41 protein-coding genes, 3 tRNA genes and 2 pseudogenes are annotated in these 56,212 nt (G+C 62.6%); 22 read left to right on the top strand and 24 right to left on the bottom strand.

The window, feature by feature from the left end; all coding sequences use genetic code 11:
• Positions 1 to 126: 126 nt before the first annotated feature.
• Positions 127 to 4,968, bottom strand: a complete 4,842-nt coding sequence (locus ACNFCJ_RS18995; RefSeq protein ID WP_416773039.1) for an NAD-glutamate dehydrogenase — start codon at positions 4,966 to 4,968, stop codon at positions 127 to 129.
• 413 nt (positions 4,969 to 5,381) lie between these two features.
• On the opposite strand from ACNFCJ_RS18995, the gene ACNFCJ_RS19000 reads away from it, so the two are divergent.
• The 10 genes from ACNFCJ_RS19000 to ACNFCJ_RS19045 all read left to right on the top strand — a co-directional run bounded on the left by ACNFCJ_RS19000 (position 5,382) and on the right by ACNFCJ_RS19045 (position 16,894).
• Entirely contained in the window at positions 5,382 to 7,265 is a 1,884-nt protein-coding gene (locus ACNFCJ_RS19000) for a methyl-accepting chemotaxis protein (RefSeq protein WP_416773041.1), read from the top strand.
• A 151-nt stretch (positions 7,266 to 7,416) separates the two neighbouring features.
• Complete coding sequence (locus ACNFCJ_RS19005; protein WP_416773043.1) at positions 7,417 to 8,169, top strand: 5-oxoprolinase subunit PxpA; 753 nt, start codon at positions 7,417 to 7,419, stop codon at positions 8,167 to 8,169.
• The gene (locus tag ACNFCJ_RS19010; RefSeq protein ID WP_416773044.1) at positions 8,166 to 8,879 is read left to right on the top strand and encodes a 5-oxoprolinase subunit B family protein; all 714 of its coding nucleotides are present in this window, start codon (positions 8,166 to 8,168) and stop codon (positions 8,877 to 8,879) included. The genes ACNFCJ_RS19005 and ACNFCJ_RS19010 overlap by 4 nt, the downstream gene beginning before the upstream one ends.
• Positions 8,876 to 9,805, top strand: a complete 930-nt coding sequence (locus tag ACNFCJ_RS19015) for a biotin-dependent carboxyltransferase family protein (RefSeq protein WP_416773045.1) — start codon at positions 8,876 to 8,878, stop codon at positions 9,803 to 9,805. The genes ACNFCJ_RS19010 and ACNFCJ_RS19015 overlap by 4 nt, the downstream gene beginning before the upstream one ends.
• A 190-nt stretch (positions 9,806 to 9,995) precedes the next feature.
• Entirely contained in the window at positions 9,996 to 10,955 is a 960-nt protein-coding gene (locus ACNFCJ_RS19020; RefSeq protein ID WP_416773047.1) for an AAA family ATPase, read from the top strand.
• 100 nt (positions 10,956 to 11,055) lie between these two features.
• Positions 11,056 to 12,003 (top strand): DUF58 domain-containing protein, encoded by a 948-nt coding sequence (locus ACNFCJ_RS19025; protein WP_416773049.1) that lies wholly within the window; start codon positions 11,056 to 11,058, stop codon positions 12,001 to 12,003.
• Positions 12,000 to 12,494, top strand: a complete 495-nt coding sequence (locus ACNFCJ_RS19030; RefSeq protein ID WP_416773050.1) for a DUF4381 domain-containing protein — start codon at positions 12,000 to 12,002, stop codon at positions 12,492 to 12,494. The genes ACNFCJ_RS19025 and ACNFCJ_RS19030 overlap by 4 nt, the downstream gene beginning before the upstream one ends.
• Positions 12,487 to 13,491, top strand: coding sequence for a vWA domain-containing protein (locus tag ACNFCJ_RS19035; protein WP_416773052.1), 1,005 nt, complete (start codon positions 12,487 to 12,489; stop codon positions 13,489 to 13,491). Before ACNFCJ_RS19030 ends, ACNFCJ_RS19035 begins: the two co-directional genes overlap by 8 nt.
• Positions 13,488 to 15,251 carry a VWA domain-containing protein gene (locus tag ACNFCJ_RS19040; RefSeq protein WP_416773054.1) on the top strand — a complete coding sequence of 588 codons (1,764 nt, stop codon included), beginning with the start codon at positions 13,488 to 13,490 and terminating at the stop codon, positions 15,249 to 15,251. The genes ACNFCJ_RS19035 and ACNFCJ_RS19040 overlap by 4 nt, the downstream gene beginning before the upstream one ends.
• Positions 15,248 to 16,894: a BatD family protein gene (locus ACNFCJ_RS19045; protein ID WP_416773055.1), complete on the top strand. Its 1,647-nt coding sequence runs from the start codon at positions 15,248 to 15,250 to the stop codon at positions 16,892 to 16,894. Before ACNFCJ_RS19040 ends, ACNFCJ_RS19045 begins: the two co-directional genes overlap by 4 nt.
• A gap of 252 nt (positions 16,895 to 17,146) precedes the next feature.
• On the opposite strand, the gene ACNFCJ_RS19050 is transcribed toward ACNFCJ_RS19045, so the two are convergent.
• From ACNFCJ_RS19050 to ACNFCJ_RS19095, 10 genes are all read right to left on the bottom strand, one after another.
• On the bottom strand, positions 17,147 to 19,501 hold the full coding sequence (locus tag ACNFCJ_RS19050) for an efflux RND transporter permease subunit (protein WP_416773056.1): 2,355 nt from the start codon (positions 19,499 to 19,501) through the stop codon (positions 17,147 to 17,149).
• Positions 19,502 to 19,519: 18 nt separating this feature from the next.
• Positions 19,520 to 20,614 (bottom strand): WD40/YVTN/BNR-like repeat-containing protein, encoded by a 1,095-nt coding sequence (locus tag ACNFCJ_RS19055; protein ID WP_416773057.1) that lies wholly within the window; start codon positions 20,612 to 20,614, stop codon positions 19,520 to 19,522.
• A gap of 198 nt (positions 20,615 to 20,812) precedes the next feature.
• Entirely contained in the window at positions 20,813 to 22,183 is a 1,371-nt protein-coding gene (locus ACNFCJ_RS19060) for a DUF1329 domain-containing protein (protein WP_045735214.1), read from the bottom strand.
• 67 nt (positions 22,184 to 22,250) lie between these two features.
• Entirely contained in the window at positions 22,251 to 24,260 is a 2,010-nt protein-coding gene (locus ACNFCJ_RS19065; protein ID WP_416773059.1) for a DUF1302 domain-containing protein, read from the bottom strand.
• A gap of 473 nt (positions 24,261 to 24,733) precedes the next feature.
• Positions 24,734 to 27,391: an aminopeptidase N gene (gene pepN / locus ACNFCJ_RS19070; protein ID WP_416773061.1), complete on the bottom strand. Its 2,658-nt coding sequence runs from the start codon at positions 27,389 to 27,391 to the stop codon at positions 24,734 to 24,736.
• Between the two features lie 51 nt (positions 27,392 to 27,442).
• Positions 27,443 to 28,279, bottom strand: coding sequence for a DUF2797 domain-containing protein (locus ACNFCJ_RS19075; RefSeq protein WP_416773062.1), 837 nt, complete (start codon positions 28,277 to 28,279; stop codon positions 27,443 to 27,445).
• Positions 28,279 to 28,542 carry a YeaC family protein gene (locus ACNFCJ_RS19080; protein WP_017679055.1) on the bottom strand — a complete coding sequence of 88 codons (264 nt, stop codon included), beginning with the start codon at positions 28,540 to 28,542 and terminating at the stop codon, positions 28,279 to 28,281. The genes ACNFCJ_RS19075 and ACNFCJ_RS19080 overlap by 1 nt, the downstream gene beginning before the upstream one ends.
• Positions 28,543 to 28,631: 89 nt before the next feature.
• Complete coding sequence (locus tag ACNFCJ_RS19085) at positions 28,632 to 29,492, bottom strand: rhomboid family intramembrane serine protease (protein ID WP_416773064.1); 861 nt, start codon at positions 29,490 to 29,492, stop codon at positions 28,632 to 28,634.
• Positions 29,489 to 30,463 (bottom strand): metallophosphoesterase, encoded by a 975-nt coding sequence (locus tag ACNFCJ_RS19090; protein ID WP_416773066.1) that lies wholly within the window; start codon positions 30,461 to 30,463, stop codon positions 29,489 to 29,491. Before ACNFCJ_RS19090 ends, ACNFCJ_RS19085 begins: the two co-directional genes overlap by 4 nt.
• The gene (locus tag ACNFCJ_RS19095) at positions 30,464 to 31,351 is read right to left on the bottom strand and encodes an NAD(+) kinase (RefSeq protein ID WP_090432834.1); all 888 of its coding nucleotides are present in this window, start codon (positions 31,349 to 31,351) and stop codon (positions 30,464 to 30,466) included. It lies immediately after the preceding gene.
• Between the two features lie 97 nt (positions 31,352 to 31,448).
• On the opposite strand from ACNFCJ_RS19095, the gene ACNFCJ_RS19100 reads away from it, so the two are divergent.
• A complete protein-coding gene (locus tag ACNFCJ_RS19100; protein ID WP_416773068.1) occupies positions 31,449 to 32,381 on the top strand; it encodes a DUF1853 family protein in 933 nt (310 codons plus the stop codon).
• 81 nt (positions 32,382 to 32,462) lie between these two features.
• Here the strand turns inward: ACNFCJ_RS19100 and ACNFCJ_RS19105 are convergent, their stop codons facing one another.
• Genes ACNFCJ_RS19105 through ACNFCJ_RS19115 form a run of 3 tightly spaced genes read right to left on the bottom strand, consistent with a single transcriptional unit; the run spans position 32,463 to position 35,906 of the window.
• A complete protein-coding gene (locus ACNFCJ_RS19105; protein ID WP_416773069.1) occupies positions 32,463 to 33,572 on the bottom strand; it encodes a cyclic nucleotide-binding domain-containing protein in 1,110 nt (369 codons plus the stop codon).
• Between the two features lie 22 nt (positions 33,573 to 33,594).
• Positions 33,595 to 34,536 carry a 1-aminocyclopropane-1-carboxylate deaminase/D-cysteine desulfhydrase gene (locus ACNFCJ_RS19110; RefSeq protein ID WP_416773071.1) on the bottom strand — a complete coding sequence of 314 codons (942 nt, stop codon included), beginning with the start codon at positions 34,534 to 34,536 and terminating at the stop codon, positions 33,595 to 33,597.
• 2 nt (positions 34,537 to 34,538) lie between these two features.
• Positions 34,539 to 35,906, bottom strand: a complete 1,368-nt coding sequence (locus ACNFCJ_RS19115; protein WP_416773073.1) for a chromosome partitioning protein ParA — start codon at positions 35,904 to 35,906, stop codon at positions 34,539 to 34,541.
• 677 nt (positions 35,907 to 36,583) lie between these two features.
• On the opposite strand from ACNFCJ_RS19115, the pseudogene ACNFCJ_RS19120 reads away from it, so the two are divergent.
• Both ACNFCJ_RS19120 and ACNFCJ_RS19125 read left to right on the top strand, forming a co-directional pair.
• Positions 36,584 to 36,790, top strand: a pseudogene (locus ACNFCJ_RS19120) (TAXI family TRAP transporter solute-binding subunit); the annotation flags it as partial.
• A gap of 137 nt (positions 36,791 to 36,927) precedes the next feature.
• Positions 36,928 to 37,014, top strand: a pseudogene (locus ACNFCJ_RS19125) (TAXI family TRAP transporter solute-binding subunit); the annotation flags it as partial.
• Between the two features lie 8 nt (positions 37,015 to 37,022).
• Here the strand turns inward: ACNFCJ_RS19125 and ACNFCJ_RS19130 are convergent.
• Together ACNFCJ_RS19130 and ACNFCJ_RS19135 are read right to left on the bottom strand one after the other, a co-directional pair.
• On the bottom strand, positions 37,023 to 37,454 hold the full coding sequence (locus ACNFCJ_RS19130; protein WP_416773075.1) for a nuclear transport factor 2 family protein: 432 nt from the start codon (positions 37,452 to 37,454) through the stop codon (positions 37,023 to 37,025).
• Positions 37,455 to 37,671: 217 nt separating this feature from the next.
• On the bottom strand, positions 37,672 to 39,705 hold the full coding sequence (locus ACNFCJ_RS19135; protein ID WP_416773076.1) for an FAD-dependent oxidoreductase: 2,034 nt from the start codon (positions 39,703 to 39,705) through the stop codon (positions 37,672 to 37,674).
• A 202-nt stretch (positions 39,706 to 39,907) separates the two neighbouring features.
• On the opposite strand from ACNFCJ_RS19135, the gene ACNFCJ_RS19140 reads away from it, so the two are divergent.
• Both ACNFCJ_RS19140 and ACNFCJ_RS19145 read left to right on the top strand, forming a co-directional pair.
• Positions 39,908 to 40,933, top strand: coding sequence for a carbon-nitrogen hydrolase family protein (locus ACNFCJ_RS19140; RefSeq protein WP_416773078.1), 1,026 nt, complete (start codon positions 39,908 to 39,910; stop codon positions 40,931 to 40,933).
• On the top strand, positions 40,930 to 42,015 hold the full coding sequence (locus ACNFCJ_RS19145; RefSeq protein WP_416773079.1) for an AraC family transcriptional regulator: 1,086 nt from the start codon (positions 40,930 to 40,932) through the stop codon (positions 42,013 to 42,015). Before ACNFCJ_RS19140 ends, ACNFCJ_RS19145 begins: the two co-directional genes overlap by 4 nt.
• A gap of 193 nt (positions 42,016 to 42,208) precedes the next feature.
• Here the strand turns inward: ACNFCJ_RS19145 and ACNFCJ_RS19150 are convergent.
• The 4 genes from ACNFCJ_RS19150 to ACNFCJ_RS19165 all read right to left on the bottom strand — a co-directional run bounded on the left by ACNFCJ_RS19150 (position 42,209) and on the right by ACNFCJ_RS19165 (position 43,151).
• A tRNA-Asp gene (locus tag ACNFCJ_RS19150) sits at positions 42,209 to 42,285 on the bottom strand.
• Positions 42,286 to 42,393: 108 nt separating this feature from the next.
• Positions 42,394 to 42,470: transfer RNA gene (locus tag ACNFCJ_RS19155), tRNA-Asp, on the bottom strand.
• Positions 42,471 to 42,505: 35 nt separating this feature from the next.
• Positions 42,506 to 42,581 (bottom strand) — tRNA-Val (locus tag ACNFCJ_RS19160).
• Between the two features lie 96 nt (positions 42,582 to 42,677).
• Positions 42,678 to 43,151: a MarR family winged helix-turn-helix transcriptional regulator gene (locus tag ACNFCJ_RS19165; RefSeq protein ID WP_003461493.1), complete on the bottom strand. Its 474-nt coding sequence runs from the start codon at positions 43,149 to 43,151 to the stop codon at positions 42,678 to 42,680.
• Between the two features lie 108 nt (positions 43,152 to 43,259).
• Here ACNFCJ_RS19165 and ACNFCJ_RS19170 point away from each other — a divergent pair, with 108 nt between their 5' ends.
• The 5 genes from ACNFCJ_RS19170 to ACNFCJ_RS19190 all read left to right on the top strand — a co-directional run bounded on the left by ACNFCJ_RS19170 (position 43,260) and on the right by ACNFCJ_RS19190 (position 51,390).
• The gene (locus ACNFCJ_RS19170) at positions 43,260 to 45,029 is read left to right on the top strand and encodes an N-acetylglutaminylglutamine amidotransferase (RefSeq protein ID WP_416773081.1); all 1,770 of its coding nucleotides are present in this window, start codon (positions 43,260 to 43,262) and stop codon (positions 45,027 to 45,029) included.
• A 135-nt stretch (positions 45,030 to 45,164) separates the two neighbouring features.
• On the top strand, positions 45,165 to 46,904 hold the full coding sequence (ngg, locus tag ACNFCJ_RS19175; RefSeq protein WP_416773082.1) for an N-acetylglutaminylglutamine synthetase: 1,740 nt from the start codon (positions 45,165 to 45,167) through the stop codon (positions 46,902 to 46,904).
• Between the two features lie 62 nt (positions 46,905 to 46,966).
• Entirely contained in the window at positions 46,967 to 48,166 is a 1,200-nt protein-coding gene (locus ACNFCJ_RS19180) for an osmoprotectant NAGGN system M42 family peptidase (protein WP_106735543.1), read from the top strand.
• 158 nt (positions 48,167 to 48,324) lie between these two features.
• Complete coding sequence (locus ACNFCJ_RS19185) at positions 48,325 to 51,075, top strand: 7TM diverse intracellular signaling domain-containing protein (RefSeq protein ID WP_416773084.1); 2,751 nt, start codon at positions 48,325 to 48,327, stop codon at positions 51,073 to 51,075.
• Positions 51,076 to 51,138: 63 nt separating this feature from the next.
• Positions 51,139 to 51,390: a YheU family protein gene (locus tag ACNFCJ_RS19190; RefSeq protein ID WP_037000031.1), complete on the top strand. Its 252-nt coding sequence runs from the start codon at positions 51,139 to 51,141 to the stop codon at positions 51,388 to 51,390.
• Here ACNFCJ_RS19190 and ACNFCJ_RS19195 read toward each other — a convergent pair.
• The 4 genes from ACNFCJ_RS19195 to ttcA all read right to left on the bottom strand — a co-directional run bounded on the left by ACNFCJ_RS19195 (position 51,380) and on the right by ttcA (position 54,579).
• Complete coding sequence (locus ACNFCJ_RS19195; protein WP_143505338.1) at positions 51,380 to 52,051, bottom strand: DNA-3-methyladenine glycosylase I; 672 nt, start codon at positions 52,049 to 52,051, stop codon at positions 51,380 to 51,382. The genes ACNFCJ_RS19190 and ACNFCJ_RS19195 overlap by 11 nt on opposite strands.
• Before the next feature lie 130 nt (positions 52,052 to 52,181).
• A complete protein-coding gene (locus tag ACNFCJ_RS19200) occupies positions 52,182 to 53,240 on the bottom strand; it encodes a 3-deoxy-7-phosphoheptulonate synthase (RefSeq protein WP_416773086.1) in 1,059 nt (352 codons plus the stop codon).
• Positions 53,241 to 53,503: 263 nt separating this feature from the next.
• Positions 53,504 to 53,635, bottom strand: coding sequence for a hypothetical protein (locus ACNFCJ_RS19205; RefSeq protein WP_416773088.1), 132 nt, complete (start codon positions 53,633 to 53,635; stop codon positions 53,504 to 53,506).
• Positions 53,636 to 53,754: 119 nt separating this feature from the next.
• Positions 53,755 to 54,579 carry a tRNA 2-thiocytidine(32) synthetase TtcA gene (gene ttcA, locus ACNFCJ_RS19210; RefSeq protein WP_099523313.1) on the bottom strand — a complete coding sequence of 275 codons (825 nt, stop codon included), beginning with the start codon at positions 54,577 to 54,579 and terminating at the stop codon, positions 53,755 to 53,757.
• A gap of 101 nt (positions 54,580 to 54,680) precedes the next feature.
• Between ttcA and ACNFCJ_RS19215 the strand changes: the two genes are divergently transcribed.
• Both ACNFCJ_RS19215 and ACNFCJ_RS19220 read left to right on the top strand, forming a co-directional pair.
• On the top strand, positions 54,681 to 55,274 hold the full coding sequence (locus ACNFCJ_RS19215) for a DNA-J related domain-containing protein (protein ID WP_416773090.1): 594 nt from the start codon (positions 54,681 to 54,683) through the stop codon (positions 55,272 to 55,274).
• A 166-nt stretch (positions 55,275 to 55,440) separates the two neighbouring features.
• Positions 55,441 to 56,040 (top strand): Yip1 family protein, encoded by a 600-nt coding sequence (locus ACNFCJ_RS19220; protein WP_099523316.1) that lies wholly within the window; start codon positions 55,441 to 55,443, stop codon positions 56,038 to 56,040.
• Positions 56,041 to 56,212 lie beyond the last annotated feature (172 nt).

The raw sequence follows: 56,212 nt of genomic DNA on the forward strand, positions 1-56,212 counted from the left end.
AAGTAACCAGTGTCGAGTCTAACGCGGAAACGATAGGTTGCAAGCCTCACGAATGGAGGCTTGCATAACCTTCTGATTTATAAGGATTTGTGCTCCTGGTGCAGAATAGCGATTTCAGCGGACGGCTCAGGCGCTTTGTGCCAGGTCCATCAGCTCGCGGTTGGCTACCGCGTACATGGCGTAATCGGTGCCGGTCGCCGAACGCAGCTCGGCCAGCATCGCTTTCCAGCGGTCAACCAGGCGTTGATGCTGGTCGAGCCACAAGGCCACGCGCGCTTCGATCTCCTGCGGGCCATCGGCCATCTGCAGTACCGACACGGTGATCGCACGCTGCTGCCAGTCCAGGTCATCACGGAAGGCTTCGCGGGCCAACGCTTGCCAGTTGTTCTCCACCGGCAGGTTGGTGATCTGTTGCAGGTACCAGGACAGCTCCAGCGAACCGCCGACGGCGAAGTAGGCCGTCGCCACTTCACTGGTGTCCTTGCCGGTGACGTCCGCCGCTTCAATGATCGGCAGCAGCGTGTACAGATGGCTGGTGCCAGCGACCACGCGCGCCAACTCTTCTGGCGTGCCGGCTTCGACGAAGCTCTGGTAGCGCGCCAGCCACTGCTCGCGGGCCGGGCCTTCGAGCAGTTCGTCCAGACGACCAACCAGCGCCTCGATGCGCGGTGCGAAATGCGCCACGTCGCGCGCGGCATCCAGCTCGTTGCGGCGGCTGCGCAGGAACCAGCGGGTGGCACGGCGGCCCAGACGCATCAGCTCGTCCATCAGCTGCAGCTGCAGCTCGGCCGGCACCTTGTAGTCCAGCGCCTCGATCTGCGCCCACCAGTGCGGCAGGCGGAACAGGTCACGCACGATGACGTAGGCGCCGGCGACGTTGGCCGCGCTCATGCCGGTGGACTCCTTCAGGCGTTGCACGAAGGTGATGCCCATGTGGTTGACCAGATCGTTGGCGATCTGCGTGCTGACGATCTCGCGCTTGAGGCGATGGCGACGCATGGCATCGCCGAACTTCTCGGTGAGGATCGCCGGGAAGGCGGTTTCCATCTCGCGCGCCAGGTACTCATCGTCCGGCACCAGGGACTTGAGCAGCGACTCCTTGAGATCGATCTTGCTGTAGGAGATCAGCACCGACAGCTCCGGCCGGGTCAGGCCCTGGCCGTTGGTGGCGCGCTCGTTCAGTTCTTCGTCCGATGGCAGGAACTCCAGGGCGCGATCGAGCTTGCCGGCGCTTTCCAGGGCATTCATCAGGCGCTTGTACTCGCCGACGCGCTCGCGGGCGCGGCGCTCGGCCAGCGACAGCGCCTGGGTCTGCTTGTAGTTATTGCCCAGCACCAGCTCGGACACATCGTCGGTCATCTCGACCAGCAGCTTGTTGCGCTGCTTCTCAGTCATGTCACCAGCGGAGACGATCTCGCCGAGCAGGATCTTGATGTTCACCTCGTGGTCGGAGCAGTCCACACCACCGGCGTTGTCGATGAAGTCGGTGTTGCTGGCGCCGCCGTGCAGGCCGAACTCGACACGGCCGAGCTGGGTCATGCCCAGGTTGCCGCCCTCGCCCACCACCTTGGCGCGCAGTTCACGACCGTCCACGCGCAGGGCGTCGTTGGCCTTGTCGCCGACGTCGGCGTGGCTCTCCTTGCTGGATTTGACGTAGGTGCCGATGCCGCCGTTCCACAACAGATCGACCGGTGCCTTGAGCAGCGCATTGAGCAGCTCGGTGGGCGCCAGCTTGTCGGCGGCGATATCGAAACGCGCCTTCATCTGCGGGGTGATGGCGATGCTCTTGGCACTGCGCAGGAAGATACCGCCGCCATCGGAAATCAGCTTGGTGTCGTAATCAGCCCAGCTCGAACGCGGCAGCTCGAACAGGCGCTTGCGCTCGACGAAGCTCTTGGCCGCATTCGGGTTCGGGTCGATGAAGATGTGCATGTGGTTGAAGGCCGCGACCAGCTGCAGGCTTTCCGACAACAACAGGCCATTGCCGAACACGTCGCCGGCCATGTCGCCGATGCCGATCACGGTGACGTTGTCCTTCTGCACGTCAATGCCGCGCTCGCGGAAGTGACGCTGCACCGACACCCAGCCGCCCTTGGCGGTGATGCCCATGCCTTTGTGATCGTAGCCGGCCGAGCCGCCAGAGGCGAAGGCGTCACCGAGCCAGAAGTCGTATTCGGCGGCGATACCGTTGGCGATGTCGGAGAAGGTCGCGGTGCCCTTATCCGCCGCCACCACCAGATAGGGGTCATCAGCGTCGTGGCGTACCACGTTCTGCGGCGGTACTACCTCGCCTTCCTTGAGGTTGTCGGTGATATCCAGCAGGCCGCTGATGAAGATGCGGTAGCAGGCGATACCCTCGGCCATCACCTCGTCACGCGAACCGCCGACCGGCATCTTGCGCGGTACGAAGCCGCCTTTGGCGCCCATCGGCACGATCACCGCGTTCTTCACCTGCTGCGCCTTGACCAGGCCGAGCACTTCGGTACGGAAGTCCTCTTCGCGATCCGACCAGCGCAGGCCGCCACGGGCGACGTCGCCGAAGCGCAGGTGCACACCCTCGACGCGCGGGCTGTAGACGAAGATTTCGAACTTCGGCACCGGGCGCGGAATATCCGGAATCAGCCGTGGGCTGAGTTTGAAGCTGAAGTAGGACTTGGCCGCGCCGCTGGCATCGGCCTGGAAGAAGTTGGTGCGCAGGGTGGCTTTGATCAGGTCCAGGTAGCGACGCAGGATGCGGTCTTCGTTGAGCACGGCGACATTGTCCAGCGCAGCCAGGATGGCCTGCTCGAGCTTCTGCTGCTTGTCTTCCAGATCATCGGCAGTGAGCTTGCGCGCCAGGTAGAACCGGGTGCGGAACAGGCGCACCAGTTCCTTGGCGATATCGGCGTGGTTGACCAGGGTGGCGGCGATGTAGCTCAGCGAGAAACCCAGGCGAATCTGCTTGAGATAGCGGGCATAGGCCCGCAGCAGCGCCACGTCACGCCAGGGCATGGCGGCGGTGAGCACCAGGCGGTTGAAGGCGTCGTTCTCGGCATCGCCGCCGACGATATGGATGAAGGCGTCCTGCAGCGTGTCGTTGAGCTGCTGGATGTCGACGTCGAGGCCTTCGGCGTAGGTGAAGGCGAAGTCGTGAATCCAGAACTCGCGGCCATCGGCACGGCGCAGCTTGTAGGGGAACTCACCGAGCACACGCAGGCCGAGGTTCTCCAGAATCGGCAGCACGTCGGATAACGGCAACGGCGTATCGGCGTGATACAGCTTGCAGTGCAGTTGCTGATCGCCCTGCGCCAGTGGCTGATAGAAGCTCATCACCAGCGGCTTGTCGTTGCTCAGGCTGAGCAGGTGCTGCATGTCCACCACCGCCGAGTGCGGGGCGAAACGCTCGCGGTAACCGGCCGGGAAGCCACCGGGGAATTCGGCCAGTACGCTGGTGCCCTGGGCTTCTCCGAGGCTTTCCACCATCAGGCTGGCGTAGTCGTCCTTCCACGAACGGCAGGCCTGGATGACTTCCTTCTCCAGACGCACGGGGTCGATCTGGGTCTTGTTCTTCGGATCGACGCGCAGGATGAACTGCACACGCGCCAGCACCGACTCGGAGAAGAAGGTCCAGAACTCGCAGTCGGTGGCCTGCAGGCGCTCCATCAGCACCTGCTGGATCTTCATCCGGGTCTCGGTGGAGTACACGTCGCGCGGCACGTAGGCCAGGCAGTAGCAGAAGCGGCCGTAGGGATCGCGACGCAGGAACACGCGGATCTTGTTGCGCTCCTGAATCTGCACGATGGAAAGCGCCGTGCTGAACAGGTCGTCCACCGGGGTCTGGAACAGGTCGTCACGCGGCAGCACTTCCAGCACCTGGGCCAGTTCCTTGCCGAGGTGGGCGCTGCTGTCGAAGCCGGAACGCTGTTTGATCACGTCCACCTTGCGGCGAATGTAGGGGATGTTCCATACGCTCTCGGCGTACACCGCCGAGGTGTACAAGCCCATGAAGCGGCATTCCTTGACCACGTTGCCTTTGGCATCGAGCTCGCGGATGGAGACGAAATCCGGGTAGGCCGGACGGTGCACCCGGCTCGGCACCGCAGCCTTGGCGAAGGACAGCAGTTGCGGTTCGCGCAGATAGGCCACCGCCTCCGGCTCGATATGCAGTTCCTCGGCGGACAATCCGGTGCGCAGGCGCTTGGACAGACCCAGCAGGGATTTCTCGTCGTAGACCATAGTGCCGCCGTCGGCGGTCGGCGCGACGGTGAACTCTTCATAGCCGAGGAAGGTGAAATGGTTGTCCAGCAACCAGTTCAGGTACACCTTGATTTCGTCCAGCTCGGCCTTGTCCACCTTGAGCTTGGCGCGATCCAGCCAGGCCAGCAGCTCACGTGCCTTGGCCTTCATAGGCTGGAAGTCGGCGACGCTCATACGCACGTCACCAAATACCTCGTGAATGGCCTTCTCCAGAGTTTTCAGCTCGGCAGCGCTGGAGCAGCGGTCGATCTCCAGAAACATCAGCGCTTCCTGCAGCACGCCCTCACCCTGGGTGCCGCGCGGCAGGATTTCCAGCAACTGACCATTCTGATCACGGCGTACGCTGAATACGCTGTTCTGCAGCGTGTGGATGCTGTAGCCATGGCGGTTCAGTTCCATGCGCACCGAGTCAACCAGGAACGGGATGTCACTATGCAGGATTTCCACCGCGGTGTGGGTGGACTGCCAGCCATGCTTCTCGTAATCGGGGTTGAACGCGCGTACCTGCGGCTTGGCGTGATCGAACTGCTCCAGCATGCGCCAGGCCGACAGGGTGCAGCCGACAAGGTCAGACAGGCGCCGCTGGGTCAACTCTTCAAGGGCGATGATGCCGAAGAACTGTTCGGCGAAAAGGGCTACTTGTGGCAGCGCCCGCTCACTCACGTGTTGTGCCAGGGCCGCTTGCAGTTGGTGCTGGAAGTCGGCTTTGCTGGCCGCCGTAAAGAACGCCATGGTTTTGCTCCATTGGGCTAGTGGCTCGACAGGAGGTCTGGATCGCTGCCGTGAGGTGTTAGTTCAACGTTAGTCCATGAAGCGACAATGACACTTGCGAGTCGCATGCGGACTGGCGTGAAGAGCGCGACCAACGGGTCACACATAACCAGCGAGCTTAACGAGGGATGGCCTGCAACCGCTTGCGGCGCTGCGACATTTTCTTTCAAGGCTGCATCGACACGGTGCATTGCCGATGGAGCCCTGCGCAAGCTGAAGGCCCCCATCCTCAGCAGACCTTCGACGGGAGGCGAATGCGCACTCAAACTTGAGCCGAATGTAAAAGGCCACGTTAGCCATAGACTTTTCTTCAAGTTGTATGACAACTTGCCGACTCCTGAGAATCATCCTGAAGAAGATGGCGAGGCGTTATCGTGAGCTTTTTACTGTCCTGGCAACAAAAATTCCGAGCCCTTATCGCGCTCACCCTGATCAGCCTGATCTTGATGGCGGCCGCTTCTCTGTGGGCCAGCCATAGCGTCAGCAGTGCATTACAGGCAAGGGAACAGGCAGCCGCCTATGCCAGCGCCAGCACTCAGTTGATGAACCACTGGTGGCAACAGAACGCGTTGCGCCAGCAGATCACCCCCGACCTGCAGCAAGCGTTCAATGACGGCCTTGGCGAATTGCAAGATCTTGTCGGACAACTGTTAACACAAGCCCAGGCCCTAGAAGATGACGCCACCTTGCAACACGCCCAGCAGATCCAGGCCGTGCTGCTTGAGGAACTGGCACAACAGCGCCAGTGGCTGAGCCTCAATCTGACCCTGGGGCTGACACCTTTCGAGGGCCAACGCAAAACACTGACGGAAAAAGGCAAGGGGTTGGAGGCGATCAGTTTCGACCTGATCAAACCCTTCATTACCAGTGCCCTGAGCAGCCAGCGTGATTATCTGTCGACATTCGATCCAGCCTTCGCCCAGATTGCTCTGACGGCCATCGGCAAACTGCAGGAGCAGATCGCGGATCTCGAATGGCAAGACACGCCGATCGGCAAGAACGTGCAGGGCTATGCCCAGGCGTTCACTGATATCCACGGCAACATCCAGCGCATCAACGCGACCAATCAGCGCCTGCGCCAACTCGGCGAGCAATTGCAGACGCGCATTGACGAGCAAGCGCAAGCACTGCAGAGCGGCCTGTTATTGCGCCGCACGCAGGAAGCCGAACAGGCGCGCCTGTCGGCACTGTGGATGATGGGGCTGAGCTTCCTTGCCGTTGCTGCCCTGCTCTGCTTCACCCTGCTGCAGGCGTCGCGCACGCTGGTCACCCGCCTGCGCAATGCCACCCAGTTGCTCACTCAGGTCGCTTCCGGCGATCTCACCGGCAAGCTGCCGCTAGGCAGCAACCCGCGTGACGAATTCAACCAGTTGGCCGAATCCGCCAACCGCATGATCCAGGGCATCGGCGGCATCGTTGCCGAGGTGGTGCGCGCCAACGGCGAGCTGAGCCGCCTGCACCATCACCTGGGCGATGCCATGCGCCAATTGGGCGACAACAGCACCCAGGTGGAGATACAGACCGAGCAGGCTGCCTCGGCCTCACATCAGATCAGCGCCACCCTCAACGACATGGCGCAACGCACCGCCGAAGTCGGCACCGCCACCACCAGCGCTTACGATGCCGCGCGCGATGGCGGCAAGGTAATCGCTGCCAGCGTCGACAGCATGAGTCGCCTGGCGCAGCTGATTCAGGACACCCACAGCCAGGTCGATGCTCTCGGCCAAAGCAGCGCAAGGGTCAACGGCATCGTCGATGTGATCAACAGCCTCGCCGACCAGACCAACCTGCTCGCTCTCAACGCGGCCATCGAGGCGGCAAGAGCGGGTGACGCCGGCCGCGGCTTCTCGGTGGTGGCCGATGAGGTGCGCTCGCTGGCGCAGAAGACGGTCTCGGCAACCACCGACATCAGCGCCATCGTCGGCGAGTTCCAGCAGCAGACCCGTCACATGCACCAGTTGATGAGCAATGGCCTGAACCTGGCCGCCGACAGCGAGCGACATGCCGCTCAGGTAGCCGACGCCATTAGCTCCATCACCTCGGCGATGGAGCGCCTGACCGGCGAGATGAACCAGGTCGTGGTGGCCATCGAGGAAGTGTCCACCACCACCGAAGACATCGCCGACAAGATGGAAACCATCAACGTGCATACCGGGCAAAGCAAGGACCTGCGCCATACCCTGGGCGGCCATACCGAGGGGCTGTCGTCTCAGGTCGATGCATTGGGACGCAGCGCCAGTCAGTTCCGACTGGCCTGAGCCCCATCGACTTTTCCTATATAGGGTGCACGTTTTAATTAGTTGGACGCCTCAGGCAGGTCGTTGAAAAATGACCGCCATGGATGACGGCTACGGCCGTCGCAAGCCGTGCCAGCACCGGCCTATCGCTGCCTGTCTGAGGAGCTCCCGCGTGAACGATCTGCTTCTGAACTGTGACATCGGCGAAAGCTTCGGCGCCTGGACCATGGGCCTGGACGCCGAGGTCATGCCCTACATCGACTGCGCCAACATCGCCTGCGGCTTCCACGCTTCCGACCCCAGCGTAATGCGCAAGACCGTGGCCCTGGCCGTGGCTCACGGCGTACGCATCGGCGCGCACACCGCCTACCAGGATCTGGTCGGCTTCGGCCGCCGCTCGATGGACTGCACCCCGCAGGAAGTCGAAGACCTGATGCTCTACCAGATCGGTGCCCTCGAAGGCCTCTGCCGCAGCCAGGGTGCCCGCGTCAGCTACGTCAAGCCGCACGGCGCGCTGTACCAGGACATGATGCGCAAACCCGCCACCCTGCGCGCGGTGATGAGCGCCGTGGCCAAGTACGACCGCCAGTTGCCACTGATGCTGATGAGCACCCGCGACAACAGCGCGGCGCAGGCCCTCGGCGATGAATTCGGCCTTACCCTGTGGTTCGAGGCCTTCGCCGACCGCGCCTACGATGCCGCCGGTTTCCTGGTCAGCCGCAGCCTGCCGGGCGCTGTGCATCACGACAGCGAAATCATCGTCAATCAGGCCATGACCCTGGCGCGTGGCGAGGCGCTGCAGGCCAGCGACGGCAGCGCATTGCAACTGAACGCGCAGACCCTGTGCGTGCATGGCGACAACGCCAGCTCGGTGGCTGCCGTGCAACGTATCCGGCAGGCCTTCGACGGCCTGGCACAGGCATGAAGGCGCCCAACGTCCGGCTGGAAGTCGCCGGCATCGACAGCCTGATCCTGCGCCTGTTCGACTTTATCGATGAAGCCAACATGCCGTGGATGCTGGCAGCGCGCATGCGCCTTCAGGAAGTGTTCGGCGGCGCGCTGATCGACCTGGTGCCCTCCTACACCACCCTGTTGTTGCACTACGACCTGTGCCAACTCGACAGCAAGCAGGCGCGGGCAAAGGTCGCAGAAGCGCTCGATGGCTTGCAACCGGCCGACCTGCAGGGCGGCCGCGAACACCAGTTGCCCACCTGGTACGACCGCAGCGTCGGCCCGGAGCTGCAACTGCTGGCACGCCGTAGCGGGCTCAGCGAGGCCGAAGTGATTAGCCGTCATAGCGGCCATGCCTATCAGGTGTTCGCCCTGGGCTTCGCCCCCGGTTTCGCCTTCATGGGGCTGGTCGAGGAAACCCTCGCTGCGCCACGCCTGAGCACACCGCGCAAGCGCATCGCCGCCGGTAGCGTCGGTATCGCCGAGCGGCAGACAGCCGCCTACCCAGTGGTTTCGCCCGGAGGCTGGAACCTGATCGGACGCACGCCAAGTCGTCTGTTCGGCAGCGATATCGAAGGCTATAGCCTGCTGCAACCCGGTGATCGCGTGCGCTTCGTAGCCATCGACCGCGCCGAGTTCATCCGTCTGGGCGGCGACGACAGTCCGCTGGAGGCCAGCCAATGAGCTCTCTTGATGGCGGCTTGCGTGCATTGCGCAGCAGCCCTTTCGTTCAGTTGCAAGATGGTGGACGTTTCGGCGTACGCCACCTTGGTGTGACCCAGTGCGGGGCCCTGGACTGGATCGCCCATCGCTGGGCCAACTGGTTGCTGGGCAATCCGCTGACTGCCGCCGTGGTGGAGATCACTCTGGGCAATGCCGAGTTCGAATGCAGCCGCGACGCCACCCTGGCGCTAACCGGTGCCGACCTCGGTGCACGGCTGGACGACCAGCCGCTAACACCGTGGCGCAACTTCGCAGTCCGCGAAGGCCAGCGCCTGAGCTTCGCCCAGCCGCGCCAGGCCGCGCGTGCCTACCTGGCTGCGCCGGGTGGATTCCAGGCGCCAGTGGTGCTCGGCAGCTGCGCCAGCATGCTGCGTGAAGGCCTGGGAGGTCTGCACGGCGATGGCCGTGCCATTGCTGTCGGCGACTCGCTGGGCTGGACCGCTGCCACGGGCGCAACGCGGCAGATGCCCGCCGAATTCATTCCCGAATATCAGGCTGCGCCTCGCCTGCAACTGGTACTGGGCGCGCAAATTGGCGACTTTCGCGGGCAGAGCCTGTTCGACGCCTTCAACAGTGAATGGCTGATCGACCAACGCGCCGACCGCATGGGCATTCGCCTGAACGGTCCGCAACTGCAATGCCAGCGGGGCTCAATGATCTCCGAAGGTATCCCCCTGGGCGCCGTACAGGTGCCGCCGGACGGCCAGCCGATCATCCTGCTCAATGATCGTCAGACCATCGGTGGCTACCCGCGCCTGGGTGCGCTGACGCCACAGGCCGTGGCTCGGCTGGCGCAATGCCTGCCAGGGCAGACCGTACACCTTGTCCCCACCACGCAGGACAGCGCCCTGCTAACCCAGCGTCAACTCCTCGCGCAGTGGCAATAGCGACGCGTAGCAATGGCCCACCTGCGGCAATGGCGGGTCATTGCGGCGCTGGCGATCAGCCTCTCATTTCTGTTGCCAGACTGTTCATGAACAGCGCCGCAGATAGCGGCTGAAGCCGCAAATGCATTAAAGTCGGCGGTCTGCACGCGCGGCAATCAAAGCCCCGCCCATCCGCCAGAAGAGCCCTACGATGGAACACCGTGAAGCGCTGGTCGCGTTACGCCAATTTCTCTCCACTCAGATCCTCGGCCAGGAAAAGCTCATCGAGCGTTTGCTGATCGCCCTGCTCGCTGATGGCCATCTGCTGGTCGAAGGCGCCCCTGGTCTGGCCAAGACCAAGGCGATCAAGGAGCTGGCCGAAGGCATCGAGGGCGAGTTCCATCGCATCCAGTTCACCCCGGATCTGCTGCCAGCAGACATCACCGGCACCGAGATCTACCGCCCGGAAACTGGCAGCTTCGTGTTCCAGCAGGGGCCGATCTTCCACAACCTGGTGCTGGCCGACGAGATCAACCGCGCCCCGGCCAAGGTGCAGTCGGCGCTGCTCGAAGCCATGGCCGAGCGCCAGGTCTCGGTCGGACGCTCGACCTACGACCTGTCGCCGCTTTTTCTGGTCATGGCCACGCAGAACCCCATCGAGCAGGAAGGCACCTACCCGCTGCCCGAAGCGCAGCTCGACCGCTTCCTTATACACGTGAAGATCGGTTTTCCCGACGCGGCCGTGGAGCGCAAGATCCTCGCCCAGGCCCGCGGCGATGCGCTCAATGGTGAGGCCAAGCCCGAGCATCGGGTCAGCCAGCAGGCGGTGTTCGCCGCACGCAAGGAGATTCTCGGCCTGTACATGGCCGATGCCGTGGAGGAGTACCTGGTGCAACTGGTGATGGCCAGCCGCACCCCGGCCAAGTTCGATGCCGAGCTGGCCGACTGGATCGCCTATGGCGCCAGCCCGCGCGGTTCCATCGCTCTCGACCGCTGCGCGCGCGCGCATGCCTGGCTGGCCGGGCGCGACTTCGTCAGCCCGGAAGATATCCAGGCGGTGCTGTTCGACGTGCTGCGCCACCGCATCATCCTGTCCTTCGAGGCCGAAGCCTCGGGCGTCGATCAGGACCGCGTGATCCAGCGCATCCTCGACGTGGTGGCGGTGGCCTGATGCAACCGCGCGACCTGCGCTCGCCCTGCGTAGCCCGGATACAATCCTGGACTGCTTGCGCTGCCTCCCCGGATTGCATCCGGGCTACGGGCTGAAGCCCATGCAAACCCCGGCCGGCAACCCCGGCATCCATATCGCCCTCGGCGAGCTCATCGACATGCGCCACAAGGTGCATGAAGTGCCGCTGTTCTCCACCCCGGCCCGCCGTAGCCCGCTGATCGGCCTGCATCACTCCAAGCTGCGCGGCCGTGGTGTGGACTTCGACCAGGTGCGCGTCTACCAGCCGGGCGACGATGTGCGCACCATCGACTGGCGCGTCACCGCACGTACCCAGGAGCCGCACACCAAGCTGTTCCACGAAGAGCGCGAGCGTCCCATCTTCATCATCAGCGAGCAGAGCCAACGCCTGTTCTTCGGTTCCGGCCAATGCTTCAAGTCGGTGCTGGCCGCTCGCGCGGCTGCGCTGATCGGCTGGGCCGCGCTGGGTCACAACGATCGCATCGGCGGCCTGGTGTTCGCCGACAACGAGCATCACGAGGTCAAGCCACGGCGCAGCAAGCAGAGCCTGCTGCAACTGCTCAACCTGCTGGCCCGCGCCAACCAGGCGCTCGGTCCGGAAAGCCAGGCCAACACCAGCCGCGACAATTTTGGCCTGGCCCTGCGTCGCGCCCGCGAGGTGCTGCGCCCGGGCAGCCTGGTAATCGTGCTCTGCGATGAACGCGCCCTCAGCGACAACGCCGAACAGCAACTCACCTTGCTCGCACGCCACACGGACCTGTTGCTGCTGCCGCTGTCCGATCCGCTCGACCACGCCTTGCCGGCCGCCGGCCTGCTGCGCTTCACCCAGAACGGTGCGCAGCTGGAGCTCGACAGCCACAACGGCGACCTGCGCCAGGCTTATCGCACCCAGGCCCAGGCCCGTGAGGCACGCTGGCAGCGCCTGGCACAGAAACTGGGCGTGCCGTTGCTGCCGCTGAGCACACAGTTCGAACTGGTCGAGCAATTGCAGGAGCAGCTCAGCAGCCTGCACGCGAGAAAATCCCTATGAACCCCATCGACCAGTTGCAGCCGCTGATCGATCCAGCGCCCGTGCCCTGGTGGCCACCGGCACCCGGCTGGTGGTTGCTGGCTGTGCTCTTGCCACTGCTGGGTTGGAGCCTGTGGCGCTTGCTGCGCAATTGGCGACGCCGTCCGCCAAAGGTGGCCACACAGCAAACACTCGACCCACTGCGCCAGGCTGCGCTCGACGAGCTGTCGCGCCTGAGCAAGCCCTTCGACGGCGCCCCAGCCGGCCCCTGGCTGCAGCAGCTCAACGCCCTGCTCAAGCGCCTGTGCCGCGAACGCTATCCCGAGAGTGCCAGCCACACCCTGAGCAGCCGCGCCTGGCTGGCGTTTCTCGATAACCGCTGTCCGGCGGCGGGTCTGACCCGCTGGATGATACTCGTCGACGGTAGCTACAGACCGCAGTGCACGTTGAGCGACAAGGCCATAGTGGAGCTCGATCAGGCCATCGCCACCTGGATTCGCAAGCATGTTTGAGTTCGCCTGGCCCTGGGTCTTTCTGCTCGCGCCGCTGCCCTGGCTGCTGCGTCTGCTGCTGCCGCCGGCCGACAGCGGTGATGCGGCGCTGCGCGTCGGCTTTCTCGACGAGTTGCAGGCCCTGAGCGCGCGTCGCGCCCGTGCTGCCCTGCCCAGCTGGCGCCAGCAAGCGCCGCTGGTGCTGCTCTGGTGCCTGTTATTGTGCGCTGCCGCCCGGCCACAGTGGGTAGGAGAACCTCTGCCGCTGCCGGCCAGCGGCCGCGATTTGCTGCTCGCCGTGGACGTCTCCGGTTCCATGGATTACGCCGACATGCAGTGGGATGACGAGCCGATCAGCCGCCTGGAGCTGGTCAAGCGCCTGCTCGGCGATTTCATCGAAGGTCGCCGTGGCGATCGCGTTGGCCTGATCCTGTTCGGCAGCCAGGCCTATCTGCAGGCGCCGTTGACCTTCGACCGCCACACCGTACGCACCTGGCTGGACGAGGCGCTGATCGGTATCGCCGGTAAGAACACCGCCATCGGCGACGCCATCGGCCTGGCGGTCAAACGCCTGCGCCAGCGCCCGGCGCAAAGTCGCGTGCTGGTGCTGATCACCGACGGCGCCAACAACGGCGGCGAAATCGATCCGATGGTGGCTGCACAACTGGCCGCCGATGAAGGTGTGCGTATCTATGCCATCGGCATCGGCGCAGACCCACAGCAAAGCGGTGCATTCGGCAGCTTCGGCTTCAGCGCGTTGGATCTGGACGAAACCAGCCTGCGCGCGATCACTGACGTCACGGGCGGTGAGTATTTCCGCGCACGCAATCAGGCCGAGCTGACCCAGATCGAACAGACCCTCGACCGCCTCGAGCCCGTCGCCCAGCAACCCACCCTCGCCCGCCCGGCCCAGGCCCTCTATGCCTGGCCACTGGCGCTGGCGCTGTTGGGCTCGCTGCTGTTGGTCAGCCAGGTGCTCTGGCCTGACCTGCTACAGCGATTCAGGAGGCGTACATGAGCATGCTCTGGCCGGAATGGCTGCGCCCATTGTGGCTGCTGGCCGCGCCCTTGCTGGCCTGGTTACTCTGGCGCCTGTGGCATCGCGAGCGCCAGAGCGGGCGCTGGCAACTGTTGCTGCCCCCTGTATTCCATCAGGCGCTGCTCAAGGGCGGCAGCGGCCGCTCCAGCAAGCTGCCCTGGCTGGCACTCGGCCTGGCCTGGCTGCTCGCCGTACTGGCGCTACTCGGCCCCAGTTGGCAGCGCGTCGAGCAGAGTAACCAGAAGCCTGCCGACCCACTATTAATCCTGCTCGAACTGACGCCGCAGATGCTCGCAACCGACGGCCGCCCCAATCGCCTGGAGCAGGCTCGGCGCAAGCTACTCGACCTGCTCGAAGCCCGTCGCGACGCGCAGACGGCGATCATCGTTTACGCCGGCAGCGCACACAGTCTGGTGCCGCTGTCCGATGACCTGGCCACCAGCCGCAACCTGCTGGAAGCGCTTAAACCGTCGCTGATGCCGGAGCCGGGCCGACGCGCCGATCTGGCCGTCGCGCGCGCGCTACAACTGCTCGACCAGGCGCAACTGGGCCAGGGTCGCCTGCTACTGATCACCAGCGCCCTCGATGATGAGGAACGCAGCGGCATCCAGCAGGCACTGGAGAAACGCTCGGTACCGCTGCTGGTGCTTGGCGTGGGTAGTCGCGAAGGCGCGCCAGTGGTGCAAGAGGACGGTAGCTTTCTCAAGGACTCGCGCGGCGCCATCCTGATCCCACGTCTGGATGCACGCGGCCTGCGGGAAACCGCCGAGGCCCATGGCGGCCGCTATGCGCCGATCCGCCTGGACGACGATGACCTGCGCCGCCTTGGCCTGCTCGATGGCCCACAGGCCATGCGCGCGGCAGGTGAGCCGACCTTGCTCGACAGCCATATCGACCAGGGCTACTGGCTGCTGCTGCCACTGCTATTGCTGGCCGCCTGTGCCGGGCGCCGCGGCTGGCTGTTCTGCCTGCCACTGCTGCTGATGCTGCCGCCACAAAACAGCCAGGCCTTCGAATTCGACGACCTCTGGCTGCGCCGCGATCAGCAGGGCCAGCGCCTGCTGGAAGCACAACGCCCTGACGAGGCCGCCCAGCGCTTCGTCGATCCGCAGTGGCAAGGCAAGGCTCTCTATGAGGCCGAGGATTACTCTGCCGCCGCAGAGCGTTTCGCCAAGGGCGACAGCGCCATCGATCACTACAATCGCGGTAACGCCCTGGCCAAGGCCGGTGAACTGGAAGCGGCGCTGGATGCATATGAGCAGGCCCTGGAACGCCAGCCGGAGCTGGCGGCCGCGCAGCACAACAAGGCCCTGGTGGAAGAAGCGCTGCGCCAGCGCGAGAATCAGCAGCAATCCGACGAGGGTGACTCGGCCGAGCAGCAGGCACCCGACGACGATCAGGCCGAGCCGAAGGAATCCACGGCCGGCCAGCCCGCCGACAGCACCGCTGCACAGCCTACCCAGCCGAGCAGTAGCGGTGAGAACAGCGAAAGCAACGCAGTACAGGGCAGCGCGAATGGCGCCGTGGAAGACAGCCAACCCGACAGCCACACCGACAGTGCCTCCCCAGACGATGCCGAGCCCGTTGAGCAACCCCGCACGGAAGCCGACCTGGGCACCGCGGCAGAACGTCGGCAAGCGCTGGAACAATGGCTGCGGCAGATCCCGGACGACCCGGCGGAGCTGCTGCGGCGCAAATTCTGGTATGAACAGCAACAGCGTCAGGACTCGAACCGATGAAGCGTCTGGTCTTCCTGCTTCTTCTAGTGCTCGCGGGGCAGGCCCATGCCGAAGCCTTTTTCGCCAGCGTCGACCGCACTCGCCTGAGCGAAGGCGAAACCGTGGTACTGACGCTGGAGTCGACTGACCCGACCCGCTTTGGTCGGCCCGACTTGAGCCCGCTGGAGAAAGACTTCGAGGTACTTGGCAGCCGTCAGGTTAACCGTCTGAGCAGCATCGGCGATGCACCGCGCGCCAGCACTCGCTGGATCCTCACCCTGCAGCCGCGCCGCAACGGCGAGGTGACAATCCCGGCAATCCGCCTGGAAGACGCCGAAACCCTGCCGATCACGCTGAATGTCGAGTCAGCCGTCAGCGCTGGCGATGGCGATGGCGAACAACTGGCACCGGTATTCATCGATGCCAGCCTCGATCAGGATAACGTCTACGTCCAGGCCCAGGCGGTGCTGACCCTGCGCATCTACCACTCGGTGTCCATGTACGACGACAGCAGCCTGACGCCGCTGCGGCTGCCCGATGCCCGCGTCGAACAACTGGGCGAACCGCGCACTTACGAAAAGAGCATCGGCGGCGTGCTGCACGGCGTGATCGAACTGCAGTACGCCATCTACCCGCAACGCAGCGGCGAGCTGGTGATTCCCGGACAGACCTTCAGCGCCACCCTGGTCGACCGCTCGCGCAGTACCGACTTCCTGCCATTCGGGCCACGCACCGGCAAGGTCTCACGGGTCAAGTCCCCCGACATTCCGTTGCAGGTCAAACCCAAGCCGGCCGACTACCCGGCCGATGCGCCCTGGCTGCCGGCGCGTGCGCTGGGCCTGGCGGAAACCTGGAACCCGCAACCGGAGCAGAGCCAGGTCGGCGACTCCCTGACCCGCCGCCTGATTCTCAAGGTCGACGGACTTTCCAGCGCCCAGTTGCCGCCATTGCCGGCGACCCAGGTCGACGGCCTGCGTCGCTACCCGGATCAGCCGCAGATGAACGACCAGAAGAGCGAAACCGGCATCATCGGCACCCGCGAGGAACGCGAGGCGCTGGTGCCTAATCGCAGCGGCAGTTTCGACCTGCCGCCTCTGGAAGTGCTGTGGTGGAACACCCAGACCGACACACTGGAGCGCACCACCCTCTCCGCCCGCACGTTGCAGGTCGCGGCAAACCCGCAACTGCAGAACGATGAACAACCCAATACACCGATGGTGACGACCCAGGTGATCGAGGGGCCGGACCTGTGGCCCTGGCAGTTGGCCTGCGCGCTCTTGAGCGTAACCACGCTGCTCGGCTTTGGCTTGTGGTGGCATGCCCGCCGGCAACCGGCGATCCAGCGCACGGCACAGAGCGGCCCCAGCCCGCGTACGCTACTCGACGACATCAAGCGGGCCTGCCAGGCCGGCGATGCCCAGGCCACGCGTCATGCACTCGACGCCTGGGCCCGTCAGCAACCGGAAACCCTCGCCGATATGGCCGCACGCTACGTACCGCTGTCGGACGCCCTGGACGGGCTCAACGGTGCGCTGTACAGCGAAGTTGGCCAACAGTGGCAAGGCGAGGAGCTGTGGAAAGCGATTCGCAACTTGCCCGCCACACAGGAGCCAAGCGCAGCGCCGCAGGAAAGCAACGCGCTACCGCCGCTGTATCCACGCTAGCGCTGCTCTCGCGGGCATCGAAGCGAACCCCCACGCAGCACGGTCGGATCACGGCGACAACGCCACTTGTCAGGCGCCTACGGATTGCAATGGCCCCACAGAACTGTAGGAGCCGGCTTGCCGGCGATACACCCTATAGCAGCGATGATCGCCAGCAAGCTGGCGCCTACAAAGCGCACCGCGGAAACATACCGATAGCCCATAAAAAAACCGCGGCCCAAAGGCCGCGGTTTTCGTTCTACGCGATAGGCATCAAGCCTTGGCGCGCATTTTCTCGGTGTTGATCAGGAAACGAGCCAGAGCCGGCAGCAGCCAGATCGCACCGATCATGTTCCACAGGAACATGAAGGTCAGCATCAAGCCCATGTCTGCCTGGAACTTGATCGCCGAGAAGATCCAGGTCGCCACACCGATGGCCAGGCAGACACCGGTGAACAGTACCGCCTTACCCGTGGACTTCAGCGTCTCGTAGTAGGCTTCCTGCAGCGGCATGCCCTGACGCAGGTAGGTCTCCAGACGGCTGTAGATGTAGATGCCATAGTCGACACCGATACCCACACCCAATGCGATCACCGGCAGCGTGGCGACCTTCACACCGATACCCATGAAGGCCATCAGCGCGTTACCCAGCACCGAGGTCAACACCAGTGGCAGGATCACGCAGAGGGTCGCTGCCAGCGAGCGGAAGGTCAGCAGACACATGATGCTCACCGCCGCGTAGACGGCGATCAGCATGGTGGTCTCGGACTCGGCGATTACCTCGTTGGTCGCGGCTTCGATACCGGCGTTACCGGCAGCCAGTACCACCTGAAGGTCGTCAGTGGTGTGCTGCGCAGAGAACTCTTCAGCCGCAGCCACGGCGCGCGACAGGGTCTCGGCCTTGTGGTCCTCGAGGAACACCAGCACCGGCGCCACCGAGCAGTCGGCGTTGTACAGGCCTTCGGCACGGGCAATGGAGTTGTTCAGTACGTCCTGGTTACGCGACAGGGTTTCCCATTTCAGGTTGCCCTCGTTCATGCCCTTGATCACCTGTTTGGACACGGTGACCATGGAGATGGCCGACTGCACGCCCTCGGTGTTCTCCATCTTCCACATCAGCTCGTCCATGGCGGCCAGGCTGTCATAGGTAGAGCAGCCTTCGGGGCCGGTCTTGATCATGACTACCAGTACGTCGGAACTGGTCGAGTAGTTGCGGATGACGAAGTCGTTGTCCAGGTTGTAGCGCGAGTCCGGATGCAGTTCCGGCGCGCCCTGATCGAGGTCGCCGATCTTCAGGTTCTGCCCGTACCAGACACCACCAGCCAGCGCCACCACGGCAACGACAACGGAGATCGGTGCCACCATCGGATGGGCGAAGTTGGAAATGGCGCGCCAGACCGGATGATCCTTGGCAGCCTCCTCGCGGCTCTTCTTCACCGCACGGTTGCCGATACCGATATAGGAAATCACGACCGGCAGCAGGATCAGGTTGGTGAGGATGATCACCGCCACACCCATCGATGCTCCGATGGCCAGTTCGCGGATCACGCCGATATCGATCAGCAGCAGGGTAACGAAGCCAACTGCGTCGGACAGCAGCGCCACCAGCCCCGGGATGAACAGTTGGCGGAATGCCATGCGCGCGGCGGAGAGTGCATCGGTCGCCTCACCCGATGCCATGGCGATGCCGTTGATCTTCTGCACGCCATGAGAGATGCCGATGGCAAATACCAGGAATGGCACCAGCATCGAGTAGGGATCGAGACCGAAGCCCAGGGTGTGCAGCAAGCCCAGCTGCCAGATCACCGCGACCAGCGTGGTGATCAGCACCGCCAAGGTGCTCTTGACGCAGTGGGTGAACCACAGCAGCAGCACGAAGGTGATGCCGATGGCCACGGCAAAGAACAGCGCCACACCGATCAGGCCATCGATGAGATCACCGACCTTCTTGGCGAAGCCGATGATATGCACCTTGACGTTGGGATTCTGCGCCTCGTACTTCTGGCGAATCTTGTCTTCAAGCTCGTGAGAGAACTTCTGGTAGTCCAGCTTGATCAGCTTGCTCTGATCATTCGGGTCCGGGTAGGACTCGAGCAGCGGAATATCGACGATGCTGGACTTGAAGTTGTTCGCCACCAGGCGACCGATCTGACCGGACTTGAGAATGTTGCTACGCAGATCCTCAAGGCTATCTGCAGAACCGTCGTAGGTCTGCGGGATCACTTCGCCGCCAGCAAAGCCCTCTTCGGTCACTTCGGTCCAGCGCACGCTCGGACTCCACAGCGACTTCAGACCGGAGCGGTCGACGCCAGGAATGTAGAACGCCTCGTCATTGATCTGCCGCAGCGTTTCCATGTATTCCTTGCTGAAGATGTCACCATCGGTGGCTTCCACCGAGATGCGCACCGTGTTACCCAGGTTGGCCAGGTCATTACGGTGTTCGAGCATCTTCTGAATATAGGGGTGCCCCAGCGGAATCATCTTCTCGAAGCTGGTCTGCGGGCGTACCTGGGCAGCCTGATAGAACAGGAAGATGCTGATCAGCAGGCAGATCAGGATCACCGCCGGGCGATTGTTGAAAATCAGCCGCTCGAGGAAGGAAGCAGGCTGTTGTTGGTGCTTGGTCATGCAAAGGCTCCCGGCTTGTTATTGTTGGCCCAGATCGGCGCCAGTCGAGGCGGCGAGGTGAACGCCGCCCTGCCCCACCAGGATCAGGTTGCCGTTATCCAGTGCAGCTACCCCGGCCAGCGAAAGGCGGTCGGGACGGTTGATGAGACTGAACGTCTGACCGTGATCCTTGCTGCGCAACACGGTGCCACCGTGCCCTACCACAGCGACGTTGCCATCATTGAGCAGCGCGCCATCGGCCAGACCGAACTCCAGCGGACCATTGTTCGGCGTATTGAGTTTGACCTGCTGCCAGCTATCACCGAAGTCGGTGGAACGGAACAGGTGGCCGCGCAGGCCGTAGGCCAGCAAGGTGGCCGACTGGTCGGTGCCGAGCACGCCGAACAGCGAACCCTCGTAGGGCAGATCCTCGATGCGTTCCCAGGTCTGGCCCCAGTCAGCGGAGCGGAACATCTGGCCCAGCTCACCGACGATAAACAGGCCCGAGTCCTTCACAGCGGCAATGGCATTGAGGTGATAGGCGTCTTCGTTGTCGAGACGATCGCTGACGTCTTCCCAGCTCTGGCCACCATCGGTGGTTTCCAGCAGCGCGCCATAAGCGCCCACGGCGTAGCCGGTCTCAAGATCCTTGAACCAGATATCCAGCAGCGGCGCCTCGCGTTCGAGGTCTTCGTACTGCTTGGTCCAGGTCAGGCCACCATCGGTGGTCGCGAGAATCTGCGCATCATGACCGACCACCCAACCATGCTGGGCATCGACGAAAAACAGGGAGGTCAGCATCTGGCGAGTCGGCACCTTGGCCTGCTGCCAGCTTTGCCCCTGGTCGTTGGAATAGAGAATGTGGCCACGGTCGCCAACGGCAACCAGGCGCTCGCCGGTGTTGACCACATCGAGCAACAGGCTGTGCACGGCCTTGGGCGACTCGATGGCGTAGCCGGCATCAGCCGCAGCCGAAGTCTCGGCCTGCAAGGGTGCGGCAGCGAAAGCCAGAATGGAAAGCACACTGCACAGCGAGAGCGCTTTAGCCAGCGGCGAATGGACACGGAGCGCCGATTTGCGCGCCAGGATGGGCGCCAGACCGGACTGGGTGCGCCGCATGACGGGCTCACTCATATACCTTCCCCCTTTCTTGTTATAGGCGGTACTGCTGATTAGCAGGCCGCTCATCCTAGCGAGCTTCGGAAAGCCCTGACAATTGGCGCGACGTTATGTTTTGTTAAGGCAAAAACCGCGTGATAGAAGCCTATCCATCAAGCTGATACGAAAAGGCCGCTACTACTGTAGCGGCCTTCGCGTGAGACTACACGACTATTATCGCGTACCGCGGCGACGCAGGGCTGCTGGCTTGAAGTAGCCGTCGTCCGGAGTGGCCTGGGTGAAGTCGATGGTATTGCTCTCTTCGTTGTCCAGGTTCTGCACGTGATAACGACGCGCCTGCAGATCATGGAACACATCGAGCGCGGACCAGGTGGTCGGCAGGTCGTAGTAGTTCTTCAGGTAGGCGATGGATACGCGCCACAGCTCGCCACGACCGTCGTACTGATCCACCACCGCAGCCTGCCAGCTGTCCTCGTCGAGGAACAGGGTACGCTTGGAGTAGATGTGGCGGGCGCCGGACTTCAGCGTGCCCTCGACCACCCATACGCGGTGCAGCTCGTTACGGGTCAGCGCCGGGTTGAGGTGACCAACCTGCAGCAGATCCTTGTACTTAACCTCGGGGCTGGTGACCTTGTAGTTGTTGTACGGGATGTAGATTTCCTTCTTGCCCACCAGTTTCCAGTCATATCGATCCGGGGCACCGTTGAACATGTCGGTGTCGTCGGCGGTACGCAGACCGTCAGCAGCGGCGATCGGGGTGTCGTAGGCCAGGTTCGGCGCACGACGCACGCGGCGCTGACCGGCGTTGTAACCCCAGGCCTGACGGGGTTCCTTGACCTGATCCAGAGTCTCGTGAACCAGTACCGCACCACCGGCCAGACGCGCCGGGCTGGTGGTGAAGGACAGGTAGTAGAACATGATGTTGTTCAGGTCGGCGAAGGAGCCGTTCTGCAGGTAGTACTTGAACAGCGCTTCCTGCTGGGAAGTGACCAGCGAGTAGGCGCCATTGCGCTGCACCGCCACTTCCGAAGCGCGACGCACAATGTAGGTACCACGGTAGCGGGCGATGTGGTTCCACAACGCCTCGACACCGTTCTGCGGGATCGGGAACGGGATGCCGCCGTAGGCATCGGAGAAGCCGTTGCCGCCATCGACCAGCTTGGCGCTGGTGGCGTTCTTGGCGGTGTTGTCATAGACCCACTGCGGCGCGGAGCCGGAGCGGCGGGTCTGGTAGACCGGCATCTGGTAGGTTTCCGGATAAGCCTTGAACATGGCGATCTGACCGGGAGTCAGGTTGGCCTCGTACTGGCTAAGGTTGGCCGCGGTGATGGTGAACAGCGGCTTGTCGTCCGGGAACGGATTAACGTGGTGCTGGCCAGAGCGAGTGTAGCCAGCCGGCGCCTGAGTGATGCCACCGGTCCAGGCCGGAATGGTGCCGGCGGCGTTGCCGGCTTTTTCGGCGCCGAAGGGGGTCAGGGTATCGCCAAGTTTTGCGGCTTCCTGCGGGGAAACGGCAGCCAGCGCTGAGCCGGCGGAAAACGCCAGTGCAACGGCTACGGCCATCAGCCTGTGCTTGTTCAGCATGGGTAATTCTCCGTGAAGAGTATTGCCGAGCGCCCGAGAGCGCCCGACCTATTTCTGTTTATAGGTATTAGAAGGAGTACTTGACGTTCAGACCGATGTTGTCGCGGTCACGCGCACCGTTGTTCTGGCCTGCGCCATAGAACTCGGTGTACTGGAGCTCGGCTTCCAGGCTGTTCAGGTAGCTGGCGCGCATACCGACGGTGTACGCCTTACGACCTTCAATGAAGTTGCCGGTCTGGTGCGAGTTACCTTCGAAATCGTGCTTGAACACCGCGAATGGCGACAGGCTCACGCCAGCGTAAACGTCGTTCCAGGTACCGGAGAGCACCAAGGTGTAGCCGTAGGCGTTCTTGTTGATCTGATCGTCGCGATCGTAGCCGGAGATGTAGGATCCATTTGCACGACCTGAGTAGTAACGCACGTTCCCCTGGAAGTCCGTGTATTTCAGACTGCTGCCGCGAATATGCTCAGAGCCGAGCTCAGCCACACCAAAAAGAGAATCAAAGCCCAGAGACGGGCCGAAGTTGTATATGGTGCCAATGGAAGTGTTGAAGGCCTCAACGCGCTCGTAGTTGCTCAAGCGGCGATTATCAAGACTCACCGTCTGGCCTCCAACCTGTACCTGTTGACCCAGAGCGATCTGCGGCGCTTGCTGGAGCACTTGCCCCAACAGGTCGTTGGTAGTTGCAATACCAATCGGAAGATTCGGGCGGTAAGAGAATTCACCAAACACCGAGGCATTACCCACAGTGGTGTTGAAGCTCAAACCCATCATACGGACATCTTCAGCATATTGGCGACTAGCCTGGATCTGATCGGCCAGATCAACTGAAACCAGACCACCAGCAATTTGCTGTGCAATAGCCGCAACAGCGGCAGGGTTACCTGCCACACCTGCGGCAGCTGCGGCCTGCAGAGCCGCGCCCTGAACAGGAGCACTACCGACGAGAGCACCAAATTGTCCTGCCGTCATACCGCCATAGGCATCATCGAGCTGCGCATAAATCGACGGCTCCTTGGCGTGGTAGTTCACGAAGTAGAAGCCGAACTCCGTTGAGTTCAACTCTTCTGCAATATAGCGAAACGCAACGCCGAACTGGCCATCGTTCTTGGCATTCAGGTCATTCTTGATAGATGCAACTTTGAAAGCGTCAGACGTGGCAAATGAACTCCCATTCAGCCCATAAGCAGGGTTCAATACGGAGGCTTGATAAAGCGAAAGACCACCGAGCAGCGGGTTCGGTGTCAGGGCCCCAGCTAGCGCACCACTTTCGTTATAAGCGGTATGACCGCCGTCAGCAAACAAGTCGGTCTCAGAGAAATAGGTACCGACCGGATCGATAGCACTCTCTTTCCAGTTGAACTGATAGAAGGTCTCCATCGAAAGGTTATCGGTCAAACCGATGTTGAAACTAAGCGCCTCGACCGGAACCAGCACTTCCTTCACTTCCGAGCCTGGCAAACGGAACTTGGCAGCATCGACCGGGTTGGTGGTGTTCACACCACCGCGATAGAACAGACCCTCGCCCCAGTTGAATACCTGCTTACCGAAACGACCAGAGACAGGCATGTTGGCCACGTCCCAGTTGCCATAGACGTAGGCGTCAAGAATCTGCGCGTCACGACCAGCCTTGTGGCGGGTTTCACGTGTGAAGGTGTTATCGCGCGGATAGCTTTGGCTCGGCTGAGCCGGAGTGTTGGCATCGTAGTAATCGTTGCGCTTGTCCATGATCTGGGTGTCATAGAAAGCGGTGCCACGGATGAACACACCGTAGTTCTGATAGGACGCTTCCAGGTCACTGGTGATCTTGAACACTTCAGAAACCAGGCCGGTATCGAAATTACGGTTGCCGTCGTTGCTGTTGATGTCGTTGTTGGTCTTGTCCTGGCCCTGGACGCGCCACAATTGACCGTAGGAGATGGTGGTATCGAGGGAGCCGGTGATTTCGTTATCGGCGAAGCTGAACTCCACCGCTTGAGCCTGGGCGGCGACCAGCAACGGCAGAACACCAGCGAACGCAAAGCCGGCCTTGGCCGGGGCAAAACGTAGAACGGGCTTGCGGGACTTAATTTCCATCGAGACTCACTCCGTGGACAGATCATTCTTTTGAGCGATCCCGAATCCGGGTCGCGATATGCCGTACTGGCGACGGCTTGTGTTTTTATTTTGTAGCGACGTGTTCCAACGACCAGCGAGAGCTTGCACGCGGTCAAGTCCTGCTCAGCAATGCAACCATGGTGCCAATTCAAACAGTTGTATCAGCGCAAACAGGCTTGGAAGAGCTGTTGGCCAGTTTCTTTTCGTGACTGATCAGCCACTGACCAAAAGACGAGAAAAAGTGGCGCACTTTGTCCTACGATCCGACGCTTTATGCCAATCACCCCCTGTTATGCACGGGTTAGCGGCCAAAAATAGCGTCTCATTGTCAAGCACCGACACTCGAATTTAAGCGTACAAATACATAACCAGCGGCCCGCACATTTCGTTGGGTAACAGAAAAGTGTTACCAGCCATAGGCCGGTAACACTTCCTGTAGAGCCAAAACCGTCTTACGCCAGGCTTTTACTCACCACCTCATAGACGTCGCTGGAGAGCTCACCAGAGGCGAGGATGCGCTCCAGCTCGGCCTTCATCAGTGCCTGACGCGCCGAACCGTACTTGCGCCAGCGGGTCAGCGGCGCCAGCAGACGCGAAGCGATCTGCGGGTTGAGGGCATTTAGGGTGATGACCTGCTCGGCAAGAAAGCGGTAGCCCGCCCCGTCAGCATGGTGAAAGTTGATCAGGTTCTGATTGGCGAAGGCACCGATCAGCGCGCGAACCTTGTTCGGGTTCTTCAGGGTGAAGGCCTCGTGCTGCATCAACGCATGCACGCGCTCCAGACCACCCGGCAGCGGGCAACCAGCCTGCACGCTGAACCACTGATCCATGACCAGCGGATTGTCCTTGAAGAAGTCGGCGAACATGGCCAGTGCCTTGCCCTGCTCTTCCTGGAATGGCGAATTGACCAGTACGGCCAGGGCCGTCAGGCGCTCGGTCATGTTGTCGGCGTTGTCGAACTGATCGACGCAAGCCGCCAGCACCTCGGGTTTCTCGCTGAGCATGAGGTAGGACAACGCGATGTTCTGCAGACTGCGGCGAGCGAAGTGCGCCGCCTCGGCCACGTAAGGGGTGGCCTTGGAGACTTCACGATTGGCTTGGTAGCGCGCCCACAGCGGGGCGAACAGCGCGGAAGCCAGCTCCTTGCGGGCGAATTCGCGCGCGGCGTGGATGGCCTCGACATCTGCGACCTCGCTGATCTCGGTCAGGTAGGCCTCGCCCGGCAGCGAGAGCATCTCCGCGACCATGGCCTGATCCAGCGACTCGTCTTCGAGCAATGTGCGCAGCGCGGCGACCAGACGCTGATCCAACACCAGAGCTTCGCCGCGCTGATGCTGGCCGATCAGCTCCTGCAGCACCTGCACGGACAACTGCTGGCCAGCCTCCCAGCGGTTGAAGCCGTCGCTGTCGTGCTGCATCAGGAACATCAGCTGATCGCGGTCATAGGGGAAGTGCAGCTTGACCGGCGCACTGAAGCCGCGCAGCAAGGAGGGCAACGGTTTCTCGGCGACGCCCTCGAAGGTGAAGGTCTGCTCGGCCTCGGTCACCGACAGCACGCGACTGCTGCCCTGTGCTGCTGCCTCACCCTGCAGGCGCAGCGGCAGTTCATTACCCTGCGCATCGAGCAGACCGAGCGCCACCGGAATCACGAACGGCAGCTTTTCGCTCTGCCCCGGCGTGGCTGGGCAGCTCTGACGGAAGGTCAGGCTGTAAGTCTGCGCGGCGGAGTCATACGCCTCGCTGACCGCCAGGCGCGGCGTACCCGCTTGGGTGTACCAGCGCTTGAACTGGGTCAGATCGATACCGCTGGCATCTTCCATGGCCTTGACGAAATCGTCGCAGGTCACGGCTTGGCCGTCGTGACGCTCGAAGTACAGGTCCGAGCCCATGCGGAATAGCTCCGGCCCGAGCAGGGTGTGAATCATGCGCAGTACTTCGGCACCCTTCTCGTAGATGGTCAGGGTGTAGAAGTTGGAGATTTCCATGTACGCGTCCGGGCGCACCGGGTGGGCCATGGGGCCCGCGTCCTCGGCGAACTGGTGGGTACGCAGGTAGGCCACGTCTTCGATGCGTTTGACCGTACGCGAATGGGTGTCGGCGGAGAACTCGCTGTCGCGGAACACGGTGAAACCTTCCTTGAGCGACAGCTGGAACCAGTCGCGACAGGTCACGCGGTTGCCCGACCAGTTGTGGAAGTATTCATGCGCCACCACCGCCTCGACGCGCTGGTGCGCGGCATCGGTAGCGGTCTCGGCCTTGGCCAGCACGCAGCTGGAGTTGAAGATATTGAGGCCCTTGTTCTCCATGGCGCCCATATTGAAGTCGTTGACCGCGACGATCATGAAGATGTCCAAGTCGTACTCGCGGCCATAGACCTCCTCGTCCCACTTCATCGAGCGTTTGAGGCTGTCCATGGCGTGCTGCACCTTGTCGATGTTCTCCGGCTCGACATAGATACGCAGCGCCACTTCACGCTTGCTCATGGTGGTGAAGCTGTCTTCCACGCACCAGAGGTCACCGGCGACCAGGGCGAACAGATAGGCCGGCTTCTTGAACGGATCTTCCCAGGTCGCCCAGTGGCGACCACCCTCTTCACTGCCGCTGGCAATCGGGTTGCCGTTGGACAAGAGCACCGGGTAGACATGCTGCTCGGCGCTGACCGTGGTGGTGAACTTGCTCATCACATCCGGGCGGTCGAGGTAGAAGGTGATCTTGCGGAAGCCCTCGGCCTCGCACTGGGTGCAGAACATCTTGCCGGACTTGTACAGCCCCTCCAGCGCGGTGTTGCTCTCCGGGTGGATGCGCACGCTGCTGTCGACCACGAAGCGCTCCTGGGTCGGCTGCAGGGTCAAGTGGCTGTCGGTCAGGGTGTAATCACCCGCGCTCAGCTCGCGATCATCGAGCTTGAGCTCCAGCAGCTCCAGTTGCTGGCCATCGAGCACCAGTTTCGGCAGACCGGCACCGGCTTCAGGGTTGCGCCGCATGACCAGTTGCGCGTGCACCAGGCTGTGATCCTCGAACAGCTCGAAGGTCAGGTGGGTCTCGTCGATCAGGTAATCGGGAACCTGATAGTCCTTCAGGTAGATGGTCTTGGATTGTTCGGTGCGCATGGCTCTTGGCCTCTCGTCTGCGGCGCCTCGGGCGCCGGTGGCAATCGGGTGTCAGGCGGCGATCTCGTGGACGGCCAACTGGTAGGCGGTGTACTTGCGGATATTGATCACGCCGGTATCGAACATCAGGTACTGGCCCTTGATACCGAGCAGGGTACCCTCGGCCAGCGGCTGCTTGTCCAGGTTGAAGCTGGTGATCTTGGCTGGATAGGCCTCGATGGGATAACGAATCGCCTGCACCTCGGCCGCGGACAGCGGCTGGATGGCCTGCAGGCCGAAGCGCTGCTGCAGCTCGGCAATGCCCGCGCCACAGCTGTCGAACAACTGCTCGCGAATGGCCAGCAGATCGACCGGTACTGCATCACCCTTGAGCAGCGCACGCCAGTTGGTCTTGTCCGCCACCTGGCTGCGTAGCAGATCCTCGACGAAGCCAGACTGCTGCCGGGTGGCCACGCGCAGAATCGGCAGCGCTTGAGTCGCGCCCTGGTCGATCCAGCGCGTCGGCACCTGAGTAGCGCGGGTGATGCCGACCTTCACGCCACTGGAATTGGCAAGGTAGACAATATGGTCGGTCATGCAGAACTGCTCGCCCCAGCTCGGCTCGCGGCAGGTGCCTTGATCGTAATGGCACTTCTCCGGACTCATTATGCAGACATCGCATTGCGCCAGCTTCTGCATGCACGGGTAGCAGTAGCCCTGACTGAAGCTGGTCTTGGTCTTGCGCCCGCAGTGCGTGCAGTGGATGGCGCCGAGGAATTCCAGGCGCAAGTGCTTGCCCACCAGCGGATTGACCGGTACTTCTTCCTCGCCCAGGCGAAAGGCGTATTGCACCGGTGCATCCAGGTGCGCCTTCATCTTGCTCAGCGAGCCACGTCCCAATTCACTCATCAGTGCAGGGTATCCGAGGACTTGAACAGCAGGTTGGGCACCGGCTCGGACTTGCTGCTGCATTCCTGCGGGCCCATGTAACCGGTGCGCTCTTCTTCCGGCAGGTTCTGCATTTCCCAGGCGATCATCGCCTGCAGGCTCAGTTCTTTCTGTTCCTGAGTCAGCTTGCGGCCGTCCGGCCATTTACCGATTTCCACGGCCAGCTTGAGGCTTTCGTAGATTTCCGGGGTGATGTTTTCAATCGCATCGAGAAAGGACGACATACAGGTCTCCAGATAAATCGTAGGGCGGGTGAAACCCGCCGAAACACAGAGCTGGCGGGTTGCACCCGCCCTACAGGTCTAAAGTCGAATCAAGCGCTACGTCGGGCCAGCATACCGCCAAGCAGCCCGGTCAGGCAGCCGGTGAGCAAGCCACCGACGTGCGCGCCGTTGGCGATGGCACCAACACCTAGCGTTTCGAAGATGCCGGTCATGCACACGACCAGCCAGATCAGCATCATCACCAGCACGCCGGGCGGCAGCCGGTAGGCCGAATTCGGTGCCACGCGCTGGTAGATCCAGCAATGCCCGAGCAGGCCATAAAGCACGCCAGACAACCCGCCGAACAACGACGGCCCAGCCCACCAGTATTGGGCGAAGTTCGACGCCAGGCCGAACAGCAAGGTCAGCCCGAACAGACCAATGGCTCCCTGACGAAACTCGATACGCCGCCCCAGCTCCCAGTACCACAGGCTGTTCATCGCCAGGTGCAGCCAGCCGAAGTGAATCAGCATCGGCGTGATCAGGCGCCACCACTGACCGCTGCCCAAGGTGGCATCCAGGTAGGTCAGATAGATGCGCTCACCGTCGATACGAAAATCGACGAAGCTCAGCCAGCGGATGGTGGAAAAATTCTCGCCCGCCAAGGTCACGGCAAAGACGATGAAGGTCGCCAGCAGCACCAGTGCCGTAACCGGACTGCGCCGCAACTGCGTGAAGAAGCTGTCCCGCACCGGCGCAGCGCTTGCCGGCACTTCTCCGCCGGCATAGCCCTGCGGGTGACGCGCATAGAGGTCGCGCACTTGCTCGGCAAGCTGCTCATCTGGCACCCAGAGCACCTGCTGCCCGCCCTCTTCTGCCACCCGGTGCGGCACGTTCAAGCGCTGCAACAGGCCAACGAAGCCGCTCAAGTCGGTATCCAGCGGCAAGCGCAGCACTTCTACTGCCGTCATCGCGGTGCCTCCTGCGGGTCGACATCGACCCAGACGAATTTGCCCGCATCAAGACGTGTTTCCTGATCCAGGCGATAAGCCACCAGGCGGCCGCCGACCACTGCGCTGTAATCCAGGCAGGCCAGGTTGGGCCTGATCGGCGCCGGCTTGCCACGTCGCCAGTAGTGACCGACGAACAGCAGCGGCTCATGCGCGCCGTACCTGAGCAGCTCGTCCTTCTGCAGTTCAGTCAACGGCGTCTGCGCCGCCAGCTCCGGCAAGGCATCGGGCTGGAAGACGATATCGCCATAAGTCTTCGGGTCCTCCTCCCAGAACTTGGTGCGGAAGTACGAGCGGGTGAAGCCATCGCCGCTGGTCAGGGTCAGGCCGTGCGGCAGGCGCATGTCGGTGCCGCGCAGCAGGCGATCGAGCGCCATGTTGGCGAAGCTGCCGGGCACGGACGAGGCCTGCAGGAAATGTTCGTCGATACAGCCATCGGGAAATTGCGCCTTGAGCGGCGTGATCAACTCATCATCCCAGCAGGCGTGCACGACGCGGAAGCGCCCGGCGTCGATGAACAGTGGCATCTCATAGAACCAGCGGAGGAATTCGCGCCACTCCTGCGGATGGTCTTCGAACTGCGCCAATGTCTCACGCATCAGGCGCTGATGACGCGGGCTGTGCTCGCGCACGTAGTGACGGCCGCTGCCTGGCGGTGCCGGCGTGCTCCAGCCCAGCGCGTAAAACTCGTGATTGCCCATGATGCACAGTGCCTGGCCGGCGCGGACCATATCGTGCACCAGGTGCAGGGCCTCGCGAATGCCAGGGCCGCGGTCGACCAGGTCACCGAGGAAGATCACCATACGCGTCGGATGGCGCCACACACCGCTCTGCCGGCTATAACCCAGACGTTCGAGCAGACGTTCGAGGGTGCGCGCACAACCGTGGATATCACCGATCAGGTCATAGCCACGATGGGGGTCGAGGGACATTCAGTCCTGCCCTCCCAGGCGACTGCCCCAGCCCAGCTTGGTACGGCAGACCTCATAGTAGTTGTGATCCAGCGGGTGGATCAGGCGCAACTTCTGCGCTTTCTTCGCCACGTGCAGGGTGTCGCCCGGCGCACAGGTGAAGTGGTTCTGGCCGTCGCAGGACACCTGCGGATAGATGGTCATGTCCGGCGATACCACCACCTTCAGCTCGCTGTTGCCGTCGACCACGATAGGCCGACTGGACAGGGTGTGCGGGTACATCGGCACCACCACGATGGCATCGAGTTTGGGATGCATGATCGGCCCGCCAGCAGACAGCGCATAGGCGGTAGAACCCGTGGGCGTGGCGACGATCAGGCCGTCGGCCTTCTGGCTGCAAACGAATTGACCGTCGATATACAGCTCGAACTCGATCATCCGCGTCGACTTGCCGGGGTGCAGCACCACGTCGTTGAGCGCGTCGCCCTGGCCGATGGCCTCGCCCTGGCGGCGCACCTCGGCTTCGAGCAAGAAGCGATTCTCGGTCAGGTACTGGCCTTCGAGCACCTGCGCCACCTTGAGCTCAAGCTCATCAGGGCGAATATCGGTGAGAAAACCCAGACTGCCACGGTTGATCCCCAGCACCGGCACCTTGTGCCGTGCCAGGGCGCGGGCTGCGCCGAGCATGCTGCCGTCGCCGCCGACGACGATCACTAGGTCGCAGACCTCGCCAAGCATCTTGCGTGAGGAGGTTTGCAGGCCGTGTCCCGGCAGCAGGTCGGCGATGGTGTCCTCGAGGATCACATGCAGGTGGCGGTCGATCAGAAAGCGCTTGAGTCGCCGCACGGTTTCCAGCACCCGCGTGCTACCCAGGCGCCCGATGATGCCGACATTGCGAAATTGCTCCATGGGACTCCCGCCAGACAGATAAGAAACGAAGAGAGATTATCGGCCAAACGCCGGGGCCGCAGCAAACCACTGCTGTTGCTGCGCTATGCTCGAGATCATGAGCGCCCCTGACCTGATGCATGACCCGCTGCAAAGCCTGCATACCCCTGCAGTGCGCGACCTGGCGTGGACGCTGCTCTCGCCACCCGTGCTCGGTGAGACCACGAAAGTCCAGCGTCATCCGCTACAGGCCAGTTGCTGGACGCAGCAACCGCAACAACTGGCAGACTGGCTTGCGCAGCAGGACAAGGACCCCAGCCCACTGCACACTTGGCTGACGGCAAAACCGGTGCATCGCCTCGGCCTCTATTACGAACGCCTGTGGCAGTTCGCCCTGCACGCGGCGCCGGATGTAGAGGTGGTCGCCGCCAACCTACCGATCCGTCAGAACGGCCAGACACTGGGCGAGTTGGACCTGCTATTGCGCGACGCGGAAGGCGAGCATCACATGGAGCTGGCGGTGAAGTTCTACCTGGGCACGCGCGGTAGCGACGCGGCGGACTGGCTCGGCCCCGGCAGCCATGATCGGCTTGACCTGAAACTCGGTCACCTCGCGCAGCACCAGTTGCCCCTGTCGTCGCGCCGCGAGGCACGCGCGACCTTGAACGAGCTGCAGTTGGGCGATACTCGGTCCGCCTTCTGGCTCGGCGGCTACTTGTTCTACCCCTGGCCTGATGGTTGCCCATCACCTCGCGGCGCGGGCCCCGAGCACTGCCGGGGCAATTGGCTACACCAGTGCGACTGGGATACTTTCGCCGCGACCAAACCAGACGCTCGCTGGCAACCCTTGCCGCGATTGGCCTGGCTCGCACCGGCGCTGATAAAGACTGGCGAGGCCTGGCCCGCAGACACCTTCCAGCAATGGCTGAAGCTGTTACGACCGGACGCTCAGGCGCAATTGCTGGTGCGCCTGGAGGAAAATCACTCCGGGGATTGGCGAGAGGTCGAACGAATATTTCTGGTCAACGATCAGTGGCCGGCGCAGTCGTAGCCCGGATGCAATCCGGGACGCTGCTACCGGCAATCCGCGGGCTTCACCCACCTCGGTGATAGGCCGCAGGGCCAGCGCCAATCAACGGCTACGTTCGGTACGCCCACCGGAACGCGCCAGATACCCTGCCCCGCTTTCACACAGTAGTGCGTCGCGCTGCACCGCCGGTAGGGCATCCAGGCCGCCACGCAGGGCATAAACGCTGTAACCCAGTTGCGAGAGCAGAAACACCGCACTGCTGCTTCGCTTGCCGCTGTCGCAGTAGCACAGGTAGGTGCGTGAGCGATCCAGCAGGCGCGCCTTGAGGCGCAACAGTTGCAGCGGCATATGTAGCGCTTGCGGCGCGTGCGCCTTCTCGTACTCTTCCTGCAGCCGCACATCCAGCCACTGCGCGCCCTGTGTCAGCAACCTGGCGCCCTCGCCCAGCGACACCTCGGCCACGACTGGAGCCTTGAGCAAAGCAAAGAAATCCTGACGATCCAGGCGCAGCACACTACCCGCCTCGACCATGGTCACCGTGGCATTGCGTGGCCGATCAGCAAGCAGCGCTTCTTCACCGAAACAGGCGCCCACTTCCAGCTCCGCCAGCACCTGATGATCACTGCCAGCGCCGCGAATCACCTCGGCGCGGCCGCTTTCCAGGAAATAGCAGCAATCGCCAGTGGCACCCTCTTCGATAATCTGGCTGCCAGCCGCCAGCTCGATCTTCTGCAAGCGAGCGAGCATGTTCTGCACGTTGGCTGGCGGTACCTTGGCAAATAGCGGGTTTTCCAGCAGTCGCTCCAGCCATTCGATATCGGCGCCACTGTGTTGCAATGCCAATAACAGATCCTGATGCGCCAAACGCCAGGTCAACAGGCGATCGAGCGTGGCACTGTCGATCATCAGCACGCTGATATCGGTCAAGGCGCGAGCGTCATGCAACCGTGGCAGGCCGGGTGACACCGGGTGACAGCTGATCTCGCTGCCGGCCTGCAACGTCTGCGTCCTGCCCGCGGCATCCTGCAGCTGCAACTCGCCGGCCAGCAGATAGCAGGTCAGGCGCGCCTGATCCCCCTGACGAAACAGCAGTTGCCCGGCCAGCAGCGGCTGCGGCACCAACTGGCTACGCAACTCGCGCCACTGCTGCGCGGAAAGCGCGTTGAGCGGCGTCAGGCTGCGCAGTTGTTCGGGGGTAAGGGGTTCGCTCATGAGGATTTCCAGGCTCCGCTGGTCAGACCTGAGTGTAGTCGGCACTGGCGCCCATCAACACCCGTCGACCTTGCAAGCCGCCAGTATGAATGAAGATCAGCCGAGTGCCGCGTGCGAGTTGACCTTGCTCGCAGAAATCGCGCAGCGCCATCAACGCCTTGCCGGTATAAACAGGTTCCAATGGCACACCGCAGGCTTGCTCGGTTTCCAGGATGAACTGGCGCAGCGGCTCATCGATACGGGCAAAACCGCCGCGTGCTGCCTCGATCAGTTGGTAACGCCGCGCCGACGCCCCAGCCTCGTCCAGCAACGTGGCGACCTGAGTGGCGACGCCGTGATCATTAGGTACCGCCTGCGCGCCGAACACGCTGCGCTGACCATCACCCAGCAGCAGACCAGCCAGGGTAGTGCCGGTCCCCGCAGCCAGCCACCAGGCATCGAAATCGGACCAGCCGATATCGGCCAACTGCGCTTCGGCCATCTCCACCAGACAGCTACAGCCACTGGCGCCCTGAAGTCCCAGACCACCCTCACCAATCACCTGAAAATTCGGGTATCGAGCGAGCCATGGCACCCAGAAATCCGGTTGATGCCGCGCACGGTAGCCACCGTAACCCAGCCAGTGCAGGGTCATGCCCATGCGCTGCAGATCATCGACGGTCGGGGTCTGCTGCGCTTCACCACGCAACAGACCGACGCAGGCGAAACCGAAACGCCGGCCCGCCGCCGCCAGCGCATGCAAATGATTGGAGTGCGCCCCCCCCAGGCTGATCACACCGTGCGCGCCGGCCGCAGCGGCCTGCTCAAGATAGGGTGCGAGCTTGAACCACTTGTTGCCGGACAGCAGGGGGTCGACAAGATCCAGGCGCAGACAGGCAAGCTCGACGCCGGCAGCCTCTAGCCAGTCCAGTTGCAGAGGTTGTAGCGGCGCCCGCGGGCGCCAGGTGGGGATCCGTATTGGCAAGGTCAGCTGACGGTACGCAGACGACTACTCGCCTTGTGCCGCGCGCAGCAGTTCGAATCACCCAGGGTGAAACGGCTGGGCGTATCGACACGATCGATGGGAATGGCGCAGCGCTCACCACTGGGCAAGCATGCGTCGCAGCTGGGCTGCTGATAATGCGCCAACCAGTGCCGATACTGCTCTTCGGAAACGAAGCATTTGCCAGCGGCGTAGGCCATGGGATTGTCCTGATAGCGGGCGACATCCTGCAGGGGAATGGTCAGGTGCCCGGCGCCGGGATGATACACCACGAACACCACGCCAAGCTTGGCCAGACGATCGAGCACCTGATCACCGCCCTGACTGGCGAATGCATCGCGCTCACGCTTGAGGCGTTCGATTTCCGCTTGCAACTGGGCATCCAGCTCGTTGCGATAGGCCAGTTCGACGTCGCGTATGGCAATCTGTTCCTTGTACTCCGCCACGGCCGCAGCAACCTTGGCGCGCATTTCACCATCGTACTGCGCCCGCAGAATATCGCCCTCGGTACGACCATGACGCTCAAGGGCACGCAGTTGTTGAGTCATGTCTTCACGGCTGCTCTGGAAACTTTCGGCCTGGGCGGCCAGTTGCGCCTTGAGGTTAGCGTTGAGCTCCTCCTGCTGGCGCAGCGCCTGATGCAGCCCATGAATCTGCCCCTGCAGATTCTTGCTCTGCTCCTCGCTGGCCAGTTTGAACTTGGCCAGCTCGTCTTCATGCTGCTGGGTCAGGCTGGTGATGCGCAGACGCTGCTGCTGAATCAGTTGCGCTGTCTTGGCTCGATGTTCCTGATCCATTTTCTGCGCCAGTTGCTCGGCTACTTCCTTGGCCGGATCGGGCGCATACCATTTATCTTCGGAGGCCACCTGCAAACGCTCGGCAACCACCGCCTGAGCACTGTCGTCCTCGATCAGCAGCCCAAGCTGATTGCGCTTGACTGCATCGCGCAGCAATACCAGGTCATTCTGAGCGGGCGCCAGACTGGGGTCCCAAAGGTGCATCTGATGCCAGGAAACCGGACACTGGCTGCGACAGGCCAGACGAATCGGCCCAGCGCCAAGATCCGGACCACGGCCGGCACGCTCGGCCAGATGTTGCAGAGGAATGTTCCAACCCTTGTCGGGGCGACCGTCCTCGTCGAAATCCAGAAAGAAGAACACCGCAGCCCTGACCTGCAGGCGCGGATTGATCACCACGAACACCGCACGCATCTGCTCGTCGGCGAATTCGGGCATGTTCACCACGCCGTCGAGCAAAGCCTCGAACTCAGGGAACATCATCTGTTTGCAGATACCGCGTTCACTGAAGAACATCACGGCTTCCACCATCTGCGGCTTGTTCTGCATGCTCATTGAGGACCCTCTGGACCAACCGGGAATACGTCGCGTGCCAGCGCAGCGCAGACTCTGCACTGATATCGTCCTTGATACCTCGAGCAAGTCTAGGGGAAAACCCAACCACAGCAATGTGACTGGGTTGGCACTCACTCTGCGAGCCAGCCCAAATAGGCCACTGCTTGGCGCAAAAATGTGACCAGACCGGAAAGTACGAAAGCTGCCAGCGGTCCGGTCCGCCGGGATGAGTAACAGCCTGCCCAACACAACTCGATCGGCGGATTCTTGCTTTTCACCCCTGCCTCACAAGCGGAATTTTGCCTATTTCAGCCAGTAGCATTGGGCTCATCCGCTCTAGAGCGGTGATCCGACAACCTGGCAAGTCACCCGCTCTGGCACGTACAAGCTCGCGCGCCTGTCGCGCGGCCGGACTGATAAAAAAGACAAGAGGTCAGCCATGTTCTGCTATCACCTCACTGCCAACCCCTCATCGTTCAATCCGCTTCGCGAGTGCCTATTCCGGCGCCAGAAGACTGCCTGCACAGCACTGCCGCGTCCTTAGCTAAAAACAACAACAACGGAGAATTCCCATGCACTTAGCCAAGCGCCTTGGCCTGTTCGCCGCTGCCGCGATTTTGGCCAGTAGTCCCAACGCTCACGCCAATCCAACCTCGATCAACATCCTTACCGGCGGTATCGGCAGCAGCGCCTATCAGTCGGGCACCATCCCTGCCGGCACCTACAAAGGCCAGGCCAGCGACGTGACGACGGCGACCATCACCAACGTTCTGGTCAGCCAGACCAGCGTTTCCGACGCCGTGGCTTATCAGATGACCAAGTTGCTCTTCGAGAACCTCGACCGATTGGCCGAAGCGCATCCAGCCGCCAAGGACATTAGGCTCTGTACGAAAAGTGCCTGCGCTCGGTGATGCTTCGTTAAAAACGGGTTCGGAATGCTCATTTACAGCTCGTAAACTCCACTTCCTCACCCGTTTTTGCCTCGCCTGACCTTCGCTCGACGACTTTTCGTACAAACCCTAGGCTGGAGCGATCCACCAGTAGTCTGCCGATTCCGCTGCACCCAGGCGCCGAGCGCTTTTACCGAGAAGTCGGCGTTCTCAAGTAGAGCGCCGTTCAGCCTTTGGCTGCAGCGAGAAAAGGCGCCAGGCACTGGGCCATTTCGGCACCGAGCGCTTGCAGCCCACTCATCGGGCGTACCATCACCTCGAACTCGACGATTCGCCCCGAATCGTCGAAACGAATCATGTCGATTCCTTTCAACTCGCGCCCACCAACCTTCGCGGAAAACTCCAGCACCACATTGAGGCCATCGGCGGTGGCCAGTTCGCGGTGATAGGCGAAGTCCTCGAATACCTTGAGCACAGTATTGAGGATCATATTGACCACCTGCGCCCCCGGATATGGGGTGTGCGCCATGGGTGAGCGGAACACCGCCTGTGGGTGCAGCAACTCAGGCAAGGCGCTCAGATCCTTGGCGGCGACGAATTGGTGCCAGCGCGCGAGGCTGGCTGCAGCGGCAGGTTGCAGCTGGGCATTGAGAGACACCGGCTTCTCCTTGTTGTGGTCAGGCCAGACAGCCAACACCTCGCAGCAGACCGTATGAAAACTACTGCGCTCGGCCATGCTGCGTTAAAAAACGGCTCAAAATGCTCATTTACAACTCGTAAAGTCGAACGCGACTCCGAGCGTTTCTCGCCATTTTTTGCCTTGCCTGACCTTCGCTCGCTACGTTTTCAAACGGTCTGTAGGCGGGGCGTCGTCATTACAGCTCAGCAGCCAGACGCGAGCCCTGGTTGATCGCCCGCTTGGCGTCGAGCTCGGCGGCGACATCCGCGCCACCGACCAGGTGCACGCGCTGGCCAGCGCTCTCCAGACCGTCCTGCAGCTCACGCAGCGGGTCCTGGCCGGCGCAAACGATCACGGTATCGACCGGCAACACCTGCTCCTCGCCACCAGCGATGCGGATATGCAGACCGGCATCGTCGATCTGCACGTACTCGACGCTGTTGAGCATCTGCACGTTCTTGTTCTTCAGGCCGGTGCGATGAATCCAGCCGGTAGTCTTGCCCAGGCCATCGCCGACCTTGGATTTCTTGCGCTGCAGCAGGAATACCTGACGCGCCGCCGGGTGCGGATGCGCCTCGACACCCGCCACGCCTCCACGGGCCTCGAGCGTGGTATCGATACCCCATTCCTTCCAGAACTCGTCGCGATCGAGGCTGGTGGCCTTGCCTTGATGGGTGATGAATTCGGACACGTCGAAGCCAATACCGCCGGCGCCGATCACCGCGACCTTCTGCCCGACCGGCTTGCGCTCGAGAATCGCGTCCAGGTAGCTGATCACCTTGGCATGCTCGATACCCGGAATATCCGGCGTACGCGGGGTAATGCCGGTGGCCAGGATGATTTCGTCAAAGCCGCCCGCCACCAGATCGTCCACCGACACACGGGTATTCAGGCGCACGTCGACGCCAGTGGTTTCCAGCTTGCGCTTGAAGTAACGCAGGGTCTCGAAGAACTCTTCCTTGCCCGGCACGCGCTTGGCCACGTTGAACTGGCCGCCGATCTCGCTGGCCGAATCGAACAGGGTCACGCTGTGGCCACGTTCGGCGGCGACGGTGGAAGCGGCCAGACCAGCCGGGCCGGCACCGACCACGGCAATCTTCTTCACCGTGGTGGTGGGGATGTAGTTCAGCTCGGTCTCATGGCAAGCACGCGGGTTGACCAGGCAGCTGGTCAGCTTGCCGCCGAAAGTATGATCCAGACAGGCCTGGTTGCAGCCGATGCAGGTGTTGATCTCGTCCGCGCGGCCTTCGGCAGCCTTGTTGACGAAGTCCGGGTCGGCGAGGAACGGGCGCGCCATCGACACCATGTCGGCATCGCCCTCGGCCAGCACTTGTTCGGCCACTTCCGGGGTGTTGATGCGGTTGGTGGTGATCAGCGGGATCGACACTTCGCCGCGCAGCTTGGCGGTGACCTTGGTGAAGGCCGCACGCGGCACCTTGGTGGCGATGGTCGGGATGCGCGCCTCGTGCCAACCGATGCCGGTGTTGATCAGGGTAGCGCCCGCCTTTTCGATGGCCTTGGCCAGCAGCACGATCTCGCCCCAGGTGCTGCCACCCTCGACCAGATCGAGCATCGACAGGCGATAGATGATGATGAAGTTCGGCCCCACCGCCTCGCGCACGCGGCGGACGATTTCCACCGGCAGGCGCATGCGGTTTTCGTAGCTGCCGCCCCAGCGGTCGGTACGGTGGTTGGTGTGGGCAACCAGGAACTGGTTAATGAAATAACCTTCCGAGCCCATCACCTCGACGCCGTCATAACCGGCCTGCTGGGCCAGCGCGGCGCAATTGACGAAGTCGGCGATCTGCTTCTCGATGCCCTCTTCGTCCAGTTCGCGCGGCTTGAACGGGTTGATCGGTGCCTGGATGGCGCTCGGCGCAACGGATTTGGGGCTGTAGGCATAACGCCCGGCATGCAGAATCTGCATGCAGATCTTGCCGCCGGCCTCATGCACGGCCTGGGTGACGACCTTGTGCTTCTCGGCCTCTTCCACCGTGCTCAGCTTGGCTGCGCCGGAATACACGCCGCCCTCCTCGTTCGGGCCGATGCCGCCGGTGACCATCAGGCCAACGCCGCCACGGGCACGCTCGGCGAAATAGGCCGCCATGCGCTCGAAGCCGCCCGGCTTCTCTTCCAGACCAGTGTGCATGGAGCCCATCAGGGTACGGTTGCTCAGCGTGGTGAAGCCGAGGTCGAGCGGGGCCAGCAGGTGCGGGTAACGAGCAGTCATGGAATTCTCCACATCGCGGTGCAGTTCACGGATTGCCGCGGTCTCATGGTCACGCGGTCGGTTATGGAGCCAGACGATAAAGAGGCTGCCAACCATGCTCAATGATCAAAACTAACAAGATAATGATCAAAAGTAGCAATTCACCTTGGCAGCACGGCTCGACCGACCTAACCTGCACCGCAACGAAGCCGAACATCCCGAAATGCGCCTACTGATCACCCTTCTGCTCGCGTTCGCACTGCTGGCCGGCCTTGGCAGCTACGCCCAGTGGATCGAGCAGCGTCCCAGCACCCACTACCTGTCCGACCTGCGCAGCCAGGTCGCGCTGGATATCGGCGAGCCCGGCCCGCGCGGCAACCTGCTGGGCATCCAGCCGGAGCTATTCCCAGCGGACTACCAGAGCCTCGCCCGCCTGCGCCTGAAACTGGCGGCCTACCTCGATCACGCCCGCGAGCGGGGCATGCTCAACGCGCGCACCGTCGTCGTGCTGCCGGAACATATCGGCACCTGGCTGCTCGCCGTTGGCGAGAAAGAAGAACTCTACCGTGCCAATGAACGCCGCCAGGCCATGCACTGGCTGGCGGCAACCAATCCGCTGGATTTTCTCGGCGCGCTACTGGGCGCCGCAGACGACGCGCGCCTGGACGATGCCATGCTGCGAACCAAGGCCAAGACCATGGCGCGTGATTATCAACAGCTGTTTGGCGATCTGGCTCGCGATTACCAGATCACCCTGGTGGCGGGCTCCATCGTTCTGCCCGAGCCTCACATAGAACAGGGCCGCCTCGAAGTCGGCCGCGGGCCGCTGTACAACGTCAGCCTGGTCTTCGACCGGGCCGGCAACCCGCTCGGCCAGCCACAACGCCACGCCTTCAGTGCAGGCGCGCTGACGACCGAAACAACCGGCGCCGTGCAAGTGTTGGAGACCCCGGCCGGCCGCCTCGGCGTGCTACTCGGTGGTGACATGCAGCAGTTGCGCCAGGCAACGACGGCTGGCGACGAAACCATCGAGCTCTTGGCAATGCCCAGCGATCTGGACAGCCAGGCGGACGACGCCGAGCTTGGCGAACAACTGCAGACCCATGGCATTCGCGCCGGGCTGAAAGTCCATCTGCGCGGCCGATTGTGGGAGCGTAGCGGTCAGTCCCAGGCGCTCGCCTTCGATACCGGTCGCAGCGAACGCGGCGCCAGCGAGCGTGGCGCGCAACTGATCAATCTATGGTTATGAAGGCATCACGCGTTCGCCTTGGCGATCTCTCCGTCGGCTTCACCCAGGCATTGGCCGACGCACTGCGCGAACAGGGCCAGCGCCCCGAACCGTTGCTCGAACAGTTCGGTCTGGATTCAGCACGCCTGAGCGAGCCGCGCGCGCGCCTGTCGATCCCGCGCTTCATGCGCCTTGGCCACAGCGCCATTGCCCTGTGCAACAACCCCGCCCTGGGCCTGGACATGGGCCGCCACAGCCGACTGAGCCAGATTGGCCTGGCCGGCATCTGCGCCGCGCAGGCGCCTGATCTGCGCGAAGCGGCACGCACCCTGACGCGCTTCGAGCCGCTGTACGCCGCCAACTATCGCGGCCGTTCGGGCTTCAGCGAGGATGCCCGCGGTGCCTGGCTGCATTTCTATTCGATCAGCCCCTACAACGCCTACAACCGCTTCGTGGTGGATTCGGTGCTGGCCGGCTGGCAGAGCAACCTGAGCCAGGTGGTCGACCGCCCCATCATCGCGGACAAGGTGGAAATCGAATTTCCGCCACCCGACTACAGCGAGCGTTACGAGCCCCTGTTCGGCTGCGCGGTGGAATTTGCCAGCGGAGCCAACCGCCTGCGCCTGAGCAGCGAAACCCTGGCCCTGCGCAATCCACAGCATTGCCCTGGCACCTGGCGCCACCTGCTGGAGCTGTGTGAACGAGAGCTTGATCAACTGACCCGCACGCGCAGCCTGCGCGAACAGGTCATCCAGCTGCTGGGGCCCTTGCTGCACGGCCATGAGCCGGATCTGCAGGAAGTGGCGCGCAGCCTTCACCTGCCGAGCTGGACGTTACGACGCAAGCTGGCGGAGGAAGGCACGCAATTTCGCGCCATCCTCAACGACACCCGCCGCGACCTGGCCACGGCCTATATCCGTGATACCGAGCTGGCCTTTGGCGAGATCGCCTACCTGCTCGGCTTCGCCTCGGCCGAAGCCTTCCAGCGCGCCTTCAAGCGCTGGCTCGGGCAGACGCCAGGCGATTACCGCCGCACACAGCGCAGAGCCAGCGGCGCAGCTCAGAGTTCGGTGGCGTCGTCGTCCACATCGGGCATGTCCTGACTGAGGACGTCGCGCTCGAGCAGTTCTTCCTGATAGTCATCCATCGGACATTCTCCTAGGGCATTTCATCTTTCGTTAGCAAGCTACGTTGCCAGTGTGAAGACAAGATGACGAAAAGCCGCAGGGCGATTGATTACCCCGGATAACAGGCAATAAAAAACCCGTCGATCTTGCGATCGACGGGTTTCGTATGTGGCGCAGCGGACGGGACTCGAACCCGCGACCCCCGGCGTGACAGGCCGGTATTCTAACCGACTGAACTACCGCTGCGTGTCGGTTGGACTTGCGTCCAAAGAACTCATGGAACTCTGTTACATCTAATGGCGCCCTTGCGGGCTTTGCCATCTCAAATCGACAAGGTGCCGATCTGGGAAATAATGGCGCAGCGGACGGGACTCGAACCCGCGACCCCCGGCGTGACAGGCCGGTATTCTAACCGACTGAACTACCGCTGCGCGTCGGTGGACTTTCGTCCTTCTCTCTAAGGCTATGGTGGGTGATGACGGGATCGAACCGCCGACCCTCTGCTTGTAAGGCAGATGCTCTCCCGGCTGAGCTAATCACCCATGTGCCTTAGCGAGGCGCGCACTTTATGCAGGCGGCGATGCTAAGTCAACACCCTGCTTGAATTTTTTCTGAAAAAGGCAGATTCATCGCCCACCTCATTCCATCTCTCCGCACAGTTCGGCGGCGCGCAGCAGCGCGGCCGTGAGGCTGTGGCGCTCCCAATCGGCCAGCGCGGCAAAACGCTGGTTGAATTCCGGTGGCATCAACGAAGGTGCTTGCTGGATCAGCTCACGGCCCGCATCGCTGATCAACAGCCACTGGCGCCGGCGATCCTGATCATCGCGCTGGCGCTGCAACAGACCACGCTCTTCCAAGCGATCGAGCATGCCGGACAGCGTCGCAGCGGTCAGGCTAACGCGGCTGCTGAGCACGCTGGCGGTCAGGCGCGCTTCACTGGCCAGCACCTGCAGGATCATCAACTGCATGGGCGTCAGCCCACCGAAGCGGGCCAGGCGCTTGGCGTGCACCTCCCCCGCCTGCTGCAAGCGCCGCAGCGCCTGAAACAGGGGCATCTCGAAGGCCATGACAGATGACAAATCTATTTCAACAGGAACTTTTTTATCGCTCATAAGCACCAATTAATGACAACCAAAACTTTGACATGAAAGCATTATTTTGTTTTGGTGTAAAAGGCTCGACCACGAGCCACTCCCCAACGGCAACACCGGTAAGGAACTATGTGCGGAATAGCTGGAGAACTTCGTTTTGATCGACGCCCCGCGGACCTGGCGGCAGTCGAGCGCATCACCCACCACCTGGCCCCTCGCGGCCCCGACGCCCATGGCTTTCATAGCCAGGGCCCGATCGCCCTGGGCCATCGCCGGCTGAAGATCATGGATCTGGCCGAAGCCTCGGGCCAGCCAATGATCGACAGTGATCTCGGCCTGTCGATGGTGTTCAACGGCGCCATCTACAACTACCCCGAATTGCGTGCCGAGCTGGAAACGCTGGGTTATCGCTTCTTCTCCGGCGGCGACACCGAGGTGCTGCTCAAGGGCTACCACGCCTGGGGCGAGCAACTGCTGCCCAAGCTCAACGGCATGTTCGCGTTTGCCGTCTGGGAGCGTGACAAGCAAAGCCTGTTCATCGCCCGCGACCGCCTCGGCGTCAAACCGTTGTACCTGTCGCGCACCGGCGAGCGCCTGCGCTTCGCCTCGTCGCTGCCAGCCCTGCTGCAGGGTGGAGACATCGCCAAGACGCTGGATGCCGTCGCCCTCAATCACTATTTGAACTTCCATGCCGTGGTGCCGGCGCCGCGCACCCTCCTGGCTGGCGTCGAGAAGCTGCCGCCGGCGACCTGGATGCGCGTCGATGCAGACGGCAAGGTCGAGCAACAGACCTGGTGGACGCTGCAATTCGGCCCGCAAGGCGAGGAAGTGAATTACGGCTTTGAGGAATGGCGCGACCGCACGCTGCACGCCATGCGCGAGGCGGTGGAGATTCGTCAGCGCGCGGCGGTCGACGTCGGCGTGCTGCTCTCTGGCGGCGTCGATTCGAGCATGCTGGTCGGCCTGCTGCGCGAAGCCGGTGTGGAGAACCTGCTGACCTTCTCCATCGGCTTCCAGGATGCCGGCGGCGAACGTGGCGACGAATTCCAGTATTCGGACCTGATCGCCCAGCATTTTGGCACCCGCCATCATCAATTGCGCATTGGCGAGCACGAGATTCTCGAGCAGCTGCCGCAGGCCTTCCGCGCCATGAGCGAGCCAATGGTCAGCCATGATTGCATCGCCTTCTACCTGCTTTCGCGCGAAGTCGCCAAGCACTGCAAGGTGGTACAGAGTGGCCAAGGCGCCGACGAACTGTTCGCCGGCTACCACTGGTATCCGCAAGTCGATGGTGCCAAGGATGCTTTCGCCGCCTACCGCGCCGCTTTCTTCGACCGCGAGCACGACGAATACGCGGCCTGCGTGCAGCCCGCCTGGCTGACCGGCGACATGGCCGGCGAGTTCGTTCGCGAGCACTTCGCCATGCCCGGTGCCGATGCTGCAGTGGACAAGGCCCTGCGCCTGGACAGCACGGTGATGCTGGTCGACGACCCGGTCAAACGGGTGGACAACATGACCATGGCCTGGGGCCTGGAAGCGCGCACGCCGTTCCTTGACTACCGCGTGGCCGAGCTATCAGCGCGCATTCCCGCGCAGTTCAAGCTGCCAGCAGGCGGCAAGTACGTGCTCAAGGAAGCCGCGCGCAAGGTCATCCCCAGCGAGGTGATCGACCGACCCAAGGGTTACTTCCCGGTGCCGGGCCTCAAGCATCTGGAGGGTGCCACCCTCGGTTGGGTGCGCGATCTGCTGCTCGACCCAAGCCAGGATCGCGGCCTGTTCAACCCGACCATGCTCGATCAGTTGCTGACCAACCCGCAGAGCCAGCTCACGCCGCTGCGCGGCTCAAAGCTATGGCAGTTGGCGGCGCTCAACCTGTGGCTGAGCGAGCAGGGTCTGTAACGACGCAGGAGCGGCTGCAGCGCGATGCCGCTCAGCCGCCCCTGTGAGCTGCCAAGGAACGGTCGTAGCCCGGATGCAATCCGGGATCGACACGACTCAACATTCGATCCGGTTCAGACCGGCGAAGGACAACTCATGCGCTCCCCTGCCTTCAAACAACGCCTGATCCGCGGCCAGACACCCTCCTACGAGCGTCTTCAGGCGCGTCTGGCCGAAGATCACACCAGCGAGCCCAGCCAACCGCAGGCCATCCACTGCGGCTGGGGTCGCCTGCTGATCGGCCACACCTACCCGGACGCCACGGCTCTGGCTGAATCCCTGCTCGATGAGCAACCCGGCGAGCGCGACATCGCCCTGTATGTCGCCGCGCCGCATCAGGTGCTGGCCCATGCGCCGCAGCAACTGTTTCTCGACCCCTCCGACACGCTGCGCCTGTGGTTCACCGATTACCGCCCGGCGCGTCGCAGCTTTCGTGGCTTTCGCATTCGCCGTGCGCAAAACGAGGCGGATTGGCGGGCCATCAACTGCCTGTACCAAACCCGCAACATGCTGCCCATCGACCCGGCCAAGCTCACGCCCTACAACGAAGGCGGCCCGACCTACTGGCTGGCCGAGGACGAAGACAGCGGCGCGGTGATCGGCAGCGTCATGGGCCTCAACCACCAGCGCGCCTTCCGCGACCCGGAAAACGGCAGCAGCCTCTGGTGCCTGGCGGTCGACCCGCAATGCAGCCGCCCCGGTGTCGGCGAGGTGCTGGTGCGCCACCTGATCGAGCACGGCATGAGCCGTGGCCTGAGCTACCTCGATCTGTCGGTGTTGCACGACAACCAACAGGCCAAGAAGCTCTACGCCAAACTCGGTTTTCGCGAGCTGCAAACCTTCAGCCTCAAGCGCAAGAACGGCATCAATCAGCCGCTGTTCCTCGGCCCCGGCCCGCAGGCCGAACTCAACCCCTACGCCCGCATCATCGTCGACGAGGCGCTGCGTCGAGGTATCGAAGTGACGGTGGACGACGCCGAAGCCGGGTTGTTCACCCTCAGCCACGGCGGCCGGCGCATTCGCTGCCGCGAGTCGCTATGCGATCTGACCAGCGCCGTGAGCATGACCCTGTGCCAGGACAAGCGCCTGACCCACCGTACCCTGTCGCGGGCCGACCTCAGTGTGCCGGCGCAGCGCCTGGCCGGCAGCGCCGAAGAAAATGCCGCCTTCCTCGCCGAACACGGCTCGGTCGTGGTCAAACCGGTCGATGGCGAACAGGGCCAGGGCGTGGCAGTCGATCTGCGCACCCCCGGTGAAGTGCAGGAGGCCATCGAGCGCGCCAGCGTATTCGATCAGCGCGTGCTGCTGGAAAGCTTTCACGAAGGTCACGACCTGCGCGTGCTGGTTATCGGCTACGAAGTGGTGGCCGCCGCCATCCGCCGCCCGGCCGAGATCATCGGCGATGGCCGGCACAGCATCGGCGAACTGATCGATGCGCAGAGCCGTCGTCGCCAGGCCGCCACCGGTGGCGAGAGTCGCATCCCAAAGGACGCCGAAACCCTGCGCACGCTGCACGGCACCGGCCTCGACTACGACAGCGTGTTGCCAGCCGGGCAACGCCTGGCCGTGCGCAAGACCGCCAACCTGCACACCGGCGGCACCCTGGAGGACGTCACCGCGATTCTCCACCCGACCCTGCGCGACGCCGCGATCAAGGCCGCGCGCGCCCTGGAAATCCCCGTGGTCGGCCTCGACCTGCTGGTGCCCGCCGCTGATCAGCCGGAGTACGTATTCATCGAAGCCAACGAGCGCGCCGGCCTGGCCAACCATGAGCCGCAGCCGACCGCCGAGCGCTTCGTCGACCTGCTGTTCCCGCTCAGCCAGGTATCGAGCTGACCACTCTCCCCCGGCCCTCTCCCGCACAGGGAGAGGGGAAACCCGAATGCCGAGGAGCTTGCATGCAACAACTACCCGAACCCGATCTTGACTACATGCAGAAGGTGCTGCTGGAGATGCTTGCCATCCCCAGCCCCACCGGTTTCACAGACACCATCGTGCGCTACGTCGCCGAACGTCTCGAAGAGCTGGAAATCCCCTTCGAGCTGACCCGCCGCGGCACCATTCGCGCCACCCTGCGCGGACGCCAGAGCGAGTACGAGCGTTTCGACCGTGCCGTGTCCGTACACTTGGACACCATTGGCGCCATCGTCCGCGAAATCAAGGACAACGGCCGCCTGGGCCTGGCCCCAGTGGGCTGCTGGTCGAGCCGCTTCGCCGAAGGCAGCCGTGTCAGCCTGTTCACCGATAACGGCGTGATTCGCGGCAGTGTGCTGCCACTGATGGCCTCGGGGCACGCCTTCAACACCGCCGTCGATACCATGCCGGTAAGCTGGGATCACGTCGAGCTGCGCCTGGACGCCTACTGCGCCACCCGCGCTGATTGCGATTCCTTGGGCGTTTGCGTCGGTGATTTCGTCGCCTTCGATCCGCTCCCGGAGTTTTCCGAGAGCGGTCATATCAGTGCCCGCCACCTTGATGACAAGGCCGGCGTCGCCGCCCTGCTGGCGTCACTCAAGGCGATTCGTGATCACGGCCTGCAACCGATGATCGACTGCCATCCGCTGTTCACCATCACCGAAGAGGTCGGCTCCGGCGCTGCTGCCGCGCTGCCCTGGGATGTCAGCGAGTTCGTCGGCATCGACATCGCCCCGGTCGCGCCGGGCCAGCAGTCCAGCGAGCACGCCGTCAGCGTGGCCATGCAGGACTCCGGCGGCCCCTACGACTATCACCTGTCACGTCAGTTGCTGCGCCTGGCAGCCGAACAGGACGTACCGGTACGCCGCGACCTGTTCCGCTACTACCACAGCGACGCGCAATCGGCAGTCACCGCTGGCCATGACATCCGCACGGCGCTGCTGGCCTTCGGCTGCGACGCGACTCACGGCTATGAACGCACCCATATCGACAGCCTCAAGGCCCTCAGCCGCCTGCTCACCGCCTACATGATGAGCCCACCGGTGTTCGCCAGCGATGCGCAACCGGCACAGGGCTCGCTGGAGCGCTTCAGCCATCAACTGGAGCATGACGCGCAGATGGAAAGCGATACCCGAGTGCCGCCGGTGGACAGCCTGGTTGGCCAACATGATCGGGACGCTTGAAGGCTTGAGTGCATAAAGGCAAAGTGACACACAGAACGACAGGGGGAGCATCAGCTCCCCTTTTTCTGGCCTGCAGTCAGTGGCCAACCTTATGGCCGTCGCCAAGCGACGTTGAACATGACACCCCGGCCATTTTCCTGGCCTTCTGAGGTTCACGGATGCCTCGCGTCTTTCTGGCCTTGCTGTTGCTCTGGCTCGCCTGCCCCAGTTGGGCGCTTACGCCTGCGTCGCTCGACAGCGACGACCTGCGCCTATCCTTGGGCCCTTACACCGGTTATTACGAAGACATAAACGGCACCCTGAGCATCGAGCAGGTGCAGGCGCTGGATGATGACGCCTTCAAGGCCCTGGGCGGTGAACATGCCAACCTCGGCAAGAACGCATCGGTGTGGTGGTTCAAGGTTCGCCTGGTCAACGCCCTGAACCATGAGCTGGGCGGCTATCTCGAAGTCAACTATCCGTTGCTCGATCATCTGCAGGTGCACCTGATCGACCCGGATGGCAGCCGCCTGGAACAGGAAAGCGGCGACACTTTCGCCTTCTCCCAGCGGCCGGTGCAGGTTCGCAATTTCTGGTTTCCCATGCAGCTGGAGCCCGGGGTCAGTACATTGCTGATCCGCGTGGAAACCACCAGTACGGTGTTCGTGCCGCTGTTCTTCGCCACCTATGGCGCCAGCGCAGCCGCGCAGGAAAACCTGATGGGCTTCAACGGCGCGTTCTACGGCGTGCTGTTCGCCATGTTCTGCTACAACCTGTTCCTCTACCTGTCGCTGCGTGAATCGGCCTACCTCTGGTACCTGGCCTACAACCTCAACGTCGGCCTGCTCGCGGCGTGCTTCGACGGCATGCTGTTCAAGCTGCTGCCCGAGGACGTGGCCTTTCAATCGGTCAGCATCTACATCCTGATGTACGCGCACTGCCTCACGGCCATCCAGTTCAGCCGTCATTTCCTGCATGCACGCCAGTATTTCCCGCGCCTGGATACCGGCCTGCGCCTGCTCATGCTGGCCTGCATCGGCTGCCTGGTTTCGGTGCCGCTGATCGGTTTCACTGCGTGGAACATCCTCGCCAGCCTGACCGTTTCGCTGGTCTCGCTGATCCTGCTGCTGACCGGCCTGTACGCCTGGCGTCGCGGCGTGCGCTACGGCTCCTACTACACCCTGGCCTGGGCCGTTCTGCTGTTCGCCTTTATCCAGGCCACCACCGGCTCGCTGGGCCTGGAAGTGTTTGGCGTGTTCGGCGCCACGGTGGTGAAGATCGGCGTGACCATCGAGCTGATCACCCTGTCCATCGGCCTTGCCGACCGCATCAACCTGCTCAAGGAAGAAGGCTTCCAGTCGCGCCGTGCGGCCGAACAAGCCGCCTTCGAGAACCAGGCCAAGAGTCGCTTCCTGGCCAAGATGAGCCACGAAATTCGCACGCCACTCAACGGCGTGCTGGGCATGTTGCAACTGCTGCGCGAAACACCGCTGGATCGCAGCCAGCGCTTCTACGTTGACACCATTTCCAGCTCCGGCAGCTCGTTGATGGCGGTTATCAACGACATCCTCGACTACGCCCGCATCGAGTCCGGCAAGCTCAGCCTGGAGCAGATCGAGTTCGACCTGGAAGACATGATTTCCGAGACGCTCAGCCTGTTCACCGGCCAGGCGCTGGACAAACGCCTGCGCCTCTACGTCAGCCTGGAAAACGGCGTACCCCGGCGCATTCAGGGTGATCCGACGCGGCTTAAACAGGTGTTGATGAACCTGCTCAGCAACGCCCTCAAGTTCACTGCCGAAGGCCATGTGGCGGTCAGCGTCAGCCGCCGCAGCGACAGCCGTGGCCAGCCGCATCTGGTGTTCGCCGTCAGCGACAGTGGCATCGGTATCAGTGAGCAGGCACTGGCGCAATTGTTCGAATCTTTCGCTCAGGGCGACTCCAGCACTACTCGCCGCTATGGCGGCAGTGGCCTGGGCCTGGCCATCAGCAAAGAGCTGGTGGAGATGATGGGCGGTAGAATCGAAGTGCAGAGCACCCTGGGCCAGGGCACCCGCTTCGCGTTCGACATACCGCTACTGGCCGAACAGGAACCCCCCGACGAGCTCAGCCGCCTGCTGACCGGACGCACCGCTCTGCTCGCCTCTCTCGATGGCCTGGGCCTGGATGCCATGAGCCGTCTGCTCGGGCGCTGGGGCATGCGTACCGAGCGCTGCCAGACGCCAGAGCGCCTGCAGGACTATCTGGAGGATTTCGCTGCGCCGCCATTGCTGGTGCTGATGGCGCCCTGGCCAGGTGGTGTCAACCACTGGCTCGACTCGCTCCGACCCAAGCTGCAGGCGCAACAGCGCGTGCTGCTGGTCTGCCCGCCCGAGGCCTGCCAACATCTGCCGGCGAGCCACGGTCTGCGCCTGCAACACCTGGCCCAACCCGTGGCAATCAAAGCGCTGCGCCAGGCCTTGAACGGGCTGTATGAAGAACCCAGAGCACAGGTACATCAGTTGGTCAGAGAAATACGCAGCGACAACAGCGAAGCCCCCTGCATTCTGGTGGCAGAGGACAACCCGGTGAACCAGCTGGTGGTTCAGGGCTTTTTGAAGAAACGTGGCTACAGCGTGCGCCTGGTAGTCGACGGCCAGGCGGCGGTGGACGAATACGCTCGCGACCCGGCAGCCGTGCACTTGATCCTGATGGATTGCGAGATGCCGGTGATGGACGGCTTCGAAGCCACACGGCAGATCCGCCGGCTCGAACGCGACCGGCAACTCGCTGCCGTCCCCATCATCGCACTGACCGCGCATATCCTCGAGGAACACCGTCAGCACGGTCTGGACGCTGGCATGGATGATTTCCTCGGCAAACCGCTGGATAGCGCCCTGCTCTACAGCACGCTGGAGCATCACCTCAAGCGGCCCGGCACGATGCACTGAGGAAGCTCGCAGCATGGAGCCTTGTGGCTCTATCATGGGCTCCAATAACTGGAGCCACTCGCTGTGCTGATCCCCGCTGACCTGCTGCAAGCCGACACCCTCACCGCCCTGATCGAAGACTTCGTCACCCGTGACGGCACCGACAACGGCGATGAAACCCCGCTGGAGACCCGCGTGCAACGCGTACGTCGTGCCCTGGACAAGGGCGAAGCAGTGATAGTCTTCGACCCCGACAGCCAGCAATGCCAGTTGGCGATGAAGCGTGACGTGCCCAAGGAATGGCTGGAGGCCCTGCAGCAATCGCTCAGTGATTGACCGTATGCGCCAGCATCACCGATAGCTGACACAGAGGTCGGCCGCTTTCGGCCTGCCACTGGTTGAACGCCGCCTGCACCGCGGCCAGGTCTTTCAAGCTGGTCGGCGCCTTGTCGATCACGTCCTGCGCTTTCAGCGCGGCGACCATGTCATCGGTGGGAATGAAGGTGTCCTTGCCCACCATCCGCAGAAAACGCGGCGCCGACAGGCCGCCAAGCTGACTGCCATGCTTGGCCAGGTATTTCCACAGGCCGACGATGTCGGTCACCGGCCAATCGGCGATCAGGGTGCCAAAGCTGCCTTTTTCACGACGCACATCGAGGATGAACTGGGCGTTGCGCGGCACACTTTTCAGCTTGCCCAGGTGGCGAATCAACCGCGCATCCTGCATCAGGTTCTCCAGGCGCTCGGCGCCCATCAGCACCACCTTTTCCGGGTCGAAGCCAAAGAAAACCTCCTCGAAGGCCGGCCATTTGGCGTCCACCAGACTGTGCTTGAGACCGGCGCGGAAGATGCGCAGGCTGATCAGCGACAGATAACGGTCATCACTCAGCGCCCGCAGTTCGGCATCGCTACGCGGCTGCGGCAGCATGGCCTCCAGTGCCTTCGCCGAGCCGAAGCGATTGAGGCAAAACTCGTGCAGCCACTTGTAATCACGCATGAATCGAATCCTTCATAAAACGGATGACAGAGCCTGCACGCAGCGCGTTGAACACTCAAGTCCCACAACGATGACGCTCACGTAGGGCGGGTGAAACCCGCCAATCTCGAACCGGCGGCTTGCACCCGCCCTACCCACGCAAACGCTCGGCAGCCCGGCGCAACGCAGCCTCGGTGCCGCTCCAGCCCAGGCAGCCATCGGTGATCGATACGCCGTAACGCAACTCGCCGGCAAGCGCCTGGCAGCCGTCGAACAGGTGGCTCTCCAGCATCACCCCGCGCAGGCTGTCATCGCCAGCCAGGCGCTGGTCGATCACGCTTTCCAGCACCGCCGGTTGACGCAACGGATCCTTGCCGCTGTTGGCGTGACTGCAATCGACCAGAATGCGCGGCGCGATGCCCTGGCGCTCAAGTGCCTGCCGCGCAGCGGCGACGCTGACGGCATCATGGTTCGGTGCGCCGTGGCCACCGCGCAGCACCAGATGGGTGTCGGGGTTGCCCGCGGTATGCAGCAGGGCCGGATGGCCGAGGTCATCGATGCCGAAGTGCTGATGCGGGTGCGCCGCCGAGCGCATGGCGTCGCAGGCGATGCCGACACTGCCGTCGGTGCCGTTCTTGAAGCCCACCGGCAAATCCAGGCCGCTGACCATCTCGCGATGCACCTGCGACTCGCTGGTGCGCGCACCGATAGCCGCCCAACCGAGCAGGTCGTCGAAGTAACCGGCGGCCATAGGTTGCAGCAGCTCGGTGGCCAGCGGCAAGCCGCGAGCGAGGATATCCAGCATCAACTGCCGGGACTGCCGCAAACCCTCGGCCATATCACCACTGCCATCCAGATGCGGGTCGTACAGCAGCCCCTTCCAGCCTACTGTGGTGCGCGGTTTCTCCACATAGGCGCGCATCACCAGCAACAGTTGGTCGTCGACCTGCGGCGTCAGTTCGGCCAGGCGCTCGGCGTATTCGAGGGCGCTGCTACGGTCATGCAGGGAACAGGGGCCGACCACCACCAGCAGACGTGAGTCGCGACCGTCGAGCACGGCGCGGATGGCGTCACGGTCGGCGGCAATGGTATCGGCAAGCGCGGCAGGCAACGGCAGGCGTTGACGCAGTACGGCGGGGCTGGGCAGCGGCTGGGCGCTGCGGCGGGCGATGGTGGTGACGGAGGAAGCGAGTTGAGCGGAGCTGTTCATGATCTGGCGGTTCCTTGGCCGGCGCGGTCGATGCCGCGGCGGCGCTAACTGAGTGTTCGTGGCAAAGGTGTCAGGGCGGTGGTGACGCTGCTAAATCGCCAGTCGTAGCGGTAGTTACGGTAATAACGGTTCATCTGTGAGTCCTCGATCTGTGGCCGTTTTTCGGCCGGAAAAAACAAAACCCCCGGTCGGGTTGCCGACCGGGGGTTTTGTGGAAAACGTCTCTGGTGGCGACCCTGGTGTCTCAGGCCGCCTGTGGGGTATCAGGCGCGCCTGTGGCTAAACCAATACCCAAAGAAGTAATACGCGGCAGCCGCGACCGACTGCGCACGCGCCAACGCGGCGCGCGAGGCACCGGCTTGCAGCATGGACAGGAGGTTGAGGCTGGCGGACATGGAATTCTCCAAAACGATGGCTGAACCATACTCCAGGCCTTTACGGCCTGGCAAGCGTCGCGGCTAAAGCCCCTCCCACGGATCGAATTGCCTGTGGGAGGGGCTTTAGCCGCGATGGTTTACAGGCTCATCACATCGAGAAAGCGCGGCGTGGCGCTGTCGTCGATCTTCAGGCTCTTGAAGTCGAACAGGTTGCGGTCGGCCAGTTGCGAGGGGTGCACGTTCTGCAGGGCGCGGAACATGATCTCGACCCGACCCGGGCTCTTGCGCTCCCACTCCTGCAGCATCTCCTTGACCACCTGGCGCTGCAGGTTCTCCTGCGAGCCGCAGAGGTTGCACGGGATGATGGGGAACTCCTTGAGCTGGCTGTAGGCCTCGATATCGGCCTCGGCGCAGTAGGCCAGCGGGCGGATCACCACGTTGCGGCCGTCGTCGGACAGCAGCTTGGGTGGCATGGCCTTGAGCGTGCCGCCGTAGAACATGTTGAGGAAGAAGGTTTCCAGGATGTCGTCGCGGTGGTGCCCCAGCGCCATCTTGGTCGCGCCGATCTCATCGGCATAGGTGTACAGCGTGCCGCGACGCAGGCGCGAGCACAGCGAGCAGGTGGTCTTGCCCTCGGGAATCTTCTCCTTGACCACCGAGTAGGTGTCCTTCTCGATGATGTGGTACGGCACGCCAACGGATTCCAGATAGGCCGGCAACACGTGCTCGGGGAAGCCGGGCTGCTTCTGATCCATGTTTACCGCGACGATCTCGAACTTGATCGGCGCCACCTTCTGCAGATACAGCAGCACGTCGAGCATGGTGTAGCTGTCTTTGCCGCCGGACAGGCAGACCATCACCTTGTCGCCATCCTCGATCATGTTGAAGTCGGTGATGGCTTCGCCGGCCAGGCGGCGAATTCGCTTCTGCAGTTTGTTCTGGTTGACCGAAAGGGTGCCCATGGTGCGTCGAAATCCGAGGGAGTGGGAACGAAAGCGCGACATTTTACGCACAATGGCGCCGCGCCCCCACCCCACCGACAACTAAATGCTAGGCTCGGCCGATGAACGACGACCTCGACCCCGATCTGGACCTCGCCGAGCAGGTACTGCAACTGCTGCAGGCAGCACCGGATGGCATTGCCGAATACACCCTGATCCAGCAACTGAAAGATCGCCACAGCGGTCATGTCCCCAATCTGCCCCTGGCCGACAAGCTGGTGCTGTTTCGCACTCATTTCCTGCTGTTCAACGCGCTTTATCGCCTGCGCGAGCAGCTATGGCAGAAAAAGAGTCACCTGCTGCAGATCAGCCCGCTGTGTATACGTCTGCTGCCCTATCAGTCAGGCAGTGCGGCGCTCAGTGAACGCGACGCCCTGCGTGACTACTACTTGGACATGAGCAACCTGCAGAGCACCGACGAACGCGACGTCGAGCGCTTGCTGACCAGCTTCTGGACGCGCATGCAAGGCGGCGAAGAGAAGCAGGCTGCACTCGAGTTGTTCGAACTGGCCAATGAACGGACACTCGACCTGCCAAGAATCAAGCTGCGCTACCGACAAATGGTCAGCGAGCATCATCCGGACCGAGGCGGCAGCACAGAGCGGCTGCAGTCGATAAACCTGGCTATGGAAATTCTTGAGCGCTATTACCACTGACTTCTAGAGAGCGATTTGCTCTAAAGCCAGGCATCACGACGGCTCCAGGCTCTGTCTATACTGCGACATAAGGTCGCAACGATTTGGCCTGATACCTGGTAACGCTGTCCATGCGCGCCGGGCCTCCGCCGGGGGGCGACTGTCATAAGAAAAGGAGGTGTCTGGCATGATCCACCACGTTTGGGGGCTCTTCACCCATCCCGATCAAGAATGGCAAGAAATCCGTGGCGAGGAAGAATCAATCAGCCACATGTACCTGACCCATGTGCTGATTCTTGCAGCAATTCCCGCTATTTCAGCTTACATCGGCACTACCCAGGTTGGCTGGGCGATTGGTGACCGAGCACCAGTAATGCTTACCGAAGGCAGTGCGATGGTGATGACCATCATGTCCTACCTGGCGATGCTCGCCGGGGTAGCCGTGATGGGCGCATTCATCCACTGGATGGCACGCACCTACGACGCCAATCCCAGCCTAACCCAGTGCATCGTATTCGCGGCTTACACCGCCACCCCACTGTTCATCGGAGGTCTCGCAGCGCTCTATCCGCATCTGTGGCTGGGCATGGTCGTGGGCACGGTCGCGATCTGCTACACGGTTTATCTGCTCTATGTCGGCATACCGACGTTCATGAACATTCCTGAAGATGAAGGCTTCATGTTCTCCAGCTCTGTACTGGCGGTCGGCTTGGTCGTGCTGGTAGCGATGATAGCCAGCTCGGTCATTCTCTGGGGCATGGGCGTCGGCCCGGTCTACACAAGCTGACAGCCGATAGTGACAAACCCACAGGCCGCCCTCGCAGACTGTGTGAAAACGTTCTGAACTGACCGGTTCAATACAAACGCCCCGATTGATTCGGGGCGTTTGTGTTTTTACTGGTGCAATGATGCAAAGTGCAGCGCTCAGGTCAGCAGCTCGATCATGCGGCGTGCCCCGA

This window comes from Pseudomonas sp. NY15364, from assembly GCF_048068235.1.
Classification (GTDB): Bacteria; Pseudomonadota; Gammaproteobacteria; order Pseudomonadales; family Pseudomonadaceae; genus Aquipseudomonas; species Aquipseudomonas mendocina_D.

Bases quoted from the DNA above. Each gene is read 5' to 3' on its own strand.
- ACNFCJ_RS18995 (WP_416773039.1), bottom strand. From the start codon at position 4,968: ATGGCGTTCTTTACGGCGGCCAGCAAAGCCGACTTCCAGCACCAACTG.
- ACNFCJ_RS19010 (WP_416773044.1), top strand. From the start codon at position 8,166: ATGAAGGCGCCCAACGTCCGGCTGGAAGTCGCCGGCATCGACAGCCTG.
- ACNFCJ_RS19015 (WP_416773045.1), top strand. From the start codon at position 8,876: ATGAGCTCTCTTGATGGCGGCTTGCGTGCATTGCGCAGCAGCCCTTTC.
- ACNFCJ_RS19020 (WP_416773047.1), top strand. From the start codon at position 9,996: ATGGAACACCGTGAAGCGCTGGTCGCGTTACGCCAATTTCTCTCCACT.
- ACNFCJ_RS19025 (WP_416773049.1), top strand. From the start codon at position 11,056: ATGCAAACCCCGGCCGGCAACCCCGGCATCCATATCGCCCTCGGCGAG.
- ACNFCJ_RS19030 (WP_416773050.1), top strand. From the start codon at position 12,000: ATGAACCCCATCGACCAGTTGCAGCCGCTGATCGATCCAGCGCCCGTG.
- ACNFCJ_RS19035 (WP_416773052.1), top strand. From the start codon at position 12,487: ATGTTTGAGTTCGCCTGGCCCTGGGTCTTTCTGCTCGCGCCGCTGCCC.
- ACNFCJ_RS19040 (WP_416773054.1), top strand. From the start codon at position 13,488: ATGAGCATGCTCTGGCCGGAATGGCTGCGCCCATTGTGGCTGCTGGCC.
- ACNFCJ_RS19045 (WP_416773055.1), top strand. From the start codon at position 15,248: ATGAAGCGTCTGGTCTTCCTGCTTCTTCTAGTGCTCGCGGGGCAGGCC.
- ACNFCJ_RS19050 (WP_416773056.1), bottom strand. From the start codon at position 19,501: ATGACCAAGCACCAACAACAGCCTGCTTCCTTCCTCGAGCGGCTGATT.
- ACNFCJ_RS19055 (WP_416773057.1), bottom strand. From the start codon at position 20,614: ATGAGTGAGCCCGTCATGCGGCGCACCCAGTCCGGTCTGGCGCCCATC.
- ACNFCJ_RS19060 (WP_045735214.1), bottom strand. From the start codon at position 22,183: ATGCTGAACAAGCACAGGCTGATGGCCGTAGCCGTTGCACTGGCGTTT.
- ACNFCJ_RS19065 (WP_416773059.1), bottom strand. From the start codon at position 24,260: ATGGAAATTAAGTCCCGCAAGCCCGTTCTACGTTTTGCCCCGGCCAAG.
- pepN (WP_416773061.1), bottom strand. From the start codon at position 27,391: ATGCGCACCGAACAATCCAAGACCATCTACCTGAAGGACTATCAGGTT.
- ACNFCJ_RS19075 (WP_416773062.1), bottom strand. From the start codon at position 28,279: ATGAGTGAATTGGGACGTGGCTCGCTGAGCAAGATGAAGGCGCACCTG.
- ACNFCJ_RS19080 (WP_017679055.1), bottom strand. From the start codon at position 28,542: ATGTCGTCCTTTCTCGATGCGATTGAAAACATCACCCCGGAAATCTAC.
- ACNFCJ_RS19085 (WP_416773064.1), bottom strand. From the start codon at position 29,492: ATGACGGCAGTAGAAGTGCTGCGCTTGCCGCTGGATACCGACTTGAGC.
- ACNFCJ_RS19090 (WP_416773066.1), bottom strand. From the start codon at position 30,463: ATGTCCCTCGACCCCCATCGTGGCTATGACCTGATCGGTGATATCCAC.
- ACNFCJ_RS19095 (WP_090432834.1), bottom strand. From the start codon at position 31,351: ATGGAGCAATTTCGCAATGTCGGCATCATCGGGCGCCTGGGTAGCACG.
- ACNFCJ_RS19100 (WP_416773068.1), top strand. From the start codon at position 31,449: ATGAGCGCCCCTGACCTGATGCATGACCCGCTGCAAAGCCTGCATACC.
- ACNFCJ_RS19105 (WP_416773069.1), bottom strand. From the start codon at position 33,572: ATGAGCGAACCCCTTACCCCCGAACAACTGCGCAGCCTGACGCCGCTC.
- ACNFCJ_RS19115 (WP_416773073.1), bottom strand. From the start codon at position 35,906: ATGAGCATGCAGAACAAGCCGCAGATGGTGGAAGCCGTGATGTTCTTC.
- ACNFCJ_RS19135 (WP_416773076.1), bottom strand. From the start codon at position 39,705: ATGACTGCTCGTTACCCGCACCTGCTGGCCCCGCTCGACCTCGGCTTC.
- ACNFCJ_RS19140 (WP_416773078.1), top strand. From the start codon at position 39,908: ATGCGCCTACTGATCACCCTTCTGCTCGCGTTCGCACTGCTGGCCGGC.
- ACNFCJ_RS19145 (WP_416773079.1), top strand. From the start codon at position 40,930: ATGAAGGCATCACGCGTTCGCCTTGGCGATCTCTCCGTCGGCTTCACC.
- ACNFCJ_RS19165 (WP_003461493.1), bottom strand. From the start codon at position 43,151: ATGAGCGATAAAAAAGTTCCTGTTGAAATAGATTTGTCATCTGTCATG.
- ACNFCJ_RS19170 (WP_416773081.1), top strand. From the start codon at position 43,260: ATGTGCGGAATAGCTGGAGAACTTCGTTTTGATCGACGCCCCGCGGAC.
- ngg (WP_416773082.1), top strand. From the start codon at position 45,165: ATGCGCTCCCCTGCCTTCAAACAACGCCTGATCCGCGGCCAGACACCC.
- ACNFCJ_RS19180 (WP_106735543.1), top strand. From the start codon at position 46,967: ATGCAACAACTACCCGAACCCGATCTTGACTACATGCAGAAGGTGCTG.
- ACNFCJ_RS19185 (WP_416773084.1), top strand. From the start codon at position 48,325: ATGCCTCGCGTCTTTCTGGCCTTGCTGTTGCTCTGGCTCGCCTGCCCC.
- ACNFCJ_RS19195 (WP_143505338.1), bottom strand. From the start codon at position 52,051: ATGCGTGATTACAAGTGGCTGCACGAGTTTTGCCTCAATCGCTTCGGC.
- ACNFCJ_RS19200 (WP_416773086.1), bottom strand. From the start codon at position 53,240: ATGAACAGCTCCGCTCAACTCGCTTCCTCCGTCACCACCATCGCCCGC.
- ACNFCJ_RS19205 (WP_416773088.1), bottom strand. From the start codon at position 53,635: ATGTCCGCCAGCCTCAACCTCCTGTCCATGCTGCAAGCCGGTGCCTCG.
- ttcA (WP_099523313.1), bottom strand. From the start codon at position 54,579: ATGGGCACCCTTTCGGTCAACCAGAACAAACTGCAGAAGCGAATTCGC.
- ACNFCJ_RS19215 (WP_416773090.1), top strand. From the start codon at position 54,681: ATGAACGACGACCTCGACCCCGATCTGGACCTCGCCGAGCAGGTACTG.
- ACNFCJ_RS19220 (WP_099523316.1), top strand. From the start codon at position 55,441: ATGATCCACCACGTTTGGGGGCTCTTCACCCATCCCGATCAAGAATGG.